35 protein-coding genes, 1 tRNA gene and 1 pseudogene are annotated in these 42,528 nt (G+C 70.8%); 11 read left to right on the top strand and 26 right to left on the bottom strand.

Annotated elements, in window-relative coordinates:
- Positions 1-121: 121 nt before the first annotated feature.
- The 5 genes and pseudogenes from mshC to ACZ6NC_RS34860 all read right to left on the bottom strand — a co-directional run bounded on the left by mshC (position 122) and on the right by ACZ6NC_RS34860 (position 4,435).
- Positions 122-1,351: a cysteine--1-D-myo-inosityl 2-amino-2-deoxy-alpha-D-glucopyranoside ligase gene (gene mshC, locus ACZ6NC_RS34840; protein WP_465737878.1), complete on the bottom strand. Its 1,230-nt coding sequence runs from the start codon at positions 1,349-1,351 to the stop codon at positions 122-124.
- A gap of 360 nt (positions 1,352-1,711) precedes the next feature.
- A pseudogene (locus ACZ6NC_RS34845) lies at positions 1,712-1,918 on the bottom strand (AraC family transcriptional regulator); the annotation flags it as partial.
- A gap of 159 nt (positions 1,919-2,077) precedes the next feature.
- Positions 2,078-2,875 (bottom strand): SCO1664 family protein, encoded by a 798-nt coding sequence (locus ACZ6NC_RS34850; protein ID WP_465737909.1) that lies wholly within the window; start codon positions 2,873-2,875, stop codon positions 2,078-2,080.
- Between the two features lie 44 nt (positions 2,876-2,919).
- Entirely contained in the window at positions 2,920-3,498 is a 579-nt protein-coding gene (locus ACZ6NC_RS34855) for a DUF3090 domain-containing protein (protein ID WP_465737879.1), read from the bottom strand.
- Positions 3,499-3,718: 220 nt separating this feature from the next.
- Entirely contained in the window at positions 3,719-4,435 is a 717-nt protein-coding gene (locus tag ACZ6NC_RS34860; protein WP_465737880.1) for an MSMEG_4193 family putative phosphomutase, read from the bottom strand.
- A 201-nt stretch (positions 4,436-4,636) separates the two neighbouring features.
- On the opposite strand from ACZ6NC_RS34860, the gene ACZ6NC_RS34865 reads away from it, so the two are divergent.
- Positions 4,637-5,620, top strand: coding sequence for a magnesium and cobalt transport protein CorA (locus tag ACZ6NC_RS34865; protein WP_465737881.1), 984 nt, complete (start codon positions 4,637-4,639; stop codon positions 5,618-5,620).
- 94 nt (positions 5,621-5,714) lie between these two features.
- On the opposite strand, the gene ACZ6NC_RS34870 is transcribed toward ACZ6NC_RS34865, so the two are convergent.
- Complete coding sequence (locus ACZ6NC_RS34870; protein ID WP_465737882.1) at positions 5,715-6,761, bottom strand: LLM class F420-dependent oxidoreductase; 1,047 nt, start codon at positions 6,759-6,761, stop codon at positions 5,715-5,717.
- Positions 6,762-7,072: 311 nt separating this feature from the next.
- Here ACZ6NC_RS34870 and ACZ6NC_RS34875 point away from each other — a divergent pair, with 311 nt between their 5' ends.
- The 4 genes from ACZ6NC_RS34875 (at position 7,073) to ACZ6NC_RS34890 (ending at position 11,911) form a co-directional block, all read left to right on the top strand.
- Complete coding sequence (locus tag ACZ6NC_RS34875) at positions 7,073-8,053, top strand: aldo/keto reductase (RefSeq protein ID WP_465737883.1); 981 nt, start codon at positions 7,073-7,075, stop codon at positions 8,051-8,053.
- Between the two features lie 350 nt (positions 8,054-8,403).
- Entirely contained in the window at positions 8,404-10,620 is a 2,217-nt protein-coding gene (locus ACZ6NC_RS34880; protein WP_465737884.1) for a helix-hairpin-helix domain-containing protein, read from the top strand.
- A gap of 141 nt (positions 10,621-10,761) precedes the next feature.
- On the top strand, positions 10,762-11,322 hold the full coding sequence (locus ACZ6NC_RS34885) for a cysteine hydrolase family protein (RefSeq protein WP_465737885.1): 561 nt from the start codon (positions 10,762-10,764) through the stop codon (positions 11,320-11,322).
- Positions 11,323-11,374: 52 nt separating this feature from the next.
- Complete coding sequence (locus tag ACZ6NC_RS34890) at positions 11,375-11,911, top strand: ester cyclase (RefSeq protein WP_465737886.1); 537 nt, start codon at positions 11,375-11,377, stop codon at positions 11,909-11,911.
- Positions 11,912-12,136: 225 nt separating this feature from the next.
- Here the strand turns inward: ACZ6NC_RS34890 and ACZ6NC_RS34895 are convergent, their stop codons facing one another.
- A complete protein-coding gene (locus ACZ6NC_RS34895; RefSeq protein WP_465737887.1) occupies positions 12,137-12,742 on the bottom strand; it encodes a hypothetical protein in 606 nt (201 codons plus the stop codon).
- A gap of 420 nt (positions 12,743-13,162) precedes the next feature.
- Here ACZ6NC_RS34895 and ACZ6NC_RS34900 point away from each other — a divergent pair, with 420 nt between their 5' ends.
- Positions 13,163-13,372: a DUF5703 family protein gene (locus ACZ6NC_RS34900; RefSeq protein ID WP_037846781.1), complete on the top strand. Its 210-nt coding sequence runs from the start codon at positions 13,163-13,165 to the stop codon at positions 13,370-13,372.
- Between the two features lie 292 nt (positions 13,373-13,664).
- On the opposite strand, the gene ACZ6NC_RS34905 is transcribed toward ACZ6NC_RS34900, so the two are convergent.
- The 3 genes from ACZ6NC_RS34905 to ACZ6NC_RS34915 form a co-directional block, all read right to left on the bottom strand.
- Positions 13,665-14,510: a chaplin gene (locus ACZ6NC_RS34905; RefSeq protein WP_465737888.1), complete on the bottom strand. Its 846-nt coding sequence runs from the start codon at positions 14,508-14,510 to the stop codon at positions 13,665-13,667.
- A 286-nt stretch (positions 14,511-14,796) separates the two neighbouring features.
- Positions 14,797-15,042, bottom strand: a complete 246-nt coding sequence (locus ACZ6NC_RS34910) for a chaplin (RefSeq protein ID WP_396325752.1) — start codon at positions 15,040-15,042, stop codon at positions 14,797-14,799.
- Positions 15,043-15,373: 331 nt separating this feature from the next.
- Positions 15,374-16,717 carry a M20/M25/M40 family metallo-hydrolase gene (locus ACZ6NC_RS34915; protein WP_465737889.1) on the bottom strand — a complete coding sequence of 448 codons (1,344 nt, stop codon included), beginning with the start codon at positions 16,715-16,717 and terminating at the stop codon, positions 15,374-15,376.
- Positions 16,718-17,010: 293 nt separating this feature from the next.
- Between ACZ6NC_RS34915 and ACZ6NC_RS34920 the strand changes: the two genes are divergently transcribed.
- A tRNA-Leu gene (locus tag ACZ6NC_RS34920) sits at positions 17,011-17,095 on the top strand.
- A 1,130-nt stretch (positions 17,096-18,225) separates the two neighbouring features.
- Here ACZ6NC_RS34920 and ACZ6NC_RS34925 read toward each other — a convergent pair.
- The 10 genes from ACZ6NC_RS34925 to ACZ6NC_RS34970 all read right to left on the bottom strand — a co-directional run bounded on the left by ACZ6NC_RS34925 (position 18,226) and on the right by ACZ6NC_RS34970 (position 30,104).
- Entirely contained in the window at positions 18,226-18,369 is a 144-nt protein-coding gene (locus ACZ6NC_RS34925; protein ID WP_465737890.1) for a hypothetical protein, read from the bottom strand.
- 50 nt (positions 18,370-18,419) lie between these two features.
- Positions 18,420-19,430, bottom strand: a complete 1,011-nt coding sequence (locus ACZ6NC_RS34930; protein WP_465737891.1) for a DUF8094 domain-containing protein — start codon at positions 19,428-19,430, stop codon at positions 18,420-18,422.
- Positions 19,427-22,396 (bottom strand): NHLP bacteriocin export ABC transporter permease/ATPase subunit, encoded by a 2,970-nt coding sequence (locus ACZ6NC_RS34935; protein WP_465737892.1) that lies wholly within the window; start codon positions 22,394-22,396, stop codon positions 19,427-19,429. Before ACZ6NC_RS34935 ends, ACZ6NC_RS34930 begins: the two co-directional genes overlap by 4 nt.
- Before the next feature lie 3 nt (positions 22,397-22,399).
- Positions 22,400-24,607 (bottom strand): NHLP family bacteriocin export ABC transporter peptidase/permease/ATPase subunit, encoded by a 2,208-nt coding sequence (locus ACZ6NC_RS34940; RefSeq protein WP_465737893.1) that lies wholly within the window; start codon positions 24,605-24,607, stop codon positions 22,400-22,402.
- Positions 24,608-25,414, bottom strand: coding sequence for a hypothetical protein (locus ACZ6NC_RS34945; protein WP_465737894.1), 807 nt, complete (start codon positions 25,412-25,414; stop codon positions 24,608-24,610).
- A gap of 42 nt (positions 25,415-25,456) precedes the next feature.
- Complete coding sequence (locus tag ACZ6NC_RS34950) at positions 25,457-26,005, bottom strand: nucleoside 2-deoxyribosyltransferase domain-containing protein (protein WP_465737895.1); 549 nt, start codon at positions 26,003-26,005, stop codon at positions 25,457-25,459.
- A gap of 75 nt (positions 26,006-26,080) precedes the next feature.
- Positions 26,081-26,398, bottom strand: a complete 318-nt coding sequence (locus tag ACZ6NC_RS34955) for a hypothetical protein (RefSeq protein ID WP_465737896.1) — start codon at positions 26,396-26,398, stop codon at positions 26,081-26,083.
- A 99-nt stretch (positions 26,399-26,497) separates the two neighbouring features.
- Entirely contained in the window at positions 26,498-27,802 is a 1,305-nt protein-coding gene (locus ACZ6NC_RS34960; RefSeq protein ID WP_465737897.1) for an NtaA/DmoA family FMN-dependent monooxygenase, read from the bottom strand.
- Positions 27,799-28,854, bottom strand: coding sequence for an LLM class flavin-dependent oxidoreductase (locus ACZ6NC_RS34965; RefSeq protein ID WP_465737898.1), 1,056 nt, complete (start codon positions 28,852-28,854; stop codon positions 27,799-27,801). Before ACZ6NC_RS34965 ends, ACZ6NC_RS34960 begins: the two co-directional genes overlap by 4 nt.
- 185 nt (positions 28,855-29,039) lie before the next feature.
- Positions 29,040-30,104: a phosphotransferase enzyme family protein gene (locus tag ACZ6NC_RS34970; RefSeq protein WP_465737899.1), complete on the bottom strand. Its 1,065-nt coding sequence runs from the start codon at positions 30,102-30,104 to the stop codon at positions 29,040-29,042.
- Between the two features lie 677 nt (positions 30,105-30,781).
- Between ACZ6NC_RS34970 and ACZ6NC_RS34975 the strand changes: the two genes are divergently transcribed.
- On the top strand, positions 30,782-31,702 hold the full coding sequence (locus ACZ6NC_RS34975) for a JmjC domain-containing protein (RefSeq protein ID WP_465737900.1): 921 nt from the start codon (positions 30,782-30,784) through the stop codon (positions 31,700-31,702).
- Positions 31,703-31,795: 93 nt separating this feature from the next.
- On the opposite strand, the gene ACZ6NC_RS34980 is transcribed toward ACZ6NC_RS34975, so the two are convergent.
- From ACZ6NC_RS34980 to ACZ6NC_RS34995, 4 genes are all read right to left on the bottom strand, one after another.
- Positions 31,796-32,149 carry a hypothetical protein gene (locus tag ACZ6NC_RS34980; protein ID WP_465737901.1) on the bottom strand — a complete coding sequence of 118 codons (354 nt, stop codon included), beginning with the start codon at positions 32,147-32,149 and terminating at the stop codon, positions 31,796-31,798.
- Between the two features lie 197 nt (positions 32,150-32,346).
- Positions 32,347-33,783: a SagB family peptide dehydrogenase gene (locus tag ACZ6NC_RS34985; RefSeq protein WP_465737902.1), complete on the bottom strand. Its 1,437-nt coding sequence runs from the start codon at positions 33,781-33,783 to the stop codon at positions 32,347-32,349.
- 249 nt (positions 33,784-34,032) lie between these two features.
- On the bottom strand, positions 34,033-34,830 hold the full coding sequence (locus ACZ6NC_RS34990; protein WP_465737903.1) for a MerR family transcriptional regulator: 798 nt from the start codon (positions 34,828-34,830) through the stop codon (positions 34,033-34,035).
- 243 nt (positions 34,831-35,073) lie between these two features.
- Complete coding sequence (locus ACZ6NC_RS34995) at positions 35,074-36,420, bottom strand: phenylacetate--CoA ligase family protein (protein WP_465737904.1); 1,347 nt, start codon at positions 36,418-36,420, stop codon at positions 35,074-35,076.
- 677 nt (positions 36,421-37,097) lie between these two features.
- Between ACZ6NC_RS34995 and ACZ6NC_RS35000 the strand changes: the two genes are divergently transcribed.
- Together ACZ6NC_RS35000 and ACZ6NC_RS35005 are read left to right on the top strand one after the other, a co-directional pair.
- Positions 37,098-37,700 (top strand): hypothetical protein, encoded by a 603-nt coding sequence (locus tag ACZ6NC_RS35000; protein ID WP_465737905.1) that lies wholly within the window; start codon positions 37,098-37,100, stop codon positions 37,698-37,700.
- Between the two features lie 177 nt (positions 37,701-37,877).
- Positions 37,878-38,990, top strand: coding sequence for a CapA family protein (locus ACZ6NC_RS35005; protein WP_465737906.1), 1,113 nt, complete (start codon positions 37,878-37,880; stop codon positions 38,988-38,990).
- 657 nt (positions 38,991-39,647) lie between these two features.
- Here the strand turns inward: ACZ6NC_RS35005 and ACZ6NC_RS35010 are convergent.
- Positions 39,648-40,664 (bottom strand): DUF2278 family protein, encoded by a 1,017-nt coding sequence (locus tag ACZ6NC_RS35010; protein WP_465737907.1) that lies wholly within the window; start codon positions 40,662-40,664, stop codon positions 39,648-39,650.
- Between the two features lie 202 nt (positions 40,665-40,866).
- Here ACZ6NC_RS35010 and ACZ6NC_RS35015 point away from each other — a divergent pair, with 202 nt between their 5' ends.
- The gene (locus ACZ6NC_RS35015; protein WP_465737908.1) at positions 40,867-41,469 is read left to right on the top strand and encodes a MarR family winged helix-turn-helix transcriptional regulator; all 603 of its coding nucleotides are present in this window, start codon (positions 40,867-40,869) and stop codon (positions 41,467-41,469) included.
- Positions 41,470-41,621: 152 nt separating this feature from the next.
- Here ACZ6NC_RS35015 and ACZ6NC_RS35020 read toward each other — a convergent pair whose 3' ends face one another.
- Complete coding sequence (locus ACZ6NC_RS35020) at positions 41,622-42,329, bottom strand: TetR family transcriptional regulator (RefSeq protein WP_465737910.1); 708 nt, start codon at positions 42,327-42,329, stop codon at positions 41,622-41,624.
- Positions 42,330-42,528 lie beyond the last annotated feature (199 nt).

Raw genomic sequence — 42,528 nt, forward strand, 5'->3', positions numbered from 1 at the left:
AAAGAAGGGGTGTTTCGGAGTTCTGTGGTGCGGGCGGGAGACAAGCGGACAACCCCATTGGGGGGAGGGAAGGGGGCGGCGGGCCCGTGTTTCCGCCCCCCCCTTCCGTCCGTGCGGGTGCCTACAGCGCGACGCCGAGCAGCGCGTCCACCGTGCGGGAGACCAGGCCGGGCGCGCCGATGTCCTCGCCGCCGCCGGCCTCCTGCCGGGCCGCCCAGCGGTCCACCGCGGCCAGTGCGGCAGGCGCGTCCAGATCAGCGGCGAGTGCCTCGCGCACCTCGGCGAGCAGCGCCTCGGCCGGCGGGCCGTCCGGGCGGGAGACGGCGGCGCGCCAGCGGGCGAGCCGCTCGACGGCCTCGTCCAGGGTGCCCTTGGTCCACTCCCAGTCCTCGCGGTAGTGGTGCGAGAGCAGGGCGAGCCGGATCGCCGCCGGGTCGACGCCCTCGCGGCGCAGCGCCGAGACGAAGACCAGGTTGCCGCGGGACTTGGACATCTTGTGCCCGTCCAGGGCGACCATGCCGGCGTGCACGTACGCCTTGGCGTACGGGTGGCCGCCGGTGGCCACCTGGGCGTGCGCGGCGCCCATCTCGTGGTGCGGGAAGGAGAGGTCGCTGCCGCCGCCCTGGATGTCGAAGGACATGCCGAGGTACTGCAGCGCGATGGCGACGCACTCGATGTGCCAGCCGGGGCGGCCGTGGCCCAGCTCGGTGTCCCAGGCGGGCTCGCCCGGACGGGCGGAGAGCCAGAGCAGGGCGTCCAGCGGGTGGCGCTTGCCCGGGCGGTCCGGGTCGCCGCCGCGCTCCGCGAAGACCGGGCGCATCTGCTCGCGGCTCAGGCCGGAGACCTCGCCGAAGTGCGGGTCGGCGTCGACCGAGAAGTAGATGTCGCCGTCCACCTTGTAGGCGGCGCCGCTCGCCAGCAGCTTCTGGACCAGCGGGACGATCCACGGGATCGACTCGACGGCGCCGATGTAGTGGGCCGGCGGGAGCAGCCGCAGGGCGGTCATGTCCTCGCGGAACAGCGCGGTCTCGCGCTCGGCGAGCGCCACCCAGTCCTGGCCGGTTTCGACCGCCCGGGCGAGCAGCGGGTCGTCCACGTCGGTGACGTTCTGCACGTACAGGACGTCGTGGCCGGCGTCCTTCCACACTCGCTGCGCCAGGTCGAACGCGTTGTAGGTGGCGGCGTGGCCCATGTGGGTCGCGTCGTAGGGGGTGATGCCGCAGACGTAGATCCGGGCGGTGCCGTCCTGCGGCACGACCTCCCGGATACAGCCCGCTGCGGTGTCATGGATACGAAGGGGGAGCCCCTGACCAGGCAGGGCGGGAACCTCGGAGGCGGGCCAGGCATGCATGGGAATGACTTTAACCGTGCGAACATTTGAAAGCCTAACCAGTATGCAAGATCGACTGGATTCGTTTGCTTTCGTTGCCTGAGCGCTTCCGGACTGATAGTGACCGGCGACTGGCGGCCTGGCACTGCCGTCACGCCCCTCGCGAGGGCGCGGGTGAGCGCCCCGCCGGCCCTGCCGCCGGGAGGGCCGGCTACAGCCGCCGCCAGAGCGCCGGCACGTTCGGCGGCTCCCAGCCGGCGAGGGCGAACGCGCCCTCGGCGTTGGTGAACCCGACCTGGCGGATCGTCAGATAGGTGCAGGCGGGCAGCCGTTTGGCCTCCAGGGTCTGCTGCCGGCGGATCAGCCGGCCGGGCGTACGGCCGGTGGCCTGCTTGACCAGCGATGGGCGCCGGCGCCGCCGGTGACATGGACGATCTCGAAGAAGGAGTACCGGCGGGGGAAGCCCGCACGGGAGAGCGGGCCGATGGTGTCGAAACTGCCGATCGCAAACGGCAGCAGGTGCGGCAGCGGGACCTCTAACCGGTGCAGCGGCAGGTCCAGGTGGGGAGTGGTCCGTCGCTCGTCCATCGGAGCAGTGTGCGGCCGGGCAGCCGCACCGGTCCAGACCAATCCCGGCCGGGTGGGACCGGCCTGCGCGTTCGGGCGCTGCGCCCGGCGTGTTCACGCGCTGCGTTCGGCCGGTGGGTACGGGCGTGCGTCAGACCGGCCGGTGGGTACGGGCGTGCGTCAGACCGGCGGCCAGGGGATCGACGGCCAGTCCTCGGACGGGAGCGGGTGCAGGCCCGTCCGGCGCAGCCCGTCCACCCTGGCCCGGGCGGCGGTGAGTTCGGCGGCGGTCAGGTGCGGGGCGAGCCGCTCGCCGAGGCCGCCGTCCAGCTGCTCCGCCAGGCCGTCCAGCACCTCCAGTGCCTCCTCCTGCAGCGGCTGTCCGGCCCAGCCCCAGAGCAGCGTGCGCAGCTTGCCCTCGGTGTTGAAGGTGACACCGTGGTCGATGCCGTAGAGCCTGCCGTCGGCGGCGGGGATCAGGTGACCGCCCTTGCGGTCGGCGTTGTTGAGCACGGCGTCCAGCACGGCCAGCCGGCGCAGCCGCCGGTCGTCGGGGTGGACGAGCAGCGCGGTGCGCCCGTCGCCCACCTCCGCGTGGACGATCGGCAGCCAGCCGTCCTCGGGCCCCTGCGGGTCCTGGAGGGCGAGCAGCGGGTCGGCGTCCGGATCGGGCTCCACCCAGAGCTGCACCATGCCGGGTCCGTGCGGCCCGTCGCGCAGCACGGTGGGCGGGATCAGCGCCCAGCCGGTGGCGGCGGCGAGTTCGTACGCGGCGACCTCACGGCCGGCCAGCGTGCCGTCCGGGAAGTCCCAGAGCGGGCGTTCGCCGGCCACCGGCTTGTAGACGGCCTGCGCGGCCAGGTCGTCCAGCGTGATGCTGCAGTACAGCGCGGCGTTGGAGGCGTCGGTCAGCCGGCCGTGGACGGTCAGCGCGCCCTCGCGCAACAGGTGCAGTGCGGCGGGCGGGTCGGCGGCCAGGGCGGCGCCGGCCACCGGGTCCGCCTGCGGAGGGGTCTTGGTGTTCAGCGCCGGTAGCCGTTCGCGCGCGGGCACAGGTGGCCCTCCGGGTCGAGCGGCAGATTGCAGAACGGGCAGGGCTTGCGGCCGGCCGCGACGAGGTCCAGCGCCCGCTTGGCGAACACCCGGGCCATCGCCCCGGTGAGCCGCACCCGCAGCATGTCCGGGCCGTTCTCGTCGTCCTCGAAGACGGCCTCGGCGGCGTCGTCGTCATCCTCGTCGCCCTCGTCCTCGATCACCGCCTGCGCCTCGACGACCAGGCGGCTGTCGATGCTGTCCCAGGCCAGCGCCATGGTGCCGACCCGGAACTCCTGCTCCAGCGGCAGGTCCAGCGGCGCGGTGTCGAGCAGGTCGACCGGCGCGCTGGCGGGGATCGCGGTGTCGCCGCCGCTGCGCCGCAGCGCCTCGTCCAGCACCTCCTCGATCCGCTCGGCGAGCGCGGCGACCTGGGTCTTCTCCAGCAGCACGCTGGTGATCCGCCCCCGGGCGGAGGCCTGCAGGTAGAACGCCCGGGCGCCGGGCTGGCCGACGGTGCCGGCCACGAACCGTTCGGGCTGGTCGTAGAAGAAGACCTGACGGGGCACGCTCTCGCTCCGGATCGTCTCGATCGTGGTAGGGGTCGTTCGGGGGCTGGTCGTTCAGGTACTGCTCGTTCGGGTACTGGTCGTTCAGGGGCGTTCGGAGGTCGTTCGGGGTTGGTCTCGTTCGGGTGGACCGGGATCCCGGTGGGGCCCGTTAGTCACCCTACGACCTCCCGGCCCGGCCCGGGGAGCCGAGCCGGGGTCCGGACTCGTCCGGCTCCGCTCAGGCCGCGCCGGTCGCGCCGCCGACCACCGCGTCGCCGTCCGGGGCGCCGGCCTGGTCGTCGCTGCGGCCGTCGCGAGGCTTCGGGGCGAGCGAGGCGAGGTCGCCGGTGTCGCCCATCCTCAGCACGAAGGGACGCTGCGGGGTGTAGCGGATCGCGGTGACCGAGCAGGGATCGACGCTGATCCGCTGGAAGTGGTCGAGGTGCAGGCCGAGCGCATCGGCCACCACCGCCTTGATCACGTCGCCGTGCGAACAGGCGATCCAGACCGCGTTCTCGCCGTGCTCGGCGGCGATCTTCTCGTTCCACTCACGGACCGCGCTCACCGTGCGGTGGCTCAGCTCGCGCAACGACTCGCCACCGGGGAAGGCGGCCGCCGCCGCGTGGTCCTGGACGGTGCGCCAGAGCGGTTCCTTGGCCAGCTCGGCCAGTGGGCGGCCGGTCCAGTCGCCGTAGTGGCACTCGCCGAGCCGCTCGTCCTCGGTGGGAGCGCCGAGTTCGGGCCGGGCGGCGAGCAGCGGCTCCAGGGTCTGCCGACAGCGCTCCAGCGGGCTGCTGACGGCCTGCGCCAGCGGGATCCCGGCGAGCCGGCCGGCCAGCGCGGCGGCCTGCGCGCGCCCGGTGTCGTCGAGGTCCACCCCGGGGGTCCAACCGGCCAGGATTCCGGCGGTGTTCGCGGTGGAGCGGCCGTGGCGGACGAGCAGCAGGGTGGGCATGGGGCCTAGCGTACGGCCTCCCGCGCGGGCCTTGGGCGGGAGGTTGCGGCGCCGGGGCGCTGCCGGGGTGGGTACCGGGTGGGTACCGGGCCGGTGCCGGGCCGGTACCGATCGGCGGACCTGGTGGCGGGCTTGTTGTCAAGCGCCGGTACAGCGGACGGGGTGCCGCCGGCGCAGTCGTCCAGGGGCCACAATGGCCCGATGATTGTCCACTGCGCCATCTACCGCGACGGCCGCCGGATCGAGGGCCCCGAGGACCACACCGGCGCCCTCGCCGCCGCGCGGGCGGCCGGCAAGGGCAGCTTCGTCTGGATAGGCCTGTTCGAGCCGACCGCCGAGGAACTCGACCAGGTCAGCGCGGAGTTCTCGCTGCACCCGCTGGCCGCGGAGGACTCCGTCAGCGCGCACCAGCGCCCCAAGGTGGAGGCCTACCAGGGCTCCCTGTTCGTGGTGCTCAAGACGCTCGGCTACCACCCCGGCGGGCACGCGGTGACCAGCGGCGAGGTGATGGTCTTCGTCGGCGAGGACTTCGTGATGACGGTCCGCCACGGCGCCGACACCCCGCTCGGCGGGCTGCGGGCGGAGCTGGAGGCCCAGCCCGAGGTGCTGAGGTACGGGCCGAGCGCCGTCCTGCACTCGGTCTGCGACGCGGTGGTGGACGGTTATGTGGACGTGGCCGTCGCGCTCCAGGCGGACCTGGACGAGCTGGAGGCCGACGTGTTCGCGCCCGGCCGGGTCGGCCGCAACACCGCGGGCCGGCTCTACGGCTACAAGCGCCAGCTGGTGACCGTGCGCCGCGCCACCGGCCCGCTGCTGGAGCCGATGATGCGGCTGGAGCACGGCGGCGTGCCGTTCGTCCGCGACGAGGCGCTGCCGTACCTGCGGGACGTCGCCGACCACCTGGCCCGGACCAACGACCAGGTGGAGGGCATGGACCGGCTGCTCTCGGACATCCTCAGCGCCAACCTGGCGCAGGTCAGCGTGCAGCAGAACAACGACATGCGGAAGATCTCGGCGTGGGCGGCGCTGGCCGCCGTGCCGACCATGATCGCGGGCGTGTACGGCATGAACTTCGAGTACATGCCCGAGCTCCACCAGCCCTGGGGGTACCCGGGGGCGGTGGCGTTGATGGTGCTGGTCTGCGTGGTGCTGCACCGGGTGTTCAAGCGGCACGGCTGGCTGTAGGGCACCTGGCCCCGCCGGGCGCCGCCCGTGGCGCCCGGCCGGCGGGTCGGACCCGCCGGGCGGGCGTGGGCCGGCAGCTGCGGGGCGGTCGGGGTCAGGCCAGCCCGGCGCGCTCCAGGGCCTCGACACCGGTCCGCAGCGCCTGCAGCCGCTCGTCGAGGGTGAAGCCGGCCGGCGCCAGGGTGAGCGTGGTGACGCCCGCGTCGGCGTAGGCCTGCATCCGGTCGGCGATCCGGGCGGTGTCGCCGACCAGCGAGGTGGCGTCGATCAGGTCGTGCGGGACGGCCGCCGCGGCGCCCGCGTAGTCCTTGGCCAGGTACTTCTCCTGGATCTCGTCCGCCGCCTGCTCGTAGCCCATCCGCCGGGTGAGCTGGTTGTAGAAGTTCTTCTCCTTGCTGCCCATGCCGCCGATGTAGAGCGCGGCGTAGGAGCGCTGGGAGTCGACCCCGGCCTTGATGTCCTCGCCGACGGCGATGGTGACGGTCGGGCAGAGGTCGAATCCCTCCAGGGTCTGCCCGGCCTTGGCCCGGCCGGCCTTCAGCGGGTCGAGGGAGAGCGCGGCGTGCTCGGGCGAGAAGAAGATGCCCAGCCAGCCGTCGGCGATCTCGCCGGTCTGCTCCAGGTTCTTCGGGCCGATCGCGGCGATGTACAGCGGGATGTGCTCGCGCACCGGGTGCACGGTGAGCTTGATCGGCTTGCCGGGCCCGCCGGGCAGGGGCAGCGTCCAGTGGGCGCCCTCGTGCACCAGCCGCTCGCGGGACATCGCCTTGCGGATGATCTCCACGTACTCGCGGGTGCGGGCCAGCGGCTTGTCGAACTTCACGCCGTACCAGCCCTCGGAGACCTGCGGGCCGGAGACACCGAGGCCGAGCCGGAACCGGCCGCCGGAGAGGGTGTCCAGGGTGGCCGCCGTCATCGCCGTCATGGCCGGGGTGCGGGCCGGGATCTGGAAGATCGCCGAGCCGATGTCGATCCGCTCCGTCTTCGCGGCGACGAAGGAGAGCACGGTGGCCGCGTCCGAACCGTAGGCCTCGGCGGCCCAGCAGACCGAGTAGCCGAGCCGGTCCGCCTCCTGGGCGACGGCGATGTTGTCGGCGTCCATGCCGAGTCCCCAGTAACCGAGGTTGATACCGAGTCGCATCTGCCAAGCCTTCCAGTCGGGTTGTTCGCGAGGGTAACCGCGCAGTCGGCGGCCATGCTACTGGCCGGTAGGTGTGGGCCGGGACACATTCGGGCGGTCCGGCGGTGCTCTCCCCGCGGTGACCGTCCCGCCGTGGCCGGCCCGCGGTGATCGTCCTGCGGGGCAGTGATCGTTCTGCGGGTCTGCACACCAGCCCGGGCACCGGCCGCTACGCTCAGCCGACGTGGGGACGCCTCTCCCCACCTGCGCGTTTGCCAGGCGGGCCGACGTACCCGGCGACCCGCGTCCAAGGCCAGTGGAGGGCCCGTCCGATGGAAAAGCGACACCTCGGCCGAACCGGGCTGCAGGTCTCCCGGCTCGGCCTCGGCACCATGGCCTGGGGCCGCGACACCGACGAGCACGAAGCCGCCGAGCAGCTCAAGGAGTTCGTCGACGCCGGCGGCAACCTCGTCGACACCGCCGACGTCTACGCGGACGGCGGCGCCGAGTACCTGCTCTCCCGGCTCACCGACAACCTGATCCCCCGCTCCGACCTCGTCATCGCCACCAAGGCGGGCAGCGTCCCCGAATCCGCCCGCCGCTTCGACGGCTCGCGCGGCCACCTGCTCGCCGCCCTCGACGCCTCACTGCGCCGGCTCGGCACCGACTACGTCGACCTCTGGCAGGTGCACTCCTTCGACCCGGCCACGCCGGCCGAGGAGACGCTCACCGCCCTCGACATCGCCGTCACCTCCGGCCGCGCCCGGTACGTCGGGGTCTGCGACTACAGCGGCTGGCAGCTCGCCAAGGCCGCCACCTGGCAGCACGCCCACCACGGCCGGGTGCCGCTGGCCGGCGCGCAGCTGGAGTACTCGCTGCTCCAGCGCGGCATCGAGCGGGAGGCGCTGCCCGCCGCCCAGGACGCCGGGGTCGGCCTGCTCGCCTCGTCCCCGCTCGGACGCGGCGTGCTCACCGGCAAGTACCGGCACGGCGTCCCGCAGGACTCGCGCGGTGCCTCGCCCTACCTCTCCGGGTTCGTCCAGCCCTACCTCGGGGAGCGCTCGCGGCGGATCGTGGACGCCGTCGCCACCGCCGCCGACGGCCTCGCCAGCAGCCCGCTCGCGGTGGCGCTCGCCTGGGTCCGGGACCGGCCGGGTGTGGCGAGCGCGCTGGTCGGGGCGCGGACGGTGGCACAGCTGCAGGCGGCGTTGTCAGTGGAGGCGCTTACGCTTCCGGGTGAGATCCGCGGTGCGCTCGACGACATCTCGTCGCCGGTCCACCGTTACCCGGACCAGGGGTGGAGCGAGCTCTAGGGCTGCGCCGCCCCCGCCCGGGACGGTCTCGCCCGGCGGGCCTTCGGTCTGCCCGGGGCGCCGGACAACCGACCCGACGACTGGCTCAACCCGACCCGACCTGGCGTGATGTGAACTGATGTGACCTGACCGACCGACCACCCGACCGACCTGCATCGACCCGTTGAGACCGGCCGCCGGCCTGTTCCGACCGACTCGACCGACCCACCGGCGCCGCCGCCCCGCGCGGCCGGGCCGTCCCGACCATGCCGACCGCGCTCACCGCGACGGGGCGGCCGCCTGCGGCCCGCTGCCCCGCCACCGGTGCGGGCCGGCGCCCAGCAGTGGAGTGACCTTTCTTGGAGCGAACGATGAGTGACACGGAGAACGGCGCTCCGGAGGAGACCTCGGCGGCCCCGGGCCCGGACGGCGGCAGCGTCAGCGGCGGCAACAGCGGTAGCGGCGGCAGCGGCGGCACCGACAAGGCGGCCGCCGTCGCCGCGCTGGCCGCGGCGATCCGGACGGTCGGGAAGCAGTCGGCCGGTCCGGCGCCCCAGGCCCCGCCCACCGGCCAGGCCGCTCCCACTGCCCCCGCGGGCGACGCCGCCACGGCCCCGGAGCCCGCGGCGGCGACCGCCGTCCGCCCGTCCCCGGTCCGGGCCGAGAGCGACGAGCAGCGCGCCCAGGCCCTCAAGGACACCGCCGAGGTGCTGGCCGCGGGCGGCGCGCCCACCGACCTCGCGGCCGCCGCCGTGGCCGCGTTCGGCGACGGCGCCGCCGAGCAGCTGCGCGCCGACCCGTGGGCCGTGCTGACCCTGGCCGGTGTCCGCCCCGAGCACGCGGACGGCTTCGCCCGCGGCCTGCTCGGCCCCGCTGCCGGCCCCGGCGACCCGCGCCGGGCCCAGGCGCTGGTGCCGTGGCTCCTGGAGCAGGCCGCGCTGCGCGGCCACTCCGCCGTGGAGATCGGCGAGGTGACCGCCGGGCTCGACCGCCTCGGCCTGCCGGACACCGCCGCCGCACTGCAGGCGGCCATGGACGACGGCCGGGCGCTGCCGTTCCAGGAGGAGCTGACCGGCGCCGAGGCGCACGGCGCGGGCGGCGAGGAGGACGACGAGCCGCCGACCCGGATGCTGCTCGCGCTGGAGCGGCTGGCACTCGCGGAGGACAGCCTCGCGGAGGGCCTGGTCCAGCTGATGTCGACCTTCGTCCCCGGCGAGGACGGCCCCGAGGCGGAGGACGCCGCTGTCGAGGACGCCGGTGTCGAGGGGGCTCCCGAAGTGGGGGGCTCGTCCGGCCCCGAAGAGTCGGAAGAGTCCGGCCGGTCCGGCGAATCCAGCGAGTCCGGCGAGTCCGGTGGGGAAGACGCCACCCACGAACCGGCCCCCGCCGGGCCCGCCGCCCCCGGCCCGGCCGCCTGGGAGGCGGCCGCCGTCGCCGCACCGTCCTCCTCCGCGACCGCCCTGATCCGGGCCGTCGCGGAGAGCGCCCTGGTCACCCACACCGGTGGCGAGGCCGCCCGGGCCGAGCCGGCCGCCCTGGTCCGGGCCGCCGACGGTCTCGGCCTCCGTGCCTGGGCCGCCACCTGGACCGACCAGGGCCGGGACAGTCTCGCCGCGCTCGCCGACGGCCCGCTGTCCGTCGCCACCCTGGCCGAGCTGCTGGCCGGGACGGCCGGCCCCGGCCACTCCTCCGACGGCACGCTCGCCCTGGACGTCCTGGTCGTCCTCGACGCCCCGCTGCTGGACGTCGAGCTGGCCGCCACCCTGCTGGAGTCGCTCGCCGACGGCACCCGGCTGGTCCTCAGCGGCGACCCGGGCCAGCTCTGGTCCGCCGGCCCCGGCCGCTTCTTCGCCGACCTGCTGGCCGCCAAGGTCTGCCCGACGGTCGCCTCCCGCACCCCGGACTTCGGCCCGATCGGCGAGCTGGTCTCCGGTGTCGGCATCGGCGAGCTCCAGCCGGTCGAGGCGCCGGACAAGGAGGTGGTCATCCTGACCGCCAAGGACGGCGGCGAGGCCGTCCACCGCGCCATCCAGCTGCTCACCGATTCCATCCCGCGCGCGCTCGGCATCCCGGCCGAGCAGGTGGTACTGCTCACCCCCGGCCACGGCGGGCCGGCCGGTACCCGCTCGCTGAACGCCGCCGCCAAGGCCCGCCTCAACCCCGGCCCGGGCCGCTTCGGCGGCTTCGACCCGGGTGACCGGGTGGTGGACTCCCCCGCCCCCGGCATCACCCGCCCCGCCCGGGTGGTCGACGGCGACGCCACCGGCCTGCACCTGGAGTACGCCGACGGCTCGCGCCGCACCGTCCCGCCCGCCGAGGCCGGCCGGCTGCGGCACGGCTGGGCGCTGACCGTCCACCAGGCGGTCGGCCGCCGCTGGCCGGGCGCCGTCGTCGTCCTCCCGGAGGACGCGGGCGCGGCGCTCACCCGCCAGTGGGTCTACACGGCGTTCGGCCGCGGTGAGCGCCACCTCTCGGTGGTCCACGCCGCCGGCCCGGCCCTCCCCCAGGCCGTCACCGAGCGCCCTGCCCAGCCCCGCACCACCCGCCTGCGCGCGATCCTCGCCGAGAACGCCGCCCAGGCGTACTAGGGCTTGCCTCCGCCCGGAACCGACCCCGCACCGACCTCGCACCGTCGTCGCGGAGGGGTCGGTCCGACCCGTTGTCGGCGGTCGGGTCTACTGTGCGGGGGCACGAGTCCAGCCTGCGCAAGGCATGAGCAAGGGGAGATCATGACCACACTCGAGAACCGGCCGAACACCGCGCTCCTCGTCATCGACGTACAGAACGGCGTCGTCCAGGAGGCCTACGAGCGCGATGCGGTCGTCGCCAACATCGCCGGCCTGGTCGAGAAGGCGCGGCGGGAAGAGGTCCCGGTCGTCTGGGTCCGGCACTCCGACGAGGAGCTGGTCCTTGGCAGCGACAGCTGGCAGATCGTCCCCGAGCTCGTGCCCGGCGAGGGCGAGGCGCTCGTCGAGAAGCTCTACCGCGACTCCTTCGAGGACACCACCTTGGAGGCCGAGCTGGCGGGCCTCGGGGTCGGACGCCTCGTCGTGGTCGGCTCGCAGACCGACTTCTGCGTCCGCTCGACGCTCCACGGCGCGCTCGCCAGGGGCTACGACGCGATCCTGGTGAGCGACGCCCACACCACCGAGGACCTCACGGCCTGGGGCGCACCGAAGCCGGAGCAGGTCATCGCCCACACGAACCTGTACTGGTCCAACCAGAAGGCGCCCGGGCGTACGGGCGGCACGGTCGAGACCAAGAACGTGGACTTCGTCAGCGCGTCCTGAGCTGTTTCGACAGGTGCGGGCCACGGCTGCGGGCGACCGTGCGTCATCCGCCGTGGGCCGTGCGCCGTGGGCTCCTGAACGGTGTTTCAGAGTTCGGCCCGGGGGGGGGGGGGGGGGGGGGCCGACCTCCCGCCCCCCCCTCTCCTTCCCTCCCTCCCCCCCCCCCCCCCCTACCTCCTTTCCCCTCTCCTCCCCCCCCCCCCCCCCCCCCCCCCCCCCCCCCCCCCCCCCCCCCCCCCCCCCCCGTCCCCCCCCCCCCCCCCCCCCCCCCCCCCCCCCCCCCCCCCCCCACGGCTGTCGGCCCTTCCATAAAGCACGCTCATGGATCTCGCGTAACTTCCGCGCCGCCGTGCCGGACCTCACCTGCGAACTCTCGGACCTGCTGATCGCCGGCGACCGGATCACCGCGCGGCTGGTCTTCCGCGGCCACTTCACCGGCGTCTTCGACGGCGTGCCGGGGCGGGGCCGGCGCGTCGAGTTCCATGCGATCGACATCCAGCACGTCGGCACGACGCGGATCACCGAAGACTGGCACATCGAGGACAACCAAACCCTGCTCGCCCAGCTCGGAGCCGCCACCGGCCGCTGAGCACCGGGGCTCCGGGCACTCAGCCGGGGACGGTGGCGGACACCGCGGACCGTACGGGGAGCGGCTCGGGGCGTGGGGCCCGGCTCCTGTGAAGTCACGCAGGCCGGACCGGCGGATGCACACGAGCGGTTCCCGGACGAGGTCGACAGATCCCGTCGGCGACCAGAGGTCACTCGGTCGTCGGGTCGGACCTGTCCGGGAAACCGCTCATGGACATCCTCACTGTCAGTCGTCGACGTCCTCGTCGTCGTAGACCTCGCTGACGTCGAACCGGCAGATCAGCAGCTGCGGGTCCGCGTGCTCGAACGGCTCCGGCAGCCACTCCCCCGGCTCGGTCGGCTCGGCCGCCGCGACCCAGAGCGTCGAGTCGCCCTCCTCCAGCCCGAACTCCTCGCTGCGGGCGGCGATCTCGTCCGGCTCGTACTCTCCGAACAGCACGCCGATCGCGGCGTTCAGCCCGCTCGTGCCACCCCCGCCGGGGGTCAGCGAGTCCTCCAGCCGCTCGGCCTGGGCGCGCAGCCGCTTCGAGTCCACCACGTGGTAGTCGCGGCGGATCAGCACGCTGATCGCCTCGGGCTGCTCGGGGCCATGGAACCCGCCCGGCCCCTCGTCCCCGGGGACCTCGAAGGGGGTGACCTCGTCGTAGACCTCGTAGAGGAGTTGGTCGTAGGCGATGGCCGCCGTCGCGAGCTGCTCGTAGGCGGCGAACACAGCGGGATCGTCCGCTGCGCTGGGGCTCGACACCGCTTCCAGATGACGGTCGATGGCGGCCTTGACCGCCTCGGCGGCGGCGCGTACCTCGGCAATGGTGGGCTGCGCGGCATCAGACATGGTGCAGACGCTATCTCCCCGCGGTGTCGGTACGCACAGCGGTTGTCACCTACGCCCGCGATTTCACCGCAACTTCCCCCCTGATGTCCGATCCGCGTGGTTCTGTGCCCGCGTACGCCCCGCGCGCGGGCCCCGGGGACGGCACGGGTGGGCCGTCCGGGTGCCGCTTGGCGAGCCGTGATCGGGGTATCCCGTCAGAAGGAGAAACGGAACTGATGCACTGTCAGGATCGCGGGTTCGGCGCGGGCCTCGACGCGGGCGCGACACAGGCGCGGTGCGGGCGAGTCGCCGCCGATGGGCCTGTGATTCGCAGGCGCGGCCACGGGTGGAGGCTCGGTGGGAGCACGGCCGAAAATACCCGGGCCCGTTGTCGGGGGCAGGCCGTAGGCTTGCCCGAAGGTGTCCCTCAGGAGGAGCGTTTTGACCCCACCGAAGCCGGTCCGGCAGCCGGAGTACGAGTACCAGTCGCTGCGCATGCCGCGCGGCACCTCGCGCAATGCGGCACGCCAACTGCTCACCGACCATGCCGAGTACGGGCACTGGGAGTTGGACAGACTGCGTCTGTTCCCCGACGGCAGCCGGACGGTGCTGCTGCGGCGGCGGATCATCCGGCAGGTCCGGAGCTGGTGACGGCCGTCACGCCGTAGGAGCGGCCATCGACCTCGCCATCCGAACGTCTGGCGCGCCTGAAGCGCCCACACGCCACACCCGGAGTCTTCACGCGCCGACGCCCGCGGCCGTCTGTTCGTCCGACGGCCGCGGGCGGCTTCTCCGGTTGAGCGCTCCGGCTGCGCGCTCCCGGCTCAGCATGCGCAGCACAGAGTTCGCAGAGCGCAGCGCTCTCTCAGCGCAGCCCTCTCAGCTCACGGCGAGCGATTCAGCGGGCCCCTGTACGCACGCTGCTTCCACCCACCCTGGTCGTTCAGCGCACACCGGCGCGGGCACGGCGGTAGAGGACGCCGCCGCCGAGCAGCAGCGCGAGGCCGGCAGCACCGAGCAGCTCGGTGCTGCCCGCGCCGGTCGAGGCCAGCTGGCTGCCCGCGGCCGCCGACCCGGTCGCCTGGGGGCTGGCCGTCCGGGCCGAGGCCGGCGCGGCCTGGCCGCTCTGGCTGCCGCCGGTCGCCGTGGTGGCGGTCGGGGTGCCCGTGCCGGGGGTGGCGGCCGGAGGCGTGGCGGTCGGGCTGCCCGTCCGCGGGTTGCCCGGCGGGGTCTCGCCGCTGCCCGGGCTGTGCGAGGGCGGTGTGGACGGATGGCTGGGCGGCGGGTTGTGCGGGCTGTGACCCTCCGGACAGTCGTCGTCCGGCTTGCTGGGCGGGGTCGCCACCACGGGAGCCTCGTTGCCGCAGCTGTTCCCGAAGGCCGGGTTGCCGACGCCGACCACGTCGACCGAGTTGCCGCAGGCGTTGACCGGCACGTGTACGGGCGCCTGGACGTTGTTTCCGGAGGCCACACCGGGCGAGCCGGCCGCCGTGCCGGAGGCGGAGGCCCCCGAGGCGCTGTGGCCGCTGCCGCCGCCCGCGTGCCCGCCGGCGTTGGCGCAGTGGTTGCCGTACGCCGGGTTCAGCACGCCGACCACGTCGACGGTGTTGCCACAGGCGTTGATCGGCACCTCGACCGGCACCTGCACCGAGTTCCCCGAGGCCACGCCCGGCGAACCGGCCGCACCCCCCTGCGCCTCGGCGCCCGCGTAGGCGTAGCCGGCGGTCGAGGCCAGGACACTGCCGGTGGCCACGGCCGTGAGGAGCCCCTTCTTGGCTACATTCCTCATATTTTCCCCTGACGTATCGAGACGACGTGATGACCTACCGAAAGTCGGAATTTCCGAATAGCTGGCTAGGTCTTCGAGTGCACACGGGACAACGAGGCACAAGCAGCGAGGTTGAGCCGAACGAACCCACTTCACCCGATCGAGCGAAAGCCCCTCGCAGCCCTGGACGGACGACTCGACGAGTCCGGACAGACAAGCGCCCCCGGTGCGGCGCGTCCGCCACCCGGGGGCCAAGTGAGTCAACCCGATGATCGGCCCGTTAGCCGATCACACGGTCAACCTGCGCTCAGAAGTTGGCGCAGTGGTTGCCGAACGCCGGGTTCAGCACGCCGATCACGCTGACGGTGTTGCCGCAGATGTTCACGGGGATGTGCACCGGGATCTGCACCTGGTTGCCCGAAACCACGCCGGGCGAACCGGCGGCCACACCGTCGGCGACGGCACCGCCGTGGGCGGACGCAACGCCGGCGGCGGCCAGCACCAGGCCGCTGGTGGCGGCGGCTACGGCGGCGATCTTCTTGACCTTCATCATTCCTCCTGTACGGACAACGCAACCCGTTCGGCGGGCTGCACAGGGATGAACGAGGGTGTGGCAAACGGGGTACGGAACCTTTTCCCCATTCACTCGCAACGGTGACGGATCGCACAGGCGGTCGACCGGCAAACTCAAGGGGAAACGTTTCTCTGGATCACTTTTCCGCCGTCCCAAATCATTAGCTCGGACAATGCGGACGGCCCGCCCCCGGCACCCCGGGAACGGGCCGCGACCCCCTGCCGAGGGCCCAGTGCTCCGTGGCCCCCACGCTCAGTGGGCCCCACGCTCAGCTGTGCCTGCCCAGCTGTTCCGCCTCAGCTGAGCGTCATCAGCTGGCGTCGATGAACCGGTCCAGCACCCGCACGCCGAACTTCAGCCCGTCCACCGGCACCCGCTCGTCCACGCCGTGGAACATCCCGGCGAAGTCCAGCTCCGGCGGCAGCTGCAGCGGTGCGAAGCCGAAGCACCGGATCCCGAGGTCCTGGAACGACTTGGCGTCCGTCCCGCCGGAGAGGCAGTACGGCACGGCACGCGCGATCGGGTCCTCGGCGCGCAGCGCGGTCTGCATCGCCTCCACCAGTGCGCCGTCGAAGCCGGTCTCGATCGCCTTGTCCGAGTGCAGGCTCTCCCGCTTCACGCGCGGGCCGAGCACGCTGTCCAGCTCCGCCAGGAACTCCTCCTCGTAGCCGGGCAGGAACCGCCCGTCCACATGCGCGGTCGCCTGCCCGGGAATCACGTTCACCTTGTAGCCGGCGCCGAGCATGGTCGGCTGGGCGGTGTTGCGCAGCGTGGTGCCGATCATCTTGGCGATGCCGCCCAGCACCCGCAGCGTCTCGTCCATGTTCTCCGGGTCGAGCTCGACGCCCAGCGCGTCCGACAGCTCGTCCAGGAAGGCCCGGACGGTCTTGGTGATCCGCAGCGGGAACTTGTGCCGCCCCAGCCGGGCCACCGCCTCGCACAGCTCGGTGATGGCGTTGTCGTCGTTCTCCATCGACCCGTGCCCGGCCCGCCCCTCGACCGTGAGCCGCATCCAGTGCATGCCCTTCTCGGCCGTCTCGACCAGGTAGAGCCGGGTCTGGTCGTTGACGGTGAACGAGAAGCCGCCGACCTCGCCGATCGCCTCGGTCACCCCCTCGAACAGCCCCGGGTGCTTGTCCACCAGGTACCGGGCCCCGTACGTTCCGCCCGCCTCCTCGTCCGCGAGGAAGGCCAGCACCAGGTCACGCGGGGGCTTGCGCCCGGTCCGCAGCCGGTCGCGGACGACGGCCAGCGTCATCGCGTCCATGTCCTTCATGTCGACCGCGCCACGCCCCCAGACGCACCCGTCCGCGATCTCGCCGCCGAACGGGTCGTACGTCCAGTCCGCGGCGTTGGCCGGCACCACGTCGGTATGCCCGTGGATCAGCAGGCCCGGACGGGACCGGTCCTCCCCCTCGATCCGCACCACGGTCGACGCCCGCCCCTTGGCCGACTCGAAGATCTGCGGCTCGAGACCGAACTCCGCGAGTTGTTCGGCCACGTACTCGGCGGCCTTGCGCTCCCCCGGCCCGGAGCCGTCGCCGTAGTTGCTGGTGTCGATCCGGATCAGATCGCGACAGATCTCGGCGACCTCCGACTCGGCCGTCACCTTCGGCGCCGCCGCCCGCCCCGTCGACTCGCTCCGCTCGCTCACGGTCACTCCTCGTCTCAGCCCCGCACCGACGCACCAACGCGCCACCCCCGGGACCTGCACCCGGGCAGTACGAGCACGTCCGCCCATCCTCCCCCAGCCCCTCACCCGGATCCACCCCGCGAACCCGGGGGATACCGCAGGAAACCCCCTGGTCACACCCGCGCCACAGACCGCCCCTCGCCGCCGTCGCCCGCCCCCGTCCCCCCACCCACAGCCGTTTTGGGAGCGCAAGCCGATCTTTGCTACAGTTACATCTGTCAGCGCGGCCGACGAGGCCGCAAAGACAACACCCGGTCCGGGTGGCGGAATGGCAGACGCGCTAGCTTGAGGTGCTAGTGCCCTTTATCGGGCGTGGGGGTTCAAGTCCCCCCTCGGACACAAACCATCTCCCATGGGGAGATGAAGAGCAGTGATCAGGTGCGGATCGAGGTTGGCCTCGATCCGCACCTGCTGCTTTCCCGGGTGATTTGACCCCCGGATGCCATGGAGCCCAGGCCCTGCGACCAACGCCTTGATGTTCCGCCTGTCGGGGACCTGCGGGCTCGCGTAGGGCGTGGAGCAGGTGGCGCCGGTCCCGGATGTGAGGGTGCGGTCCAGCAGCTCGCGCCGGCACGTCTGTATCCGGCGCTCCATGGTGCCCGGCGCCGCCGGCTCACCGTGGATGCGCCGATACCCCCGGGAGCTGTGTTCTCGCGTGAAGGTGTCGGTCACGGCGGGGCAGGCGAGGCGCAGCAGCACGACAGATCATGATGCCGCCCGACCGCCATTCACGTGAGGACCGACCACGGAGCGATGCGGTGGCAGCGGACCTGTCACCCACGATCAAGCTCCTGGCCTGGCCGGATGATCTATCGGCACCCCCAGTGCCGGGGTTGTGCGACAGCTCACTCCGACCCGAGTGCCGAAACCCTCCCGGCCCGGCCCCGGACGGCCACCGGGTTCGAACAACCGCAAGCTTGCACCCCGCCACGACGCGGGCAAGACCGTCAAACGCGAACCCACGTTCCAAGCCCACCTCGCCGCGCGAGGTTGAACGGAAAGCTGAACCCGAGTCGATGCCGGCGACGTAGTCATGGATGGGTCACTGACGCGAACGGACGTCATGGCCCACCTGACTGACGCCGTCACACTCACGCGGGTGGGGCGGAGGCCCAGGACGCCGTCGGCCTTGACAGCGCAATGGAGCCGGCTATCGCCGATTTCGCTCCGGACTCGATTCCGCGCAGCAATGGCCGTCAGACCGAGAGAAACGGGAACCTCGATGACTCATGGCGCTGAGAACTCGGCCACTTCACCCGACAGCCCTCTCGTGGAGGCGGTAAGCGGCATCGGGCGGACGGACGTGGAACTCCATGACGAGGAGCTCGACGCGGTGGTCGCCGGTATGGCGCAAGCCGCGTTCGAGGCACGTGAATCGCGCGGTCAGCACGGTTGGGGAGTGCCCATGTGAGACCCTGCGGGCGTTCTCGTGCCCGCGACCCCACCGCCGAGGTCGCGGGCACGAAGGGTCACACGTACGGCGGGTACGTCGGCTGCCCGCCGTCGCCGCCGCCGATGGCGTCCAGATCTCCGTCGCAGATCTCCTCATCGACTTCCGCATTCACCGCCGCGGTGTCGTCGGCGTCGGTGACCTGGAAGTTGTTGTCCTTCATGGTGATGAACTCCTCTGGTGATTTTTTTCTCGGATGTGCCTGTGCCGTGGTCAACTGACGTTTACGGGAACCTCGTTGTAGCCGATGACCTGCGCCTTCGCCCCCGAGGCGCTGGTCGGAATGTACGTCAGGAACGTCTCCAGCCTGCTGATGCTGAATTGGCTGGACGTCGCGCCGGCGGGCTTTCCCAACTGCGCGGCGGCGGTGCTCTTCGCGGTCAGCGAGACTGTGCCTCCGGCCTTGACCGGCGTCAGCGTGTCGGTGACGACGTCGGTGGTGAACGCGAGCACACCACCGTCCGAGGTCCGCAGGGCATAGGTGTTGGGTGGTGTCGGGCTCAGCGCCCTGGAAAGGGTCGTGCCCTGATCGCCCAGATGTTTCTCGCCGAGGGTGTAACCGTTGGAAAGGTTGTCGTCCAGCGGACTGCTGTAGGAGAACATGTCCTTGCCGACGAGGTTCTTCTGGTAATGGGCGAGAATGTCGGCTGCCAGGGAATCCGGAGCCACCAGGAGGCCGTCCGGGCTTGAGACGGCGGAGGCGGCGCCCACACTGTCGACGGCGATCTTCGGCACCGGCCCGGTGACCGTGAGCGAATACGCGGCCAGGTAGGGCGCTCCGGGCCCCTCCTGCACGAAGACACGGTACGTGGGACCAGGGTAGGGCACCCCTCCCTGCGCCCGGCTGGACACGGCCAGGAACCAGTGGGGGTAGGCCGCGCCCGATGTGGCATAGATGGTGATGCCCTTGTCGCTGATGGGGGCGACCGGCTGGCTCAGTTCCTTGCTGATGCGCATCCATGCGACGTCCGCCGTGAGCAGCGGCGCGGTTTCGATGTCCGTCAGACCCGCACTGTCGAGGGTGGCGTTCACCCGGTTGTTCGCGTCGTCGTAGCGGCTGACCACGGCGGACGCGTCGTCCTGGGAGATGACCGCCCCCGGCGTGGACACGTGTGTGCCGGTGTCGCCGCTGCGGACTGTGCCGCAGCCGGCCGTGAAGCCGAGACCCAGGAGCAAGGTTGCCGCGGCGGCCGGCAGACGGAGCCTTCTCTTCTCGCAGTTCACATCATCACCTTTTCTGATTCATGCATCTGCCTGCGCACCAATTGGTGAAAGAGGCTCGTGGAGTTACGGAGCAGCTCGGACGGATGTCCGCATTCGGCAACCCGGCCTTCGGCGAGTACGACGACCTTGTCGGCGTCGAGGATGGTCGAGAGCCGATGCGCGATGACGACGCGGGTTGCGTTCAAGCGCTGAGTGCTCTCCGTGACGATCCGCTGGGTCTCGTTGTCCAACGCGCTGGTGGCCTCGTCGAAGAACAGGATCCTCGGGCGGCGGATCAAGGCGTGTGCGATGGCAAGGCGCTGACGCTGGCCGCCGGAGAAGGTCCCGCTGTCACTCACCAGCGTGTGCATCCCCATGGGCATGGCGCGGATGTCCTCGGCGATGCCCGCCAGTTCGGCAGCGGCCCACGCATCGTCGTGGCTGTAGTTGAGGGCGCCGGTGATGGCCTGGAAGACGGTGCCCGCGAACGGCTTCGTCTGCTGCAGAACGACGCCGCACTGCCGCCGCACCGCGACTCTGTCCAGGGTGGCCAGGTCCTGGCCGTCATACAGGACGTTGCCGCTGGAGGGATGCTCGAAGCCCAACAGCAGTCGCAGCAGGGTTGATTTACCGCAGCCGCTGGGGCCGACGATCGCCACGAACTCGCCTGGCCGCATGCTCAGGGACACGTTGTCGAGGACCGGTGGACTGCTGTCGTCATAGCGGAACGTCACCCGGTTGACTTCGATCTCCCCCGACAGCTCACCCGGCACCGTGTGTGTGTCCGAGGCCTCCGGCAACTCGGCGAGCAACGGCTTCATACGGTTGAACATGGGGATCACCGCGAAGGCCGAGGAAAGGGAGTTGGTCACCTGGATGACTGCCGCGAGGACGATACCCAAGGCTGCGTTGAAGGACAGGAACCGGGTCATCGACAGCGTCCCGCCGGCCGGCCCGCTGATGACCACGAAGGTGAGCAGCACACAGATCAGCGGGTAGACGCCGTTGAACGTGGCTGCCGCGTTCTGATATCTGCCGATGCGCTTCTGCAGCTCCTTCTGCTGCGCGAACTCGTTCGCCCAGGCCGCGAAGGCGCGGTTCTCGGCGGCTGCCACCCGCAGCTTGGGAAGCCCTCGAAGCCTCTGGTACACGCGGTTTGCGAGCTTGTACTCCAACTCCAGCGACCGGGTCTGCCACTTCATCTGCCGCGTCCCCAGCACGACGAAGAACACGACGGCGACCAGCACGTACAACCCTGTCAGCAGGGCAAGAGGCACACTGAACCAGAACATCACGGCGAAGTTCACCACGGCGACCACGCTGGAGTAGAGGACCACATAGCTCACGTTCATCAGCACAGTGCGTATGTTCTTCACCCCCAGCGCCGCACTGGCCAGTTCGCCTGTGGAGTACCGACGGAAGAAAGGCGCGGGCAGGCGCAGGAGCCGATCCCAGACAGCAGCCTGCAGGTTGGCTTCGAAGCGACCCCCGACGCGCAGCAGTGCAAGGTTCTCCAACACCGCGAAGACGGCAGATGCGAGGGCGGCTATCAGCGTGAGGACGCACACCTGCACGATGAGGTTCGTCTGGGCGTTGGGGACGAACGTTCCCAGGATCAACCCGGTGCTGATGGGCACGGTGGTGCCGACCGCAACCGCCACCAGCGCGAAGGTGATCAGGTTGCGGATGTCCCGCGCGCTGCCCTTCAAGCCGAAGAGGATCAGCCGCCCTGTGCTGATCGGCCGTTCGGGGAGAGGCGGGTAGAACAGCACTCCCGTGTCGTCGAAGTCCGGCGCCGTCTGCTCGCTCACCGGGCTCTTCTCACCGGTGACGGGATCCCAGGCCACGTACCGTCCGCGCCTCCAGACGAACGCCACCGGGTCGGGCGAGTCGCAGCGGCGTCCGACGAACGGTCCGATGTTCGTGCGCCACCAGCGCTCCTCCAGACTCACCGCGCGTATGCGAAAGCGCGAGCGCACGGCGATCGCCTCGATCGGCCCCATCTTGCCCCCGGCCGCGGAGCCGCACGCCGGCAGGATGGGGATGCCCAGTTCGTCGGCCACGATGCGGCAGGCCGCTTCGGTGGAGTCCTCGTTGTGGACGGGTCCGCTGCGCGAGACGTGCTCGGCCGGGTGAAGCACCGCCTGCAGGACGCGGTTGGCCTTGTCGGTCACCGCGGCCTCCATCTCGCGCACGGCTCGGACCCGGGATTCGGCCTGCTCCACTTCGGCAGTGATGACCCGGTCGGCCATCCGCAGCATGCGCTCGTTCACCACGGCCAAGCGGTCCCACAACCGGCCGTCGGCAAGCAGGTCACTGCTCGAGCAGGTCCTGAACGAGGCCGAAGGCCCGCCGCGGACAGAGCTGCCTTCGTTGACCACGAACGTGTCGCCGGAGGAGAGCCACTCACCGCTGCTGGGCGTCCCCACCCACAGTCGACCGTCCAGGACCTCGACCCAGACCAGTCCCGCGGATGAACGCCCGCATTCCTCCTCCGTCAGTTCACCCCGGCTTCCGACGCTCAGGAGCACGTGTTCCCGGGATGCCGGTTGCTCTGTGACGAAGCCCAGAAGGCCGTTGAGCCCGGCGTCGATGCCGCGGGCAACGGCCTCACGCCGACTGGATGACTCACCCGCGTCCCCGGAGTGGACGCTACCGCGCAAGAGCCCTGCCAGGTCCGCAGCATCCAATCGCAGGACGCGAGAGCCGTGGACGGCTCGCAGGACCGGGACGATCGAGTGGCACGACGGCGGCGCGGCGATGATGGCGCCTGGAGTGAATCGACTGACGAAGTGCCACGGGCCGCCCTCAGCAGCCTCCATGGCGAACATGTCGACGGCTCCGTCGGTCACCAACCACAGTGAGTCCTCGCCGGCCAACCGCACATGTCCCGCACTGAAGTCGACCTCGGCGCCGATCCCGGCGGGCGGTCGCCAAGCCGCCGCGACTGCCGGCAGCCGCTCGGGCCTCGAGGATGTCGTGCTCATGCGTCAGTGCTCCCTGATGAGCTGGGCGTAGGCGCCGCCGGCTGCGGACAGGTCGTCGTGCGTCCCTCGCTCGACCACGTCACCCCGGCTCAGCACGACGATTTCGTCGCTGTCGCGGATGGTGCTCAAACGGTGTGCCACGACGACCGTGGCGCAGCCGTGGCGGCGGATGTTGTTCATGATCAGGAGTTCCGTCTCGGCGTCCAGGGCGCTGGTCGCCTCGTCCAGGACGAGAAGGCGCGGCTTGCGGACAAGCGCTCTGGCGATCTCCAAGCGCTGGCGCTGTCCGCCCGAGAAGTTACGGCCGTCCTCCTCCACCCGGGCGTAGATACCGCCCGGACGCGAGGACACCACGTCGTACACCGCGGCGTCCCGGAGCGCGGCGATGACCTGGTCATCGGAGATGGAGGTGTCCCACAGCGTGATGTTGTCCCGCACGGTCCCCTCGAACAGGAAGACGTCCTGGTCGACGAAGCCCACCGAGGCGCTGAGCACCTCCGGCGCAATACCGTCGCGGGGGAGACCGTCGATGTGCACCGAGCCCTCCCAGGGCCGGTACAGGCCCGAGATCAGGCGCACCGCGGTGGACTTGCCGCTCCCCGAGCCTCCGACCAGCGCGATCTGCCTGCCGGGGCCTACCGAGAAGGAGAATTCGCTGACCAGCGGACTATCCAGCGGGTTGTAGCCGAAGGTGACCGCGTCGAACGTCAGGTTGCCGGCAAGTCGCCCTGCTGGGGCTTCGGAAGCAGCCGGGCGCTGTTCCGGTTGATAGTTCTCCACGTCGCGCAGGCGGGTCACCTGAACAGCGAAGTCCTGCACACGCTGCGCCACTGCGATCAGCTGTGCAATGGGGCTGACGAAGGCCGAGACCAACGCCTGGAAGGCGACGAGCAGACCGACTGTCAGATTTCCCTGCACGGCCTGAAGGCCACCGACCAACAGCAGCAGAGAGGTGGTGACCGACGCCAGTGTGGGAGCGACCACGGCCATGACGGCACTCGGCACGCCGATCTTCTGCTGTCCGGTGACGACGACGGACTGTTCCTTGGCCCAGCGTCGGAAGAAGGCGTTCTCGCCGCCCGTGGCCTTCATCGTCTCGATCAGCTGCAAGCCGCTGTACGAGGTGATCAGCAGCTGCGCCTCGTCAGTGGCCAGCCGGCTGACCCCGCCGGCCCTGATGCGGGCCACCGTACGCAGGGCCACGATGTTGAGCAGGGACAGCGTCACGCTCAGCATCATCAGCCAAGGGTCGTAAGCCCACAGCAGACATGCATACAGCACGATGACCAGCGCATTGACCAGCGTGCTCGACAGGTCGTTGGACAGGGTCACGGCAACCTGGTCGTTGGACTGCATGCGACTGCTGATGTCCGCCGGACTTCGCTGAACGAAGAAGTTGATGGGCAGTCTGAGAACGTGGCGCAGGAAGCGGGTGCTGTTGATCGTCGCGTTCGAGATGCGCAAGCGGAGCAGGAAGGACTGGCGCAGGAAGGTGAGCACCCCCGTCACCGCGATGGTCGCGACCATCAGGCCGAAGAACGGCATCAGGAACGAGCTGTCGCCGCCCAGCAGGATGTCGTTGATGAACGCCCGGGTGAGGGCCGGATACGCCACGCCGACGACCGCGAGCAGCACGCTGACGTAGGTACTCAGGGCGAGCAGGCTCCCACTCCCGCGCAGCCGGGTCGGCATGCTCGCGAGGACGCCGGGGCGCCGGCCGCCGGTGCGGAACCCTTCGCCCGGCGACATGGTGAGTACCACGCCGGTGAAACTCTCGTTGAAGTCCGCGAGATTGACGACCCGCGGCCCGCTACCGGGGTCGTTGAGGTAGACGACGTCCTTGCCCAGGCGCCGTCCGAACCCGTTGAGGACCACGAAGTGGTTGAACTCCCAGAAAAGGATCGCCGGGGGCTCCAACTTCGAAAGAGCCTCGGTGTCCATCCGGCGTCCGACCGCCACCATGCCGTAGCGCCGCGCCGCCTTGAGAACGTTCGAGGCCTTCGAGCCGTCGCGCGAGACCCCGCAGGCTACCCGCAGCTCCTCCAGCGGCACGTAGCGCTTGTAGTGGGCGAGGACCATGGCGAGACTGGCAGCCCCGCATTCCAGTGCTTCCATCTGGAAGATCACCGGTGGCTTGACGCGGCGTGCCGGACGGCGCCTCAGCCGCTCCCGCACCTTCGACATACCGTCGGTGGTTGTGAGTACGGACATCTATGACAACACCCAGCTAATCGGTCTGACCGATGGCAAGTGCACTGAGGCGCTCACCAGCGTGCGGGAATCAATCAGATATGGCGGGCCGGTGCGGGTGGACCACCGGAATCCGCTCGTGGTGTCCGGTGTGGTCAGTAGCTGCACGACCACCTGCATCGGCTGGCCCTGGCCGGAGAACTGCCTGGCCAGTTGAGCGTCGCCGAGGAAGCTCGATATCTGCCCCTCGGTCTGGGAGAACTGGCTGAGAGACTGAACGACACCGCGCAGCACCCCGTACTCCTGGGCCGGAGCGGACCGCAGGTCGAGGTCCACGCTGCTGCCCTGGGAGATGAGCCCGGCACTGCTCGTCGGTACGTACAGCACCGCGACCAACGGATCGCTCGGACCGCTGGTGCGCTCGACCACTGCGAGGCTCGTGCCCGCTGTGACCACCTGGCCGACCTGCGCCAGGATCGCTGTGGTGCGTCCGCCGCTGAAGGCACGAACAGTCTGCAGAGTCGAGTCGACCTGGACGGTGAACAGCGGAGCCTGCGCCGGGAAGGTCGTGCCCTGCTGGGCGAAGACCCCGGTGATCTGCCCGGAGACCGGGCTGTCCAGGGTGTAGCTGCCTTCACCATAGGTAAGGATCCCGGGGACGGTGACCTGACGCGGTATGGACCCGGTGAACGCCCACAGCGTGCCGGCGGCGACGAGCACGGTGACCAGGAGCAGCGCGACCAGGCTGCGTGGCTTGGCCAGCGTGGCCGCTGTCCCAAGGTCGGTGGTGGACTGGAGCTTGGCGAGAGCCTGCTCACGGAACTGCACAGTTGGCCTTCCTTCCTGTGTGAAAAAGGCGCTGCCCGCCTGTCAGACGGCCTGAAGGGTGCCGGCTGTCGAATACGCCTCGCCCAGCGCCTTCTCCGTGTGGCGAAGCGCCCGGACCACATCGCCGACCGTGGTGCTCAGGTCGCGGCGCACGGGGAGGTCCGGGCGGATCAGCCGCAACTGGGCCCCCACATCGTCCCGACGCACGTAGCCGGGCTCGGCGCCCACGGCGATCGGCTTGTACGTCGCGGCGGCGACACCGAGTTCGTAGAGCGCGATCGGCTGCTCGGGCGCCTTCTCGTTGCCCCGGGGAAACCAGAAGAGGACCACGTCGGACGCTTGAAGAGCATCGTGCTCCCAGCGCACCAACGCGTGGCTGAACGCGCACGCGGAGACGACCCGGCTGGGGCTGAACACGGTGAGGGGGCGATCAGTCCCCGCCCGACTCCACTGCTCGGCGAGCGCATCGATCGCCGGCTGCCGCCAGTCGGGGCAGTTGCGCATGCCGCCGGCCAGGAACACCGTCAGCGCGTCCGGTGCCGACGGGACTTCCTCCAGGGATCCGACGACCTGGAGAGGCGATCCGTTCACAGCACAATCTCCTCTACGGGACGGAAGGGCTCTGTGTGGCGGGGCCGGCGTACGCTCGGCTTCGGACTCCGGACCTCAGGTAACCGGTGCCCTCCATGGCGCCGGGCGCGATTTCGAGCCGTTGGACGACGGGGTTGCGTTGCCCTGGCCGCTGAGGACGAACGTGCCCACGGTGGAGAGCTGAACGCGAAATCCCCGGCCGTCGCGAAAGTACGAGGCGAGGTCACGGTTGATGTCCTCGACGCCCCTGTGGGCTTCTTCGGTCGCGTGCGGCGGCGATCCGCTCGGTGTGTCGTTGACGATATTTCCGGGCGAGGAGGCCGGCAACCTCTCCGGGGAATTGCCACCAAGATGCGCAGGGCACCGCTCCACGTTGACAGCGATCTGTGTCATCGACGTCGATTCACGGACGTCGGTACGGTGATCGGCCGTCAGGTGACGGCCGGAAGCCGGTGAGCCCGGGTCCCACCCGCCGATCAACCCGACACCTGCTCAGCCTGTACGACGGTCGCCGGGTGCCGGCAGGCCGAGGTGGTCGCGCAGGGTCTTGCCGGTGTAGGCGGTGCGGTAGCTGCCGCGTTCCTGCAGCTCGGGGACTACTCGGTCGACGAAGTCGTCCAGGCCCCCGGGGGCGTAGGCGGGCACCAGGATGAATCCGTCCGCGCCGCCCGAACGGACGTAGTCGGTCATCTGTTGCGCCACGCGGGCCGGGGTGCCGATGAACGGCTTTCGACCGGTCAGTTTCATCACCAGCTCCCGGATGCCGAGGCCGTGTTCGGCAGCGTGGGCCCGCCACTTCCGTGCCCGCGTCGACCTGACCTCGGCCGCCGCGATACCGGACCACTGGGACGGGTCCGGTGTGCGCTCCGGGTCGATGTCGGGAAGTGGCCCGTCAGGATCGTAGGAGGACAGCGCACGCCCCCAGGTGCGTTCCAGATACCAGATCGCCAACTGCGGGCTGACCGCCTGTTCCTGGGCAGCACGTGCGTTGTCCCGGGCTTGCTCGTCGGTATCGCCGAGAGCGAACGAGACCCCGGGCATGATCTTCACCTGACGGGAGTCACGCCCCTGCCGGGCGGTACGACTGCGGATGTCGGCGGCGAAGGCGTGACCTGCTCTGCCGAGGTGCCGGCTGTAGACCACGTCCGCGTGCGAGGCGGCGAACTCTCGGCCCTGCTCGGAGTCGCCGGCCTGAAGGGTGGGCGGGCACCCCTGGGGTCCGGCCGGGACGGTGAAGTGCCCGCTGATGCGGAACTGCGGACCGTCGTGACGGAACCGGGTGGGTCCGTCCGTTTCCCAGCTGCGCCACATGGTCCGGGCCGCGCGGACGAACTCGGCCGCCCGCTGGTAGCGGTCGGCATGCGGGAGGTAGCCGCCGCGGCGGAAGTTCGCGCCGGTCCAGGCGTTGGACGTGGTGACGACGTTCCACCCGCACCGGCCGTTGGAGAAGTGGTCCAGCGACGCCAGTCTTCGTGCGACGTCGAAGGGTTCGTTGAAGGTCGCGTTGACGGTCGGGACCAGCCCGATCCGCTCGGTGACGGCGCTCAGGGCTGACAGTACGGTGATCTGATCGAGTTCTCCGGCGGTGCCCACTTCGGAGATGGCGCCGCGGTGTTCGGTCAGCCGGGGGTAATCGGCAAGGAGAAAGAAGTCGAACAGACCGCGCTCGGCCGTGCGGGCCAGGCCGGTGAAGGTGGCGAAGTCGCTGTGGTCACCGGCCCGCGGGTCACGCCAACCGGCCGATTGGTTGGAGGGGAACAGAGCCGCCAGGTGCATCGTCTTGCCGGTGCTGCTCATCGTGACGGCGTCGCCTTTCGGAGCGGGAACACGCTGGACGCCCGGGCGGGCAGGCCGAGTCGCTCGCGCAGCGACCCCCCTGGTGTGCCGGACCGGGCCGGGTGACGCCGGCGCAGGAGTGGGACGACCTCATGGACGAAGTGCTCGACGGCACCGGGGAGCGCGGCGGGTCGCACGTGGAAGCCGTCGACGACCCCGCACGCGTACACGGCATCGAGTCGAGCGGCGAGTTCGGCAGCGCTTCCGGAGAGCCGGAGAGGCTGCGCCGCGCCCTGCTGCTCAGGTGGCCGGCCCGGGCCGTGGTCGTCGAGGAGGATCTCGACCTCACCAAGGATCCGGACACCGGTTCCCACGCGTGCCCGTACCTGCTGCGCCTTGCGGACCTCGGTGAACACAAGATCGGCGCTGTCGGCGGAGACCGACGAGGAGTCAGGGTCGAGACGGGAGGCGAGCACGGGGTGGCCCTGCGGTGGCCGCGGCACGACTGCCGGGCCCTTGATGCGGAAATGCCGCCCCACATGGTCGATGTGACGGATTCGGGCGCGGTCCAGGAAACGACCGCTCGCGGTGTCGCGGATGACCGCATCGTCCTGCCAGCTGTCCCACAGCGCGGTGACGACTTCCGTGAACTCCGCTGCCTCCGAGCGGAGTCGACTGATCTCCGGCAGGGGCTCGGGGCCGAAGTGCGCGGCTTCGGCCGCCGAGGTCGCCACCCGCGGGCGCCATCCCGCTCGGCCGTGGCTGATGTGATCGAGGGTGGCCAGCGCCCGGGCAACGTGGAAGGGCTCGGCGTAGGTGGTCGTCACTGTCGCCACCAATCCGATCGTGTGCGTCGCCGGTGCAACGGCGGCCAGCGCGGTGACCGCGTCCGGCTGCCCGTCCGGCACCGCGGTCAGGGCCAGGGAGTCGTCGAGCGTGACGAAGTCCAGCCCTCCCCGCTCGGCCGCAAGGGCGAGTCGCCGGTAGTGTCCGGCGTCCATCAGGTCGGGACGCGCCGGCCGCCGTGCGTCCGGATGCCACCCGACACCGCCGATGGCCACACCGAGCAACATCCGGGCTCCTTTCCGATGCTGTGCACAGGGGACCGGGCAGTCCCCCGTCGGGGTCGCCCCCAGGCCCGCAGCCTAGGCCGGGAGGCCACCGGCGATACGCCCCCGCCAACGAACGGCACGGCCCCCGGCCACTGCGGCCAGGACGCTTGCACGGATGTGTGTCACGGAGGTGCCGCGGCCGACGGTCAGACCCCGGCCAGTACGTTCGCCACCTGCTCCGGGTGTCCGGACCACCAGGTGAGCAGCAGGCTGTCCATGACGAACAGGTGGTCCCGGGTGCGGTCCTGGCGCCGGTAGTGCCGCTCGAGGTGGCGCACGTCGCAGACACGCTCCCACCAGAGGAACTCGGCCGCGTCGGCCAACTGCCGGTCGGACAGCGGTGACAGTGCGCGGTATCCGGCGACGAAGGCAGCAGCCTGCGTGGCGGCGAGCTCCCTGCGGTCACGGGAGGAGAAGAGCAGCATCACCGAGCGCACCACCTCCTGGGCGTAGGCCCGGGTCGTGAGTGCATCGAAGTCCAGGACGGCGGCGATCCGGCCGCCGTGCCACAGCACGTTGGCCATGTGGAAGTCGCCGTGTGTCCAGCCTGATGCTCCCGGCTCCGGTACGGCCGGAGGCCGAGGTGGGCGGGCCGCCTCGAGCAGGGCACGGCGGCACGGCAGATGCGCGCGGACGAACCGGTCGAAGGCATCGCGATCGGGCTTGCGGGCGGCCACTGCCAGGAACGCCTCGATGGCGCGCAAGGCCGTGTCCCGGTCAGTTGCCGCAGGCGTCTCGGGGGTGTTCGAAGGCAGCACCTGCGCCAGCTCGTGATGGATGCGAGCCAGTTGCCCGCCGAGTGCGCGCGCCTGCCCGAGGCTCATCTGCCATCCGGGAAGGTGGCGGCCCTCCACCCAGTGGTACACCGCGAACAGGCCGCCCTCCGCCTCGATCAGGGTGCGTCCGTCCGGCGTTGCCAAGGGTGGGGCAACCGGCAGGCCGCGCTCGTGCAAGGCACGAACCGCCTGGTGCTGGCGTCGGACCTGTTCCGGTTCTGCGCCCAGGGACTGCTTGACGAACAGGTGCCGTTGCCGACCGGTCTCGATCCGCCAGCAACGGTTCGTCAGTCCCACGGTGACGGGATGGACCGTGACGACTCCACTCAGGCCGAGCCGGCGCAGCACCGCGTCCGGCAGCACCACGTCCGGCAGCGGCACGGAGGCCGCCGCCTGGATCCGGGACGACTCTGCGTGCCGCACCGTGCCCGTCATGCCGCGGTGCCGGCCGGTGCCGGCCGGTGCCGGCCGGCTGCGGGCCGCACGGTCGTGCATCGCCTGCTCCAGTGCTCGTCGGGTCAGGCCGGAAACGGCCCCGGGGCGGCCATTCTCCGGGGCGCGCGGATAGGGCGTCCAGGACGGCGGTGTGGTCCGAAATCAACTGCGGCACGAATCGGTGGAACGGTCGGGCTTAACTGTGCACGTGCCTGAGGAAGTGTCGGCGAATTCTTGTGCCCATTGTTCCGTGAGCCTTAGGTTCGAATCGTCTCGCCGAGAGACGGAATGTTCCGCAAGAGGCTGCCGGGAATTCCCCGATCCTTTCCGTCGGAACACACCTGGCACCCCCTTGGAGGAATCATGAGCGACACCCAGAACATCACCCCGGAGACCGCGTCGGACGAGTTCAGCACCGAGGTCGACGACGAGGACCTGGAGGCCATCTCGGGTGGCGAGCTGGTCATCTGACGTCCGCTCCCCCGGTCGGGTGTCGGCGCCTGTCGCCGGCGCCCGACCGGTCGTCCATCCGGAGGGCTCGGTGTCGAACCGGTCCACCACGATCTGCTCTCCACCGTACGAACCGCGGCCGACGCGCTGGGCACGGGGACGCACCGGCGGCGGAACACCTCCTGGCACCCGTCAGCCTCGGCCCCACTACAGAAGGCCACTCCCCGATGGAAACTCTCCGGTCCCTGGTGGGCGACCCTGCGCCGTTCCTGGCGACGGTGTGGCGTCGCCGTGCCTGTCTGCTGCGCCCGCCAACACCACTCGCCCCACCGGTCACCTTGGCAGACGTCGACGCCGCACTGACCTCGGGCCTGCTGCGCCGCCCCTACCTCGAACTCGTCTCCCGCGGACAGGCACTGGACCACGGCGACTACACCACCGTTCGCAGCGTCAGGGGTCACGACTTCGGCGGCTACGCCGACTCCGCCAAGGTTCTGCGACAGCTCGATGCCGGCGCCACCTTGCTGATGCGCAACATCGAGCACTGGCACTCCGGAGCAGCCGCACTCGCTGACCGCCTCGGCGCCGAACTGGACCGACGCGTCGAAGCCTTCCTCTTCGTCACCCCGCCCGGCCAGCAGGGACTGAGCGCCCACCGGGACGATGCGGACGTCTTCGTGCTGCAACTGAACGGCAGCAAGCAGTGGCAGGTTCACGCGGTCCCCGACGACGGGCACTGGCAGGCCAGCCAAGAGCCGAACCCGGGCCCCGTACGGCTGGAGACCACGGCACACGCCGGCGAGGTGCTCTACATCCCCCGCGGCGCACCGCACTCGGCCGTCGGTCACGCCGCCGGACTGTCCTTCCACCTGTCGCTGACCGTCCGGCAGCCCGGCACCGCCGACCTGCGCACTGTCCTCGCCCGCCGCCTCGACGACGGGCTCGAACTGCCTCTCCTCCCGGTGGACCGGGCAGAGCTGCGCCGGACCGCGGCCGAGCTGCTCCACCACTACCGGGAGCGGCTGGCCGGACTCACCCCGGAAGACTTGTGCGCCGCCGTGGAAACCGTCCCGCAGCCGAGGACCGGTACCGCATCACCCGAGCCTGCCCGCGCACTGACGAGCCTGGCAGAAGCCCTCCGGAACTGACACCGCGACGAGAATCCGTCCGGCACTGCCACCGGCACCAGGACGTTCCGGACCGTGGTACCGAAGAATGCCACGGTCCGGTCGTCCGGCACGTCAGCGGGAGATTCCCGGAAATTCCGGAACGCCCACGCCGGCCACCAGCGCATCCAGCTCCTCCTCCGCGAGATCCCGTGTCTCGAGCCGATCGGGATGGGGCACGAACAGCGTGAGCCGGCCACTGATGGCTGCCTCCTCCCACGACCGGATCTGGGCATCCATCACCTCCGATGCCGAAGGCCGGTCACGGACGACGACCACGGCCGTTCCCGCCGGCACTCGAATGCCGTGCTCGGCGAGCAGGACGCGCGGGTCCCGGGCCAGGAGCCGTTCCTGGCCCGGATCGGACCACACGGCGGCCACCACCGCGCTGTAGCCGGAGGCGAAAACGGTGCGTTCGGTGGAGTGCATGGCTCGGTCCTCTGCTCTCTGGTGCGGATCGGTATGCGTGCTCGGCCGGGTTGAAGTTCCTCCGGCAGGCCGGGTTGGCCGGGGCCGGCAGGGACGCGGTGGGCACCGGCACGGCCGGCCGGGTACCGGGGTCGGCCGGGCGACCTCGTCCGGTATCTCGGGTGATTCCGCTCTCCGAACGGTCTGTTGGCGGAACCTCATGTCTGCTCCCGCCCGTCGGACGAGCGGGAGCCGAGGGCGAACTCGGCGATGGCCGGCTCGGCGAGCGTGTCCAGACCGGCCAGCGCGGAGAAGGAGGCGGCGTCACCCGCACCGAGGGCGCAAGGAGCAAGGCCCATGTCGGTGGCGACCAGATACATCCAGGCGGTCAGGATCCCGGCGTCCTTGAGCGCCAGCGCGTACGGGATCCCCTCGTACTTCCGCATCAACGGTCCGACCCGGGCGGTGATCACGAACAGGACCTGCGGCGGGCCCGGCATGGTGGCCGTCGCGCGGGCGAATGACAGCATCCGTTCGGTCTCGGGCCCGGGCGCGGCAAGCATCGCCAGACGGTGCTGCGCCGAGTCGTAGTGGTAGAGGCCGCGGGGCATGCCCACGCACCGCGAGACCAGGGGATAGATCTCCAGCTCGCCGAGGCCGCCCGCGCCCGGATAGGGCCGGACGCCCGTCACCTGGCCGTCACGGTCACGCTGTTCGAGGCGCTGTACCCGGTGGAGGAACTCGCCGAGCTGCCCTACGGTCACCGGCCGGCTGTCATCGTGCCGTCGCACGCTGCGGCGCCGCGACATCACCGCTGACAAGGAGCCGGACGCCTGGGTGACGCAAGGGGGTTCGGGCAGAGCGATCGAGGGGCGGCCGTCGATGGCGGCCGCCTGCACGAGGTCCTCCTCCATCAGACCGCGGAAGCGATCGGTTGCGCCGATCGGCGCCGCGTGGCGCTCCGGGCGGGAGCGGTCGTGCAGCCAGAGTTCCTCCGCCGACCAGAGGGCCATCGGCGCCGCACGAGTCTCGGCCTCGGCTTCCACCGGCGTCAGCAGGAGGCGGGCGGAGAGCAACTCGTCCAGCAGGAGTCCCGCTGCCGACTCGTCGATTCCCAGTTCCTCGGCTACTTCGCCGAGGCCGATCTCCTCCGCGCAGGCGCGGGCCAGGACAGCGGTCAGCCGGAACTCCGGGCAACTGATCCCGACGGTGCTGAGCGGCGAGTACGCCACCATCCGGCCCTGCTCGGCACGCATCACCGCGAACCTGGACAGCCGGTAGACCGCCCCGGCGCTGTGGCGGCGCTGTGGCGGAACGCTCTGGGAGCCGATACGGCGGGGCACGACGTCCAGTACGGCACGGGCTCCGATGGAGAGCCGGCGTTCCAGCCAGGAATGCAGCAGCAGTCGACGCACCAGTAACTGGGCCGGCAGGAGCCGCGAGTCGCCTTCCAAACCGGTGACGAGCTGGGCGATCTGCAGGTCGCTCAGCCAGTTCTCCACCATCCGGAGCAGCACGGCGCGGCGTCCTGCCTCCAGCCCGGGTAGGCGCAGCCGGTAGCGGGACTGCTCCAGGACAAGGCTACCGCCGGGTTCCTCGGTCACCCGGGCATCGCCGCGGAGCCGGTAGCTCTCGGCCTTGACCGTGCCTGGCACGGAAAGAGTGCGGTTCACTGGCTTTCATGCTTCCGGTACTGGGACGGCCGTGCGGCACGTCGGCAGGGACTGTGGACGTCGAGAGCTCACGGCTGCCGCACAGCAACTCTGCTGGTTCCGAAGCACCTTGACCGTAGTGCCGGCGGTGCGGCCGATTCGAGGAAGGAACGAGACAGTGCCGAGCGGCAGCTCACGGTTGCACGGAATCCTGCCGTCGACGGGGAGTTGCGGGCACGACCAGGGCCGTGCTCACCCGTTCTCGACCACCAGGTGCTCTTCGACCCAGGTATCGGAACCACTGTTCTCCGTGAGCAGTTCAGTGACGAGCTCACGGCCCTGGTCCTCCGCGGCGACTCGGAACGTGCTCACCAGCAGCTCCACCAACGCCTCGGTGAGTCGTGCAGTCTGAGGTCCACCGGCCGGACGGGTGGCTGGTCCCGGTGCGAACACGGGTGCGCCGGCGATGAGTTCCCCACTCGATGTGGTGACCGGCTCCTCGGAAGCGCCGGCGACGAGTTCCGCGCTCGATGAGGCGACCAGCTCCTCGGCGGCGCCGGCGATCCGGTCCAGCGACCGTGCCAGACACCGTAGCGCAGCCGCAGGCGGGACTCCCGTCCGGACGAGCTCCATCGTCGCCCGTTGCACCGCCGGCCGCGCAACCGTCATCGTGCCGTCGGCCTCCCACCCGAGCATGCCGTGCCGGTTCAGGGAGTAGAACACCGCGGGTTGGTCACGCACTGCGCGGTTGACTGCGGCAGCGAGCTGGGCTTCCTCGGCATCGCGCCCCCCGGCACCGAGGAACGCCGCAATGGACACCAGGTTGAAGCCTTGGCGCTGGAGGGACACGATGTGCTGCAGGCGACGGACGTGGGTCTCGTCGTAGTAACCGATCCGCCCCTTGCGCGCCGGCGGCCGGAGCAGTTTGCGGGACTGGTGCGCTCGGATGTTGCGCGGTGACATCCCCACCAGTCTGGAGATCTCCTCGACCGTGTAGGACGCATCCGGGCGAGCGGTGTGGGATACGGCCTGCGGCGAAGGTGACTCCATCTGTCGCTCCTCGGTAGTGCGATGGGTGCGGTGGGGCGAGGGTGTTGTGGTGTGACGTCGCCACTCGGGGTGCACGACGCCCGGCTGCGAGGCCGGGTCGAAACCGCGAAGATCACGCCTCGGTAATGTGTTTCACGGGACCGGCACGCCCCAGGGTTCACCAGGCCCGGACTGTCCCTCCGCGCCCTTGCCCGGCTCCCGGCCGAACACCACCCCGTCCTGCAGGGCTGTCGCCCTGCGCTGTCACAGGTATCCCGAGCGCTCAGTGGTGTCCGGCAGCTCCAGGTGCTGAACCACGGGGTTGCGCTTGCCGCTCGCGGTGAACTGGAAGTCGTGGTGCGGGCGGTGGCGCAGGCGAAAGCCCTGCAGGGCACCGAAGTGCGCTTCGAGGCTGCTGTTGATGTCCCGTACGCGGGCTGCGGCGACTTCCGCCGGGCCGGCGGTCACAAGGTCGAGCGTGCCCGGTTCGTTCTGTACGACCTGGAAGTCCGGCAGGCCCGCGGCGGCCAGCGCCGCCAGCAGCGCATAGGGCGAGTAGGCCGATCCGTCGAGACCGACCAGGCTGGTGCGGGCCCGGCCCAGCAGAGCGTCGGTCACGGTGCCGGGCAGGCCGCACCCGCAGTCGATCGGCTGGGGCGCGAGGTCGCCCGTCACGTAGCGGATGACCGGCATCGGGGTGGACAGCAGAGCAGTCAAGACGATTGCGCCGGCCTCGTCATCACCGGCCGGACCGATCTCGGGCAGGACGAAATCGTCCTGGAAGTGCATCCGCTGCCGGCTGCATTCGAAGGCCGCGTAGCCGGTTTCCGACGTCGCGTACAGCATGGTGACCGGGCAACCGAACGCCTCCTCGACCAGACGGCGGCCGCTGTCGGGCATGTGCTCGTGGGAGGCCACGACACCGTGCGGACGCAAGACGATGCCGCGGTCCAGGCAGTATCGGGCCAGGGCGATGACGCGGCTGGAAGAACCGGCGATCTGGTCGATCGGGACGCGTCCGACCACAGCCTCGTAATCCGCGACAATGTCGGGCGCCTGGGGGTCGAATCCACGCAGGTTGCACTTGAGATATGGGCGGGGCAGCATCACCGGTTGGAAGAGTGGAGTACCGGGGAAGAGCAGTCCCAAGTTGAGGGCGGTTCCACGGTCCGGTAGACCGAGGAAGGCGCTCAACCGCTCACGGATCACGTTGTTCGACAGTCCGCCAGCCTCGGCGGTCGACAGCAGGGTGACGGGCTGTCCAGTGCTGCCGCTGGTCTGAGCGAGGTAGAACGCGCCAGGTGCCATCCGGCCGGTCGCATCGCGGCTGATGAAGTCGACGAAGTGCTCGCGCAGGTCGTTCTTGCGGGTCAGGGGGAAGTCGCTCAGGCTCAGCTGCTCGCAGTCGCGAACGGCGCGGTAGTACGGGACTTGTTTCGAAGCGGTGGCCAGCAGATGGTCGAGGCGCTCGCGCCCCCGGCCGGGATCGTACGAAGCCAGGCTCTCGATCTCCTGGCGCTTCTCCCGGAACCATGCGGACGACGCCTTGCGCGTGATGCGCTCGCGCAGCCGATGGAAGTCGTGTGCCAGATCGCTCGGCAGGTTCAACACACAGCCCTCCTTTGTACAACCGGCCGGGCACCGGCGACATTGCGCCGGCATCTGCCCGGGGAATGGACGTCAGATGTACTCGAGACCACCCGAGATGGTCCCCAGTTCCTCGTCGCCGACCTCGCTGCCGAAATCCTCCGACGCGGTCTTCGAGGTGGTCTTCCGGATTCGCTCGTTATTCCTCTCAAGGGGGATTCCGGATGAATTCCGATGGAAACCCCTCGGGAGGTTGCCGACGGGCCCTTCCGGAATATGCCCCTCTCGGATGAGACGATTCGAACCTAGGGCTAACGGCACAAGAGCCGCAAGGATTTTCCGATGCTTGCTCAGGAGCGTGTACGGCCAGGTCCGGACCGTTTCACCGATTCGTGCCGCGATCGTTGGCAGACCGCGCCGCCGCCCTGGACCTCCCTTCCTCGCCCTCCGGAGAACGGGCCGCCCGGGGCAGCCTCCGGTCCGACCATCGCCGGCCTCCTGCTGCGAGTTGGCCTCTCCATCGGGCAACTCAGGACGACACAATCGAGCAGGGTGTCATCAGGTGATGTCAACGCCGCCGCGCGCACGGCTTGATCTGCCGGCACCCGTGCCTCCTTGTGCAGTTCGCGACTAGATTTGCGCCGATCAGGATCCCGTCAGACACTCGCAAGGAGGCATTGTTGAGAGCTGGACTTGTCGCCATGAATATTCGTCCGGCGTCACTGATTCCGCCGTCGAGTCCTGCTCCGGCGATCAGGGCCGAGTTGGTCGGCGAGTCGGTTCCCTTTGCGAATGAGGGGCCGACCAACGGCGGCGGCGTTGTTCTTCCCGGGCAGACCGATGACAGTTCCAAGTGGGTGACGAGAGCGCAGATGCGGAACGCCGTGGAACGCGGCGATCCCACCGCGGTGTGGTACTACAGCGGTACCTACAAGGGGAAGTCGGTCGAGGAGGCAGCGAAGGCCACTGCCAAGAAGTACGGCGGGCAGACGATGATGATGCTGATCGAAGATCTCAACCTGCGCACCCCGTACTACTCGGACTACTCCGGAAAGGCTGCGGCCTTCTGGCGAAACGCTTCGTTGGGATTTTCCGAAGGCGCGCGGGGTGAGGTGCGGATCATTTTCGGCGACGCCGTCAGGAAAGGAAACACCTGGCAGCGGGTGGAATGCCCGACGCTCATGGCGAACCCGCGCGTCGATGCCGTCCTGTGGGCTCAACCCGGCACTCTGTTCCAGAATCTGCTGGGCAAGGGGCAGTACGATCCGCGCTACCAACTACCTGACGGAGTTGCTCTTCAGTAGCAACCGGTCGGAACGCCGCACTGCCTGGAACGGCTGCCGACGAACGGCTGAGTCGCAGCAGTGCCTGCCCAGGGCGGCGTAGAGCCGCTGCGAAGCCACTTCAGCGCCTCGGTGCCGCCGGGAGAGGGCACGGGGCCGTGATCATCGCAGCAGCGGCATCGGGTCTAGCGTTGAACCATGAGCACCGACCCGGTGAGGCTGTTCCTCTGCGGCGACGTGATGCTCGGTCGCGGCGTCGACCAGATACTGCCGCACCCCGGCGATCCGACGTTGCGGGAACCGTACGCCCGGGATGCGCGGGCCTACGTCGCGTGGGCAGAGGCCGTGTGGGGCCCGATTCCCCGTCCGGTCGACTTCTCCTGGCCCTGGGGGGAGGCCCTGCGGCTACTCGACGAGGCCGCGCCCGACGTTCGGGTGGTGAACCTGGAGACGAGCGTGACCCGTAGCAGCGACTTCGCGCCGGGGAAGGACGTGCACTACCGGATGGACCCGGCCAATGTGCCCTGCCTGGCCGCCGCCCGGCCCGACGTCTGCGTGCTGGCCAACAACCACGTGCTGGACTTCGGCCTCCGCGGGCTCGCGGAGACACTCGACGCCTTGACGAGTGCGCGGCTGCCCGCGGTCGGAGCGGGACGGGACGCGGTCGCCGCGCGCCGACCGGCGATCATCCCGGTCGACGGCCGCGGGCGGATTCTGGTCTTCTCCTTCGGGACGGCCTCCAGCGGCATTCCGTGGCGGTGGGCCGCCGCCGAGAACCGGGCCGGCGTCGACTTCGTCTCCGAGGCGTCGGCCGTCGACGCGGCCGACATCGCCGATCGAGTACGGCAGGCGAAGCGGTCGGGCGATGTCGTCGTCGCTTCGGTCCACTGGGGGTCCAACTGGGGCTACGAGGTCTCCGGAGCCCAGATCCGCTTCGCGCATGCGCTGATCGACGGCGGTGTCGACGTGGTCCACGGGCACTCCTCACACCACCCCCGCCCCATCGAGGTCTACCGCGGAAAGCTCATCCTCTACGGCTGCGGCGACTTCATCGACGACTACGAAGGCATCACCGGCCATGAGCGGTACCGGGACGACTTGCGACTCCTGTACTTCGTGACGGTGGAGCCGGGCACCGGTGAGCTGATCGGTGCCCGGATGGTGCCCGTGCAGGCTCAGCAGATGCGGCTGCGGCACGCCTCGCGCGAGGACGCGCAGTGGCTGCAGGGGGTTCTAGACCGGGTCAGCCGTAGCTTCGGCGTTCAGGTGGGTCTCGACGCGGACGGGGCGCTCGCTCTGCTCCGTACGTGAGGGAAGCGGACGTGAGCGCGGCCGCGGCTCGCAGGCACCGTTCCGGCCGGCAACGCTTGACGAACAGCGCTGGAGCCCGAGCAGCCGGGCACTCGGACACCGATTGTCAGTGACTGATGACAGAGTGTGCACGGTCGGGCCGCTCAGGCGAGGGAACGGTCAGTCCTGCCCACGCCATGCCGCCGGGTCCGACCGGAGGAAGCGGCGGAGGCAGCGGGAGCAGGGAGAGCGTCAACGGGCGCTCCAGACGGGGCAGGTGGGACGGTGGTGGTGGGTACGGATGACGGTGCCGCCGAGGGAGCGGTGTTCGGTGGTGGAGACATCGCAGCAGCTCGGCCGCCGGGCGGCGGACGCAGAGCGCGGCAGTACGGCCGCCCCTGGCGGCGCGGGTGACACTCTCGATGCGGTCGGCACCGTCGAGGTGTGAGCGGTGGCGGAGTTGGCGGTTTTGGCCGGGGCCGGCATCCGGTGCGGAGCGGCCTGGCGACGACGCTTGCGGCGGCGCGGAGTGGAGGTGGTCACGGGGCGAGATTGCCCCGGCCGGGTCCGGCGGAATCCGGGGCTCACTCGGACGGGGGACAGACCGGCGACGGGGCGCGGGCAGCCGCGAGCGGCAGGCCGCCGCCGGCCCCGGGCACAGGCCCCGGCCTTGCCGCGTCAGAACGTGATCGTCCGCCCCTCGGCCGCGGCCTGGCGGGCGGTGTAGGCGACGCCGTGGACCTTGAGGCCGCCCGCGTCGAGCAGGGTGATGGCCCCGCCGTGGTTTCCGAGCTGGAAGCCGCCGGCGCCGTGCACGGTGAGCGCGGCACCGGGGGCCAGCGGCCCGGCGGGCAGGGCGAGCCGGTGCTTGGCCTGGTCGGCGAGGTGCCAGCCGGTCAGGTCGACGGGCGCCGCCGAGGTGTTGAGCACGGTGACGGTCTCGTCCTCGGGGGCCGGGCCGACCGGGTTGACCACGGCGGCGACGATGCGCAGCACGGCGTCGTGGCCGGTGGGGTCGGTCGGGCGCGGCGGGGTGTCGGGGAGCGTGTGGCCGGTGGCGTCGTCGGTGTGCCAGGCCTGCGACTGGAAGGCGAGGAAGACCGCGACCCAGCGGTCCTCGGCGGGCAGGTGGATCAGCAGGCCGCCGTCCTGGTAGACGCCGTCGTCGGCGCGGAAGCGGCCGCTGTTGCCCTGGTTCATGTGGATGTCGTGGACGCCGTTGCCGGGCGTGAAGCCGAACACCTTGTCCGGGGCGGTGGGTTCGGGGCCGAAGCGCTGGCCGATCAGGTAGACGGCGGCGGCCGGGTCGTTGATGGCGCGCTGGACGTAGTGGTCCAGCAGGTCGGCGAGGTCGTTGTCGGCGCCGGGGAGGTCGGGCGGCAGGGTGCGCAAGGTGGCCGGGTCGAAGAGGTTGCCGCGGATGAAGTCCAGGCTCGCCGTGCCGGGCTTCGAGGGGAGGCCGGTCCAGCCGCTGCGGGCCGCGGGAAGCAGTCCGGTGAGCGAATGCCGGAAGTCGTCCACGACGACGTAGAGCAGGTCCGAAGGGGACTGCTGGGACTGGACGTTGACCGCCGCCCGGTAGTCGGTGCCCTGCGCGTCGCGCAGGTGGATCTGGTAGTGCGGGGTGTCGGCGGCGCCTTCGCGGCGCCGGTCGACGGCGGTGGCGGCGAGCACGCCGTAGTTCTTCAGGGGCATCGTGAGGTCCTTCGGCCGGTCCGGTGGGCTCCGGTGCGCTGCGCGGCGCAGGCGCCCCTCCGTTATCCCGTACGGACCTCGGTCGGCACCCGCGAATCGGGGGATGTTCACCCGCTGTCCGCCGAACGGGTGCACGACCGACAGGCATTGACACCGAAAGCCGTTGACACCCGCCTCGCCGACTCTACAGAATGACTTCATTATGAAGTACGTACATAAATCCGAGGAGCCGGCCGCCGGTCTGCTGGACCGCGATGCCGAAGGGCGGCTGTACGACACCCGGGTCCGGGCCGCCATGACCGGGTTCACCCGCGACGGGGACACCCTCGCCCTGGAGGCGGCAGCCGCCGCCCGCTCGGCCTTCCACGCCGTGGAGCGGCTGCGGACGCACGGTACCCAGGGGCGCGGGCTCAGCTCCGGCGCGATGGACGTGCTGATCCGGCTGAACGCGACCGCCGAGGCCACCGGTGAAGCAGACGGCGCCAACGGGCTCACCGTCGGCGAACTGGCCCGGGCCGGCGGGGTCAGCTCGCGCAACATCACCGGGTTGGTCGACACCCTGGAGCGGGAGGGCCTCGCCCGGCGCCTGCCCGACCCCCGCGACCGGCGGGCCGTGCTGGTCGCGATCACCCCGGAGGGCCGGGCCTGGCTGGACGCCTTCCGGGCACCGACCGAACGCGCGATGGCGGCGGTCTTCCATGGGTTCTCGCCGGACGAGCTGTCCCAACTGCGTCACCTCTGCCTCCGCCTGGTGGAGAACCAGCAGCGCATCGAGCAGTACCTCGACCGTCCGCAGCAGCCATGACCGCACCAGGGGGCTCACCCATGACCACCGCCGAGCAGCAGACACGGGAGAACGGGTGAGCCGTTCAGGACGGCGAGAAGCCCAGGAGGGCCGGGAGGGCCGGGAAGGCCGGGAAGGTCAGGAGGGCCGGAGAGACCGGGAGGCCCAGGACGTCACGGCTGCTGCACCTGGCGCGTCTCCCCCAGCGCACTCTCGATGCCCTGCACCATCCGCCAGAGCGGCGCCCGGCGACTGGCCACCAGCACCACCACGTCGTCCGCGTCCGCCTCACCGGCAGCCGCGCCACCCGACGCCCCGTCGGCACGCCGGTCGCTCCAGGTGCCGGTGACGAAGGCCATCGCCGCGTCCACCTCGGCGGTCCAGTCGCTCTCGCCGCCGGAGCGCAGCCAGGTCCGCAGCGCGTGGTTGTGCGCGGAGACCACGGCGGCCGCGATGACGTCCGCACGCAGCGCGCCGTCCGGCCGGTCGGCGAAGCGGCCGCGCAGGTAGTGCGCGAGCGTGTGCTCGTAGCGCCAGACTACCGACAGCTCGTACGCCCGCAGGCCGGGCACCTTGCGGGTGAGCCGGTAGCGCTGCACGGAGAAGGACGGCTGTTCGGCGTACATCCGCAGGACGAGGCGGGCGGCGTCGCAGGCGTGCCGAACCGGGTCCTCCTCGCCGTTGCCGGACTCCAGGAACTCCGTCATCTCGGCGAGGCTGCGCTCGTGGTCGGGGAAGACCACGTCCTCCTTGGCCGGGAAGTAGCGGAAGAAGGAGCGCCGGCCGACCCCGGCGAGCGAGACGATGTCGTCGACGGTGGTCTGTTCGAAGCCACGTTCCAGGAAGAGCTCGAAGGCGGCGGCGACCAGCGCCTCGCGCATCGCCGGCTTCGGCGGCCCGTCGTTCATGGGCTGGTCCTGTTCTTCCTTCTCGCTCATTCCCGGAACATAGCACCGGCTTCGAACAGCCGGACGTGCGTGCGCGGCGGCGCTCCCCGGTGCACCGGTGCGCCGCCGCGGGGCCGGGCTACGGCAGGGTTGGGGGCACGACGACGCGCTTGGCCTGGTTGGTGGCCCCGTA

Source organism: Kitasatospora sp. NPDC041988 (genome assembly GCF_055588525.1).

Excerpts from the sequence above, each read along its gene's own strand:
- mshC (WP_465737878.1), bottom strand. The coding sequence starts at position 1,351 with ATGCATGCCTGGCCCGCCTCCGAGGTTCCCGCCCTGCCTGGTCAGGGG.
- ACZ6NC_RS34860 (WP_465737880.1), bottom strand. The coding sequence starts at position 4,435 with ATGCCCACCCTGCTGCTCGTCCGCCACGGCCGCTCCACCGCGAACACC.
- ACZ6NC_RS34865 (WP_465737881.1), top strand. The coding sequence starts at position 4,637 with ATGATTGTCCACTGCGCCATCTACCGCGACGGCCGCCGGATCGAGGGC.
- ACZ6NC_RS34870 (WP_465737882.1), bottom strand. The coding sequence starts at position 6,761 with ATGCGACTCGGTATCAACCTCGGTTACTGGGGACTCGGCATGGACGCC.
- ACZ6NC_RS34875 (WP_465737883.1), top strand. The coding sequence starts at position 7,073 with ATGGAAAAGCGACACCTCGGCCGAACCGGGCTGCAGGTCTCCCGGCTC.
- ACZ6NC_RS34880 (WP_465737884.1), top strand. The coding sequence starts at position 8,404 with ATGAGTGACACGGAGAACGGCGCTCCGGAGGAGACCTCGGCGGCCCCG.
- ACZ6NC_RS34885 (WP_465737885.1), top strand. The coding sequence starts at position 10,762 with ATGACCACACTCGAGAACCGGCCGAACACCGCGCTCCTCGTCATCGAC.
- ACZ6NC_RS34895 (WP_465737887.1), bottom strand. The coding sequence starts at position 12,742 with ATGTCTGATGCCGCGCAGCCCACCATTGCCGAGGTACGCGCCGCCGCC.
- ACZ6NC_RS34905 (WP_465737888.1), bottom strand. The coding sequence starts at position 14,510 with ATGAGGAATGTAGCCAAGAAGGGGCTCCTCACGGCCGTGGCCACCGGC.
- ACZ6NC_RS34910 (WP_396325752.1), bottom strand. The coding sequence starts at position 15,042 with ATGATGAAGGTCAAGAAGATCGCCGCCGTAGCCGCCGCCACCAGCGGC.
- ACZ6NC_RS34925 (WP_465737890.1), bottom strand. The coding sequence starts at position 18,369 with ATGAAGGACAACAACTTCCAGGTCACCGACGCCGACGACACCGCGGCG.
- ACZ6NC_RS34935 (WP_465737892.1), bottom strand. The coding sequence starts at position 22,396 with ATGAGCACGACATCCTCGAGGCCCGAGCGGCTGCCGGCAGTCGCGGCG.
- ACZ6NC_RS34940 (WP_465737893.1), bottom strand. The coding sequence starts at position 24,607 with ATGTCCGTACTCACAACCACCGACGGTATGTCGAAGGTGCGGGAGCGG.
- ACZ6NC_RS34955 (WP_465737896.1), bottom strand. The coding sequence starts at position 26,398 with ATGACACAGATCGCTGTCAACGTGGAGCGGTGCCCTGCGCATCTTGGT.
- ACZ6NC_RS34960 (WP_465737897.1), bottom strand. The coding sequence starts at position 27,802 with ATGAGCAGCACCGGCAAGACGATGCACCTGGCGGCTCTGTTCCCCTCC.
- ACZ6NC_RS34965 (WP_465737898.1), bottom strand. The coding sequence starts at position 28,854 with ATGTTGCTCGGTGTGGCCATCGGCGGTGTCGGGTGGCATCCGGACGCA.
- ACZ6NC_RS34970 (WP_465737899.1), bottom strand. The coding sequence starts at position 30,104 with ATGACGGGCACGGTGCGGCACGCAGAGTCGTCCCGGATCCAGGCGGCG.
- ACZ6NC_RS34975 (WP_465737900.1), top strand. The coding sequence starts at position 30,782 with ATGGAAACTCTCCGGTCCCTGGTGGGCGACCCTGCGCCGTTCCTGGCG.
- ACZ6NC_RS34980 (WP_465737901.1), bottom strand. The coding sequence starts at position 32,149 with ATGCACTCCACCGAACGCACCGTTTTCGCCTCCGGCTACAGCGCGGTG.
- ACZ6NC_RS34990 (WP_465737903.1), bottom strand. The coding sequence starts at position 34,830 with ATGGAGTCACCTTCGCCGCAGGCCGTATCCCACACCGCTCGCCCGGAT.
- ACZ6NC_RS35000 (WP_465737905.1), top strand. The coding sequence starts at position 37,098 with ATGAATATTCGTCCGGCGTCACTGATTCCGCCGTCGAGTCCTGCTCCG.
- ACZ6NC_RS35005 (WP_465737906.1), top strand. The coding sequence starts at position 37,878 with ATGAGCACCGACCCGGTGAGGCTGTTCCTCTGCGGCGACGTGATGCTC.
- ACZ6NC_RS35010 (WP_465737907.1), bottom strand. The coding sequence starts at position 40,664 with ATGCCCCTGAAGAACTACGGCGTGCTCGCCGCCACCGCCGTCGACCGG.
- ACZ6NC_RS35015 (WP_465737908.1), top strand. The coding sequence starts at position 40,867 with ATGAAGTACGTACATAAATCCGAGGAGCCGGCCGCCGGTCTGCTGGAC.
- ACZ6NC_RS35020 (WP_465737910.1), bottom strand. The coding sequence starts at position 42,329 with ATGCGCGAGGCGCTGGTCGCCGCCGCCTTCGAGCTCTTCCTGGAACGT.